Here is a 57,507-nt window from a genome sequence, read left to right on the forward strand (position 1 = left end):
GCTCGCTTCTGGTCCTCGACGATCGTGCGCGCGGCGAGGAAATAGTGGAACGCCGCCCAGAACCCGGTCGGCGCAAGGATGAGGAGCGCCGAGCGCAGCGAATTGGCATCGGGGCCGGCCGGCCCGGCGAACCAGTCGCTCAGCATGCCGACGCCCTGCGGCGCGACGATGAGGTTGAACACGTTGGCGATGAGGAGCGCAATGGCGCTGAACATCGCGCGCATCTTGGGCGGGGCAAGGTTCTGGCCAAGCGCGAAGGCGGGGCCGATGTAGAAATAGATGCCCGGGATGAACAGCCACAGCGAGACCGTCGCGAGCGTCAGGTTGTGCGTGTAGATCGCGATGATGCCCGGCACCGTCGCCACCGCCGTCACCGCGCCCAGCAGATAGACGATCTTGCGCGGATCGGTGTACGAGGGACGGGCAAGGATCCATGCCGTGAGCAGCGAGGCACCGATACCCATCACGAGGTGGATCGGCCCGACAATCGCGCCGGCTGCGCCCACGTCGATCTGGTAGGTGCGCTGGAGGAAGGTGGGGATGAACCACATCAGGCCCCAACCCCACAGCGCGCCGACACCGCTGCCCATCATCACGTGGAATGCGGACCGCTGGCTCAGGCAGAAGCGCAGCGTTTCCATCAAGGTCGGGTTGTCATCGCTCTTGATCACGTCGAGGCAGCCGCGCTTGGGTTCACGGATCGTCGCCATGATCAGCAGCGCAAGCAGGATGCCGGGGATGCCGAGCACGAGGAACGCAGCGCGCCAGCCATAGGCAGCCGCCACCGCGCCTGCCATGTCCGCGCCGATCCACGCGCCGATGGGGGCGCCGAGGCAGAAGATCGTCAGCGCCATCGGGCGGCGCGCGGCAGGGAAATAGTCGCAGATGATCGAGTTGCACGAAGGCGTGCCGCCTGCTTCGCCCACGCCCACGCCCATGCGCGCCAGCAAGAGCTCGATATAGCCGCGCGAGAGGCCGCACAGGGTCGTCATCAGCGACCACAGCGTGATCGAGACGGCGAGCAGGTTGCGCCGGTTGTAGCGGTCGGCGATCCATGAGAGCGGGATGCCCATGCTGACATAGAACAGCGCGAGCGACACACCGGTGAGGAAGGCCACGCCGCCATCGCTGAGGTGCAGGTCGAGCCGGATCTGCTCAAGCACGGTTGACATCACGTAGCGGTCCGCGATGTTGATCGTATAGGCCAGCATCATCACGAACAGCACGTACCAGCGCAGCGCTACGGAGGCATTTTCCTCGCCTGCGGGTGCTGTCGTCGCGCCTATTGCTGCCATTGGCTATTCCTGTCCCGATTTTGCTTGTGGTTGTTCATCGTGGTGCGAGCTGCGGCCCGAGCGCCGCGCGCAGCGGCTCGAGCCAGGGTTCGAACTTCTTCCACTGATCCAGCCCGTCGCGGAAGATGGGCTGGCGCACCTGTTCGGAGCTTGGCGTGCGCACGGAGCGCTTCGTCTTGTGGAACTCGATGCAGGCATCCTCGAAGGGGAGGCCGCAATAATCGAGGATCCGCCGCACGCTGCCTTCGAGGTCCTCGACCACGTCCTCGTGCTGCACGCGCAGCACCCGGCCGGGAAGTACCGCATCCCAGTGGTCCATCAGCTCGACGTAGGTCTTGTAGTAGCGCGCGATGTCCTCGATGCCGTAGGTGAATTCCTGCCCCTGTGCGAAGAGCTGCTTGAGGTTGCTGAAGCAGCACGCCATCGGATCACGCCGCGCATCGATGATCTTCGCATTCGGCAGGATCAGGTGAATGAGGCCGACATGCCGGAAGTTGTTCGGCATCTTGTCGATGAAGTAGGGCCGGCCAAGGATGCGGTTGGGCATCGTGTCGGCGATGTACTGCTCGCCGTATTGGCGCACCGCCGCTGCATCGAGATCCTCCAGCGAGCCGGGATAGAGCGGCTTGTCGAAGTTGAGCTCGCGCCCCTGCAATTCGTGCACGATGCGCTGGATATCGGGCAGTTCCTGTGTGCCTTCGACCATCGAGTGCGAGGCAAGGATCTGCTCAAGCAGCGTTGAGCCCGAACGCGGCAGGCCGAGGACGAAGATCGGCGAGGGATCATCAAGCCCCCAGCCTTCGCGCCTGGCGAAGAACGCCGGCGTGCACACACGCCTCTGCTCGCGCGTGTTGGTCTCGAACACTTCGGGCACGTAGCCGTTGCTCGCGCGGTGCATCGTGTTGCCGCGCGAATAGGCGACCCATGAGCCTTCGTAGTCGCCGGCATCCTCCAGCGCCTTGCCGAGCGCGAAGGCGATATGGATGCGATCGACTTCGGCGGTTGCCGGGGCATCCAGGCGTTCGCGCATGACGGCGATGGATTCGGCGGAGAACCGGTAGGTCTTGAGGTTGGCGAGGCTCCACCAGGCGTCACCGAAATCGGGTCGATCGGCCGTCGCCGCCATGTAGGCGTCGATCGCCTCGGCGGTGAGCCCTTCGGTCTTGAGCGCATGGCCGAGCCAGAGGTTGAGATCGCTTCGCCGGGCCCGCGCTTCGATCCCGTCGCCGGGGATCTCGCTCAGCATCGCGCGGTATTCCGGGATCACGCTGGCAAAATCGCCAAGGCCGACCCTGATCGTCGCGGCCTGAATGCGGTGCGCATGATTGCGCGGATCGCGCTGCAGCAGGGGCTCCAGCACCTCGCGCGCCTGCGGGAACTTGTGCCGCGCGATCAGCACTTGCACGTGTTCGTGGCGGGCCTCGTCGTGGTCGGGGACCATCGCCAGCACGCCCTCGTAAAGCGTATCGGCATCATCGAGCACATTGCGGCGGTGGCCGATCTGCGCGAGCACGCGCATCGCCTCGGGGTGATTGCCGGCTTCCAGCAGGAATTGGCGGATCAGGCTCTCGGCCACATCGATCTCGCCGTCGCCATAGAGCACCTTGGCCTGGACGATCGGGGTAGGCAGGCTCGCAAGATGCGCGAAGTGACGCGCGGCCAGCTCGGCGCTGCGCGTATCGCCCGTCATCCGGTAGAGCCCGTCGAGCATCCGCCAGCCCATCGCGAGCGCCGGGTTGATCGTTACTGCGGTGCGCAGATGGAAGATCGCCGCCGGGGCATCGCGCTGCGCGACATGGCACAGGCCGCGCTCGAGGAACATCTGGCTGAAACCGGGATGGTGGGTGGCGAGCCGTTCCAGCGCCGCGAGCGCCGCCTCGGTCTCCTTGAGCATGCGCCGCGAATGCGCAACAATCAGCAGGAGATCGCGGTTCGCGGGATCGGCGGAAAGCAGTTTCTCGGCGCCTGCCGCAGCTGCGGCGTAATCGCCTTTTGCCTGCAGCGCATGCAGTGCCTTGATCTCGGCCTCCGACGGTGCCGCCGGGTGCGCGTTTGCGGAAGTCCTGTCAGCGTCGGCAAGGTCGATCTGCGTGGCCATCAGCGCGGTGTCCTGTTGGCCGTCGCCCCGTAACTGTCAGACCTGTCCATCAAACTCGCCTATCGAATTCCCGGTAGAGGAGAATGCAGGGGGCGGTGCCACGTAGCACCACCCCCTTCATTCATCAGCATCCGATCACATCTTGGCCGCGATCTTGATGCCGTAGGTCAGCGGACGGACGATCGTCGAAGTCTTGATGTACTGCGACGAGTTGGTGAACGTCGAGGCGTGGCTGTTGAACAGGTTGTCGCCGAAGATCGTCACCGTCCAGTTGTCCTTGCTGAAGCCGATCTGGGCATCAGCGAGGCCGTAGCCCGGCATCTTGTAGCGCAGCACGGTCGTTGCCGGAACGATGATGCCGTTCGGGCCGAGGACGTTGCCGTTGCCCGGGACATCACCCGAGGGATAGGTCGCGGGCTGGTTGAACTGCGAGCTGATGTAGTTCGCACCGGCACCGATGAACCAGTCCATGCCGTTCTTGCCGGCCCACTCGTAGCGGACGCGGATGTTGCCCTGGAACTTCGGGCTGAAGGGCGTGATGCTGCCCACGTTGCCGAACGGGCTCTGGACCGAGAGCGGCGTCGGGTTGCCCTGGCCGTCGAACCCGCCAAAGCGCTGCGTGAGGCACTTGCCGAAGTCCGAAGCGGTCGGGTTGTTGACGATGAAGCAGGGCGCATTGGCCTGCTTGCTCTCGTTGTAGGTCGCCGAACCGTTGATCGTCAGGCCCTCGTAAGGCCGGGCGAACAGCTGCGCTTCAAGCCCCTTGATGTGGTAGGTCGGGCCATTGGTCGCGAACGCGGTGTTGCCGAAGCCTGCGGCCGGGTTGAAGAAGCCGATCTGGATGTTCTTCCACTCCATGTAGTACGCGGAGAGGTTGAACGTGACCTTGCGGTCGAACAGGTCGGTCTTGAGGCCTGCTTCGTAGTTGATCAGGTTGTCCGGCGAATAGGCCGCAGGCACCAGCAGCTGGAAGTTGCGGCCATTGCCGCTGTTGACGGTGCTGCCCTTGCCGTCGGGACCGATGAACGGCAGGCGCGGATCCTGCACACGAGCCGAAGGACCGCGGTTGAACGCACCCGGGCGGAAGCCTTCGCTGTAGGTGAAGTACAGCATCGTGCCGTCCTTCGGCTTCCAGGTGATCGTGCCCTTGCTGCGGAAGCCCTTGTACGTCGACTTGAGGCCCAGCGCGTCGAGGTTGGAACCCGTGACGCAGACCGGCACCTGATAGCAACCGCCGTTGAAGGTCGAGTAGACCGAACCCTTCTGGAAGTTGTCATAGTAGTAGTAGCGCGTGCCGGCGGTGATCGTCAGGTTCGGCGTGATGTCGAAATCGACCGAGCCAAACGCTGCGTACTGCTTGTAGCCGCGGGTCACGTCCTGACCGAACGAAACGCCGGCCGGGCGCGCGCCGGGCACGTTGAGCGTGGCGTTCGGGTTGGGAGCAGCGCGGCCAAGGCAGACCGTGCCGGCCGCCTTGATCTGCGCCGAAGTCAGGCCAAGATCGCAGTTCGGAATAGTCGTGTACGACCAGTCCATGTTGTCCTGGATCTTGAAGTTCTCGTAGTAACCACCGACGATTGCACGGATACGGCCGGTGTCGGGCGACGAGATGCGCACTTCGTGGCTCTCGTGCGTGTTACGAACCTTGTCGTTCCAGCGGCTGTTCGGCTCATAGCAGTAGGGCGCCTGGCCGACGTTCCAATAGTAGTTCGCGCCGCCGGTGCACTGGTAGAAGATGCCGTAGGTCGCGCGGGCGTAGTTGGTGTAGTCGCCCTGCTGGTTGATGTGGCGCTTCAGGTAGGCGCCGGTGTAGATCACCTTGAAGTCGCCGATCTTGCCGTTCAGCGTCCAGGCCGTGTTCCAGTAGTCGTCCTTGTTGTACTGGGGCGAGAACAGCGTCGAGGACAGGCCCGTCAGCGGCGCGTAGTCATAGGTGTAGGTCTGGACCGCGAAGGTGCCGCGCGATTCCAGCTTCTGGTAGGCCTGCGTGACGAGCAGGTCCCAATCCGGCGCAACCTGCCAGGCAAGGGCGAGGCGGCCACCGGTGTAGTCGACCGGGTTGAAGTTGTCCTCGACGAGCGCCGAGTTGTCATACTTGCCCTGACGGCTCTGCTGGTCCGGGGTCAGCTGGTTGCCGTTGCCCTGATAGGCCAGGTAGTACGAGCCAAGGTCGCTCGGCCGGCGCGTGAAGGTCGAGAGCTTGTTGTCGATGTAGCCGCCGCGGTGGTCGGTGTAGACAACCGCGCGGATCGCCAGCTTGTCTTCGATGATCGGCACGTTGATCATCGCGTTGAACGAGCCGTTGGTCGTGCCGCCGGCGGTGCCGCCGAAGCTGCCCTCGAAGCGGCCCTCGAACTTGCTCAGCTTGGGCTTGTTGGTGATGTAGCGAACCACACCGGCCTGCGCGCCGCCACCAAAGAGCGTGCCCTGCGGACCTTCGAGCACTTCGACGCGCTCCATGTCAGCCACATAGACGTCAGCGTTACGCGCCGGGAACTGCATCGACTGGTCATCGAGGTAGAGCGCGACGTTCGGGAAGCCCCCGATGGTCGCCGAGGACTGCTGACCCGCGAAACCGGCCGAGAGACCGCGCAGGAGGATCGCGCCCTGGCCCGGGCCGTTGTTCGAGAAGGTGACGTTCGGGGTGTACTTGAGCAGGCCCTCGATAGAGGTCACGTTGAGCTTGCTCAGCGTGTCGGTGCTGAACGCCTGCAGGGTCAGCGGCACGTCCTGGATCGACTGGTCACGGCGCTGCGCCGTCACGATGATCACATCCGAGCTGGTGGAGGCGTTATCAGCCTGCGGCGCCGCATCCTGCGCCAGCGCGAAATCGGCCGAGCCCAGCGCAACGGCCGCGGCGGCGCACGACAACATAAACCGTGATTTCATTGTAACCCCCATCCTTCTCATTTTCACCCGGCACCAGGCCGGGACCCATCCAAGCGCGGCCACGGTGTGCTGCGTGCGGGGCAAGTCAGGATACGCCTGCAGGAAAATGCGGGAAGGGCGCTTGTCAAAGCCCTTCACAATGGATCGACCCCATCCAGCCCGACCCTCTTCCAGCTGGCAATTCCCTGATTTTACTCCCCGTTTTCAGCACGCTCATCGACGCGTTTGGGCAAGCCTAGGTCAAAGCAAGGTCTAAATCCACCCCCAGATTGCCGCCCATGCAGGTCGCGGCGGGGTGTGTCATTTTGGTTGTATCACCAGCTGGCGCGTCCACGCACTTGCCCAAGCATCTGTTAAACAAGCAAAGTTACCGAATTAAGGCAGCGCGCACAGCGTTGGCGCTCGGCCCGGATGGCGCCGGATCGGTCTCCGGCCATGCCTTTTTGTCAATTTTCCATGGCGGCATAAGGAAATCCGATTGGCTGCATTCGCGCGGTTGGTCCACCCGGTGGCACATCTGTTCCCCGCGCAAGGGGGACACCATTCAGATGGACAAGCACGCATGATCGACCTCAGCCGGATCGGCTCGCTTCTGGCCCAGCGGCCCGAAGGCCACTGCCTCCCTCAGGCGCTCTACAACGATCCCGGAGTCTTCGACTTCGACATGACCGCCATCTACGGCACGAGCTGGCTCATGGCGGGCTTCGAGTGCGAGCTGCCCAAGGCCGGCAGCTACATCTCGCAGATGGTCGGTAAGTGGCCGGTGCTCATCGTCAAGGGCCGCGACGGCGAGATTCGCGCCTTCCACAACACCTGCCGCCATCGCGGCTCGATCCTCTGTGCAGCGGGCAGCGGCTCGGCGCCCAAGATCGTGTGCCCCTACCACCGCTGGACTTACGAGCTCGACGGTTCGCTGCTTTCGGCGATGCGCATGGAGCCCGATTTCGACAAGGCCGCCCACAGCCTGCGCCCGATCCAGCTCGAGCGCGTTGCCGGCTGCCTGTTCATCTGCTTCGATGACAACCCGCCGCCGTTCAACGAGTTTGCGCTTCGGCTCGAAGAATACCTCGCGCCGCATGACCTCAAGAACGCCAAGCTCGCGTTCGAAAGCACGATCATCGAATATGCCAACTGGAAGCTCGTCATGGAAAACGGGCGCGAGTGCTATCACTGCGCCACTGGTCACCCGGAACTGGCTCGCACGTTCCCGGTCGGCATGTCGAAGCATTTCGAGATTGATGGCGATACGCAGGTCCAGACCTTCCATGAAACGATGGCGGCCCTCGGGCTTGCTACTGAGGCAATCGAAGGCGAGTGGTGGCAGCTGGCGCGCTTCCAGCTCAATCCACAGGTCGTCTCGCTGTCAATGGATGGAAAGCATCTCGTCAAAAAGCTGATGTGCGACCTGAATGGCGGCGATATCGGCTCGATGCGACTTGCCGTCGATCCGCACTGCTTCACCCATTCGACCGCCGACCACACCTTCATGTTCAGCGCGATGCCGGTCGGCCCCCACGAGACCGCCGTTACCGGCAAGTGGCTGGTCCACAAGGACGCGGTCGAAGGCGTGGACTACTCGGTCGAGGAACTCGCCGACCTGTGGACCCGCACCAACCTGCAAGACAAGGAACTGGCCGAGAACAACCAGCTCGGCGTCAACAGCCCCGGCTTCCGCCCCGGGCCCTATTCGCAGGAAGCCGAGATGCTCGCGCTGCGCTTTACCGACTGGTACTGCGACACCGCAGCCAAGTATGTCGAGAAGCATGGTAGCTGATTCTTCCCGGGGACTCCGTCCCGAAACGCTCGCTGTCGCCTTCGGTTATGATCCGGCCGAGGCGTTCGGCGCGGTCAAGCCGCCGGTCTATCTCACCTCGACCTTCATCTACCCCAGCGCTCAGCACGCGAAGGACGTCCACGAGGCGTTCTTCGACGGCACCGGGCCGCTGGCGGGCAAGAAAGGTGAGGGGCATATCTATTCGCGCCTCGGCCATCCGGGGCTCGACATTCTCGAAGCGCGCCTTGCCGCGATCGACGGGGCGGAAGCAGCCGCCGCGTTTTCGAGCGGCATGGCCGCGCATTCCTCCATCGCCCTCACATTCGTGAAGCCGGGAGACAGCGTGCTTCATGGCCGCCCGATCTATGGCGGGGTGGACATGCTTTATGGCTCGGTCATGCCGGGCTTTGGCACCCATGTCGAAACTTACACCGACGGATGCGATCCGGATGCCGTGCGCGCAGCCGCCCGCGCCGCGCTCGCCAAGGGACCGCTTGCGTTGATCGTTGCGGAAACCCCGGCCAACCCGACCGCCGCGATGGTCGATCTCGACCTGATGGTTGCCGTGGCCGACGAGATCGGCCGCGAAGCGGGTCGCCGTCCGCTGGTCGTGGTGGACAACACTCTGCTCGGCCCCTTCGCGCAGCGCCCGATCGAGCAGGGCGTCGATCTGTGCATGACCTCGCTCACCAAGTACTGCGCCGGGCACAGCGATCTGCTGGCGGGCGGGGTGAGCGGCAAGCTGGAACTCATCCACCAGCTGCGCACCTTGCGCACCACCTGGGGCAACCACCTCGATCCCTTCACGGCGTGGCTCGTCGTGCGCAGCCTCGAATCCGCCTCGGTGCGGATCGAGCGTGCGATGTCGAACGCGCGGAAGGTGGCGGAATTCCTGCAGGGTCATCCCAAGGTAGCCGGCGTCACTTATCTCGGCTTCCTCAAGGACGGCACCCCGGCGCGCGCGGTCTATGATCGCCAGTGCAGGGGTGCAGGATCGACCTTTTCGTTCCACCTCCACGGCGGCGAGGCAGAATCGTTCCGCATGCTCGATGCGCTAAGGCTGCTCAAGCTCGCGGTCAGCCTCGGCGGATCGGAAACGCTGATCTGCCATTCGGCCACGACCACCCACTATGCCGTCCCGCGCGAGGGGCGCCTTGCCGGCGGCATCACCGACGGCACGATGCGCCTGTCCGTCGGGCTCGAACACGCCGACGATATCATCGCCGATCTCTCCCAGGCACTAGAGGCTGTCTGAATCATGCATGCCAACAACGGAACCGATCCCCATGCGATCGGCACGAAGCTCCCTGCGCCCGAGGCGCGCTATGACATGGTTGTCGTCGGCGCGGGGCCTGCCGGGCTGACAGCGGCGCTCGCCGGAGCGAGCGAGGGCAAGTCGGTCCTTCTCGTCGACGAGAACCCGGTCCCCGGCGCCGCCATGGGCAACGACGTGCCGCTGCTCTTCGGCGGCCGCATGACCACCGCCACCCAGAACGCCGAGCGCATGCTCGAAACCGTGTTCATGAGCGAGCCGATGCTCGAAGCCGCCATGGAAGCCGGTATCGAAGTGCTCCTCGGCACCAGCGCCTGGGGCGTCTATCGCAACGGCACGGGGATCACCGGCCTGCCGGAAAACGTGGTCGCGCTCGCCGACAAGGATCGCGGCTGGATCGTCGGCTATAACGAACTCGTCCTCGCCACTGGCGCGCGCGATCTCGCCATCGGTTTTCCGGGCTGGAACCAGCCGGGCGTGATGGGTGCCGCCGCGCTCGAACGCCTGCTCGCGCACTACGAAGCCTTCGCCGGCAAGCGCGTGCTGATCGTCGGCAGCCACGACTTCGCGCTGGAAACCGCGCTCCTCGCGCGCGAAAAGGGCGTCGAAGTTGCGGGCCTCGTCGAAGTGCGCAGCGCACCGCAGGGCGATGCCGCGCTCGCCGAAGCCGTTCGCGCCGCGCAGATTCCCTTTTATCTCGAAGACGCCCCCGCCGAGGCCATCGGCGGCATCGACGGTGTCGAACGCGTCCGCCTGCGTTCGGGCGCCCAGATCGATGTCGATACCGTGGTGCTCGCCATCGGCCTCGTCCCCTCGATCGAGTTGATCGACGCGATGGGCGGCAAGCGCGTGCTCGATGGCGCGCGCGGCGGCTATATCCCGGGCGACAACGCGGGTGTCACCTGCGTCGGCGATTGCGCCGGTCTCGCCGATACCGGCTTCGACCATGTCGAATACCGGATGGAATGGGCGCGCGAGCTCGGCAAGCTCTCCCAGCCTGACACCATCATCTGCCAGTGCGAGGAAGTGACCCGCGCCGATCTGCTTGGTGTGCAGCCCCCGCGCTACCTCGACCGCCCCGCACCGATGCAGGCGCGATCGCTCGACACACTGATTCAGGACGGCCCGCCGAACCCGGATCAGATCAAGCGCCTCACCCGCGCCGGCATGGGCGTGTGCCAGGGCCGCCGCTGCCGCGATCAGGTGGCGATGATGCTCGCGATGGCCGCAAATGGTCCGTTCGGCTCGGTTCCGCTTGCCACCCACCGCGCGCCGGTCCGCCCGCTCCCCTTGCGCATTCTGGCGGATTGGGAAGAGAGCGAAGACATGCGCGCCGGGTGGGACGTGTGGTTCGGCATCCCCACGCAATGGGTGCCCTACCGGGATATCGACACGCCGCGTGAGCGTGAGCATCAAACCGCCATCGCCGAAGGTTGGAGCTTGTGATGACCTACGTTGGTATGCCAACCCCCAGCGAAACGCCGCACGAAACCATGGCCAAGATCGCCGGAACCGCGGCGAGGATGAAGGTCGTGATCGTCGGCGGCGGTGTCTCGGGCCTCAGCGCAGGCTGGTGGCTCGCGCGCTCGGGCGCAGAGGTCACCGTGCTCGACAAGGGTATTGTCGGCTGGGAAGCCTCGGGCCGCAACGGTGGCGGCGCCTCGCACTACCAGAGCCCGCTGTTCGAGGAAGAGCAGCGCATGTGGCCGCACATGGATGCGCTGCTTGGCTATCCGACCGAGCACCAGCAGGAGCGCCTCGTCATCGCGGTCAGCCCCAAGCAGCTCAACCAGTATCACTACCTCGCCAAGATGAACAACGACATGGGCTACCGTGTCGATCTGCTCGATGGCGATCAGGTGCGCGCGATGGTGCCACTTGCCGGCGACAACTGCCTTGGCGGCATGCACTACCGCTTCGGTGGCCACGCCAACCCGCAGCGCTCAGTCCAGGCCTATGCCTGGACCTTGCAGGACCTTGGCGGGCGGATCGTCCAGCACAGCCCGGTCACCGGCTTCGAGACCGAAGGCGGCAAAGTCGTCGCTGTCCACGCCACCAGCGGCCGCTATGAATGCGATGCCGTGGTCGTCGCGGCTGGCCCGCAGATCCAGGGACTGATGGCCAAGCTTGGCGTCGAAGTCCCGCTCGCCGCCGCGCGCGCGGAAATGATCGTGACCGAACCCGCCCCGATGATGCCCATCGGCGGGGTCGACGGGAACGGGCTCTATGGCCGCCAGACCCTGCGCGGCAATCTCGCCTATGGCGGTGGCCCGCACGAATGGCTTGAAACATTCGAGGCTGGCCCGCCTGCGCGTCCGTCTTCGCCGCTCACCCGCAACCTTGCCCGCCGCGTGGCGGAGCTGTTCCCCAAGGCGGCGCATCTCAACGTGATCCGCTCCTGGGCGGGCATCGTCGAGAACACGCCCGATGGCCGCCCGATCATCGACCGCATGAAAGACCCCGAGAACGTCACCGTCGTCACCATGTCCGGCGTCGGCTTCGGCCTCTCGCCCGCTTCAGGCCATGCGGTGCGTGATCTGGTGGTTGATGGCCAGTGCAGCTTCACCGACATCAAGAAGCTCAGCCTCTCACGCTTCGACGGCATCGGCGCAGACTGGCGCGAGCAGCGCGGCTGGCAGCCTGCGAGAACCGAAATCGCCGCATGAAGACGCCGTATTCCGCCTTCAGCCTGCTGCGCGGTGCGCTGAACGGGCAAAAGCACTGGGAACCCGCGTGGCGCGATCCGGAGCCGCGCGCGAGCTATGATGTGATCATCATCGGCGGCGGCGGGCACGGGCTTGCCACCGCCTACTACCTTGCCAAAGTCCACGGCATCCGCAACGTGGCGGTGCTCGAAAAGAGCTGGATCGGTGGCGGCAACGTCGGGCGCAACACCACGCTGGTGCGCTCGAACTACCGCCTGCCGCAGCTGCACAACTTCTTCGAGTTCGGCCTCAAGCTCTGGCACAATCTCAGCGACGATCTGAACTACAACGTGATGTTCAGCCCACGCGGGGCGATGTTCCTCGGCCACAACGATGGTGACATGATCAAGCTCGCCGAACGCGGCGATGCCATGCGCTGCGACGGGATCGATGCCGAACTGCTCAGCCCCAAGCAGATCGCGAAGATCGAACCACTGCTCGATTTGTCCCGCAACGCGCGTTTCCCTATCGATGGCGCGCTGATCCAGTGGCGCGCCGGCACTGCGCGGCACGATGCCGTCGCCTGGGGCTATGCCCGCGCCGCCGATGCGCTCGGCGTCGATATCATCCAGAAGTGCGAAGTCACCGGCTTCGTGAAGGACGGGAACAGGATCACCGGCGTCGAGACCACGCGCGGCCGCATCCTCGCCGGCCGCACCGGCATCTGCGTTGCGGGCCACAGCGGCCATGTTGCGGGGCTGGCCGGCCTGCGTCTGCCGATTGAATCGCAGACCCTGCAGGCGCTCGTCACCGAAGGCGTCAAGCCGATGGTGCAGTCGGTGGTCATGTCGCAGTCGCTGCACTTCTACATCAGCCAGTCCGACAAGGGCGGCATCGTCATGGGCGGCGATCCGGACAACTGGCCTAGCTATGCCCGGCGCGGTCAGCCGACGATCAAGGAACACGCCATCGCGCAGGCTGTCACCGTCATGCCCGCGCTTTCGCGCCTCAGGATGCTGCGCACCTGGTCGGGCGTGACCGACATGAGCTTCGACGGCGCGCCGATCATCGGCCTCAGCCCCATCGACGGGCTCTATCTCAACGCAGGCTGGTGCTACGGCGGCTTCAAGGCAACGCCCGCCTCGGGCTGGACGTATGCCCACACGCTCGCGACCGGGCGCCCTCACGAACTCAACGCACCCTTCAGCCTCGAGCGCTTCATGACGGGCGCGACGATTGACGAAGCCGCTGTCGGTCCGTTCCCGAACCACCGCTGAGACGAGACAGGCACAGACATGTACCAGATCACCTGTCCCCACTGCGGCCCGCGTGCCCAGACCGAATTCACCTACGAGCGCACGACCGATTCAGTCGTCGATCCCGCAGGCGATGCTTCCACAGCGATGCAGGCGCTCTACACCCGCGCCAATCCGATGGGGCTCGATGACGAAATCTGGCGCCATACCTATGGCTGCCGCGCATGGATGGTGCTCACCCGGCACCGTGTGACGCACGAGATCCACGCCGTGAAAGCCATCGGCCCGGAGGCGCTGCCATGAGCGGTCCCTCGCGTAGCGCGACGGGTGAAGAGACGATCCCCTTCACCTTCGACGGCACCACCTACCACGCCCGCCCGGGTGACACGCTCGCCGCCGCGCTGCTCGCAAACGGCATCGGACTCGTCGGCCGCAGCTTCAAGTATCACCGCCCGCGCGGGATCATGACCGCCGGGATCGAGGAGCCCAACGCGCTCGTCACCGTCGGCACCGGCGGCCGCGCCGAGCCCAATACCCGCGCCACCGACGTGTTCGTCTATCCCGGCATGGTCGCGAAGAGCCAGAACCGCTGGCCCAGCCTGTCGTTCGACGTCGCCTCGATCTTCGGCCTTGCCGCGCCTGCGCTGGGCGCCGGGTTCTACTACAAGACCTTCTTCGGCCCGGCGAAGCACTGGATGCGCTACGAGGGCTTCATCCGCCGCGCCGCCGGCCTCGGCAACGCGCCGACCGAGCCCGATCCGGACAACTTCTCCCAGCGCGCCGGTTTCTGTGATGTGCTCGTCGTCGGCTCCGGCCCCGCTGGCCTCAAGGCCGCGCTCGAAGCCGCCGAAGCGGGCAGCCGTGTCATGCTGGTCGAGCAGGACGCCGAACCCGGTGGCTCACTGCTGCGCGATCCCGATTCCGCCATAGATCCCGCCGCGATCATCGCGCGCATCAAGGCGCTCGGCGGCGAAGTCCTCCTGCGCACCACGGCGTCGGGCTACTGGGACCACAACTTCCTGACGCTCACGCAGCGTCTCGTCGAACCCGGCGCAGTGCCGCCGCACGGCTTTGCCCAGCGGCTCTGGCACGTGCGGGCAGGGCGGGTGGTGCTCGCCACCGGTCTGATCGAGCGTCCGGTGCCGTTCGCCAACAACGACCATCCCGGCGTCATGCTGTCACAGGCCGTGCGCAGTTACGTGCGCCGATGGGGCGTGCTGCCCGGCAACCGCGTCGTTATCGCCACCAACAATGATGATGCCTACGTCACCGCGCAGGCCCTCGTCGAAGCGGGCGCAGAGGTGGTTGCCCTGCTCGATGCCCGCGCATCCGGCCCTGCTGCGCCGTCTGGCGTCACCGTTTATCACGACGCGAGGCCCGCCAGCGTCACCGGCCGCAAGCACGCCTTGCGCAAGGTCACGGCGGTCGTCGGCGGCAGCGAGCAGAGCTTCCACGCAGACCTCATGGCCGTCTCCGGCGGCTTCGTCCCCGTCGCGCATCTTCACATGCAGGCGGGCGGCAAGCTCACGTGGAATGAGGAAGCACAGGCGTTCATTCCCGGCGAAACCCCTCAGGCCTGCGAAACCATCGGCGCCGGGCTCGCTCCGCCGCCAGCCCCGGCTGTTCCCCCGGCTGGCAAGGCCAAGAAGAGCTTCGTCGATTTCCAGAACGACGTCAGCCTCGCTGATATCGATCTCGCATGGCAGGAAGGCTATCGCTCGGTCGAGCACCTCAAGCGCTACACCACGCTCGGCATGGCGACCGATCAGGGCAAGACCAGCAATATGGTCGCGCTCTCCCGCCTCGCCGAGAAGCAGGGTGTGACGGTGCCCGAGGCCGGCCTCACCACGTTTCGCCCGCCGTTCACGCCCGTCACCATGGGCCTTCTGGCAGGCGCCGGCGCACGAAATGCGGGGGCACACGTGCGCCGGATTCCCTTGCATGCGCTGCACGAGGCGCATGAGCCGATCTGGCAGCCGCTCGGCTACTGGTTCCGCCCGCGCGCCTATCCGCTCGGCGGCGAAAGCCTCCAGCAAGCGGCCCTGCGCGAAGCCCGCACCGTGCGCACCATTGCAGGCCTCAGCGACGTCTCCACACTCGGCAAGTTCGAGGTCAGCGGCCCCGATGCGGCGAGACTGCTTGAAATCGTCTGCGCCACCACGGTGGGCAAGCTCGCCATCGGCCGCGGACGCTACACGTTCATGTGCCGCGAAGACGGCTTCGTGAACGACGATGGCACTGTCTGGCGCCTCGCCGAAAACCGCTACCTGCTGACCAGTTCAACCGGCGGCGCCGACCGCATGGCGCACCTCATCTCCTACGTGCGCAATTCGCTGTGGCCCGACCTCAAGTGCTCGGTCGTCAATGTGCAGGAACACTACGCCGGGATAGCGCTGGCTGGCCCCAGGGCCCGCAGCATTCTCGCCGCGCTCATCGGCGCCGAATCCCCGCGCCATATGGGCTACGCACCCGGCACGCTTGCCGGCGTCCCGGTCCACGTCCTCGCCGCCAGCTACAGCGGTGAGCGCGCTTTTGAAATCCATGTCGAGGCGTCGCACGCTGCCGAAGTCTGGCGCGCAATCGAAGTTTCCACACGGGCCGAAGGCGGCGCGCCTTATGGTCTCGAAGCGATGGAACTGCTGCGCATCGAAAAGGGCCATGTTGTCGTCGGCGGCGAAGTCGATGGCCGCTCGACCCCGCATGATCTCGGCCTTGGCGGCATGCTCAACAAGGCAGGCGGTTTTATCGGCGCGGCGGGGCTGACACGCCCGGCACTGTCCGATCCAAACCGCAACAACCTCGTTGGCCTCGTCAGCCTCGATGGCCCGATCCCCGAGGGCGGCATGCTGATCCAGCGCGCCGGGCAGTCGCCGCAAGGCCACGTCACTGCCGCCGCGCGCCGCATCCTCGATGGCGGCGCCATTGCGCTTGCGCTGGTGCAAGGCGGGCACAAGCGTCACGGCGAGGAACTGATCGTCACATCGCCGACCCGCGGCGAGAAGGCCCGTGTGCGGGTGACTTCGCCGCACTTCTACGATCCTGCCGGGGAACGCTACCGTGACTGATGCCACCTCGATCATCGCGCTGCCGGCCGCGCCGCTCCATGCGCTGGAAATCTGGAGCAACCCTATGGCCCTTGCCACGCGCGTCCAGAAAGCGCTCGGCTTTGCGCTGCCAGCGATGAACCGCAGCGCCGGGAACGGCTCGATCACCCTGCTGCGATTTGAACCGACCGTCTGGCTCGCGGAGGGCGCTGTCTCGGTTCTCGTCGATACGCTGGGCGATGACGGCGCGCTCACCGCCATCGGCGGCGGGATTGTCCGCTTCCGCATCGCCGGGCCGGGCTGGCGCGAGCTCCTCATGGAAGGCGGCGTGTTCGATACGAGCGCCGCCGCGTTCCCCGTTGGCGCCACCGCGGCCACGGTGATTGATCACGTCGGCGTGCGGCTCCATGCGGAAAGCGATGATGCCTGCATCGCTTACGTGCCTTCAAGCTATGCGCAGAGCCTCCACCACTTCTGGGACGAAGCGCTGCCGCTGCTGGCGTCGTAACCTTCGATCGTTGCGCTTCACCGCTCTGGATCCCCGCCTGCGCGGGGATGACGAGTTATAGTGTTTCGTCATCCCCGCGCAGGCGGGGATCCAGAGCGGCAAGGCGCGTCGCCTCAGTGAATCCGCGCGCCTTGCCGTCTCAATTCGGCCTGCACCACTGCGATATCGAGCGCCGCAAAGTCCCGTCCGGTCTTCACCGCAACCGCCGCCGCCACGCCCGCGCCTTGTCCCGAAACCGCGCAGCACATCATGTTGCGCACCGCGGCATGGCTTACCTTGTCGCCGCCGATCACGCGCCCGGCCACCAGCAGGCCCTTGATCCTCTTGGGCACCAGCGAGCGGTAGGGCACATGGAAGTAGCGCCCCGTGGTGGGCAGGATCAGCAGGCCATAGCCGTCGATGAACTCGGGAAAGATGCCGATGGAATCCGCGAACCGCCCTTCACCTCGCACATCGTCCCCGGTCAGGTTGTAGAGCGCATCGATCTTGCGCGTGTCCCTGATCCCCAGCGTCATCCCGAAATTGCGCAGCTTGGCCTGTTCGCAGCCCGGCATGAAACCGCGCAGTGCAGCGATCGCGTGCATCGCATCGCGCCGCCCGTGCATCTCGCCGCGCGTCAGGCTGTCGGGGTCGGTGCCGTCGAGGTAGTGGTGGACGAGGTTGAGATAGGTGAGGTCGCCCTGGTCCGAAACGGTGCCCCATGTGCCGGCAATTGTCTTGAGATTGGGCGGCAGCAATCCGGCAGCGAGCGCTTTCTGGAAGGGCTTGCGCAAGAACGGCGAGAACATCGCATCTTCTTTGCCGTCGGTGGTTATGTCCCACTCGCCGTTGCCCGCCCAATCGCCATAAGTCTGCGGATCGGCCTTCACCGCCTCGATGAAGCGCTGCTTGTTGACCCCGCTCATCGAGAACATGACGGACACCGACATCATCTCGTCGACCGGATGCTTGATCGTCGGCGCGCCGCCGCGATGGGCAAGGTCGGCATCACCCGTCGCATCGATCACGCGGGCGGCGAGGATCGCCTCGCGGCCGGCCTTGCTTTCCACGATCACGCCGCGGATCGTATCGCCTTCCATGATCGGGGCGACGACCAGCCGGTGCAGCATCGGGATCACGCTCGCTTCCTCGACCAGCACGTCTGCCACGTGCTTGAACGCCTCGGCATCGAGCGCGTGGCTGATCGATTGCGGCTCGGGGAGCGCCGAGTCCATCGCCACTGCGCGGTCCTCGAACTCGCGGCCGATGCCCTCGCTGTCGATCGTGGTCGGGTGCCGGTACCACGCAAAGCCCTCGACGCCCACTTGCGTGATGTTGCCGCCGAAGCAGCCATAGCGCTCGACCAGCGTGGTCTTCACGCCCGCGCGCGCCGAGGCCAGCGCGGCGGCAAGCCCGCCGGGGCCCGAGCCGACCACGAGCACGTCGGTTTCATGGATCACGTCGATCCGGCGGGCAGGCTCTTCGATCTGTCTGGTCATGGCGTCGCAGCATGACGTGCGCGCAGGGGCGGTCAACCGGCGTGCAGTACCCCGCCTGCCATTAAGCAACTCTGATGTTGAGGTTCAGTGCCGGTGATGACGATCAGACGCGGCGAATGCGCGAAGGATCGGTCATCGGAGTGATCACGCGGTGGCGGTTCTCGACCTTCCACTCGCCAGACACTTGCGCGACATGCGCCAGCCGCTGCAACGCGCGGCCGAGCGCTTCGAGATCGAGTGGCGCATCAAGCTGCATGCCAAAGGTATGCCCACCGAACCAGCGGACCATGCCGGTCACTTCCTGCTCGCCCGGCAGCACCACCATCACCCGCTCGCCGCGCACCGGGGCAGGCCCGCGCGCACTGGCGCCGATGCCGGTTCCGGACACGTTGCGGATCACGATATCCTGGACTTCGCCGTCCCGGTGAACAAGGCGCGCGCGGATGATGCGCGGCTGGCGCTGTGCCCGGACGACCTGGTCGGTCGGTGGAATGGGAGCCATATATGACATCTACCGCACCATCACCTTGCCCCGGCGCAGACGTTTGCGCCCCAGGCCCATTATGGACCAAAATGCGTAAACGATCCGTTATGGATTGCCGTTCGGCCAGCAAAATCGGGCAATATCGTGCGACTTGATGCAAAAAGGGAGCTCCGGATCGGATCCAAAGCTCCCCTTTTCTTGCCTGAGCGGGATCAGGCAGCGTCCACCATCACGATCTCGCTGTCCTCGATCGCGGTCACGGTCAGCACCTCGAGATCGCGGATCGCCGCACCGTCGCGGGCGTTCACGGTCACGTCATCGATCTTCACCGCACCCGTCGCCGGGACGAGATAGGCCTTGCGGTCGCTCCCGAGCGGGTAGCTCGCGGTCTCGCCGGCCTTCAGCGTCAGACCCAGCACGCGGGCATCGGTGCGGATGGGCAGGGCATCCCCATCGCCATCATAGCCCGAGGCCAGCGTCACGAACTGCCCGGCACGCTCGCCCTTGGGGAACGGACGCGCACCCCAGCCCGGCGCCTCGCCACTGCGGGTGGGCATGATCCAGATCTGGAAGATGCGGGTGGTCACGTCCTCCATGTTGTATTCCGAATGGCGAATGCCGGTACCGGCGCTCATCACCTGCACGTCGCCCGCTTCGGTCCGGCCCTTGTTGCCAAGGCTGTCCTCATGGGTGATCGCGCCCTCGCGGACGTAGGTGATGATTTCCATGTCGCGGTGCGGGTGCGGCGGGAAACCGGTACGCGGCGCGATGGTATCGTCGTTCCACACGCGCAGGTTGCCCCAGTGCATCCGCGCCGGATCGTGGTAGCCCGCGAACGAGAAGTGGTGTTTGGCATCGAGCCAGCCGTGGTTTTCGCCGCCGAGGCTCGAGAAGGGACGCAGTTCGATCATGGTCATGTCTCCTGTATGGCGAGCGCTGCCGTCAAGGGCAGGGCGCCTCTGTTGGAGCCGATATAGCGCTTGCCCGCTTTCCTGTTCAGTGGGATAAATTGAACCGGTTTGTTCTATGGAGCCGAACAATGGCCAATCCCGGCACCCCCACGCTCGATCAGCTGCGCATCTTCCTGACGATCGTCGATACCGGCAGCTTTGCTGGCGCCGCGCGCACGCTGGGCCGCGCGGTCTCGGTCATCAGCTATGGCATTACCAATCTCGAAGCCCAGCTTGGTGTAAGCCTGTTCGACCGCGAAGGCACGCGCAAGCCCCAGCTCACCACCGCCGGTCGCGCCTTGCTGGCAGAGGCGCGGGCCATCGCGCAAGGGGTCGATGGCCTGCGCGCCAAGGTCAAGGGCCTGCTGGACGGGCTGGAGGCTGAAGTCGATCTTGCGGTCGACGTCATGGTCCCGCCCGAGCGGCTCGCCGCCGTGCTGCGGGGCTTTGCGGTGGAGTTTCCCACCGTCCAGCTGCGCCTCCATGTCGAAGCGCTCGGTGCGATCAGCGCCATGGTCAACGCGGGCACCGCGACCATCGGCATCTCCGGCCCGCTCGCGGCCGAGATTCCCGAGATCGACGGCAAGGTCGCCGGGGCAACGCTGCTTGTCCCGGTTGCTGCGCCCGATCACCCGCTGGGCCGCATGATCGAGATTCAGCCCGGCGCGGGGCGCGACTATATCCAGCTCGTGCTTTCAGACCGCTCGGGCACCACCGCAGGCCGGGATTTCGGTGTCGTCAGCCCCAAGACCTGGCGGCTCGCCGATCTCGGCGCCAAGCATGCCTTGCTGCGCGAGGGGATCGGCTGGGGCAACATGCCGCTGCCGATGGTGGAAGGCGATCTTGCCGCGGGCACGCTGGTCCGCCTCGCCATGCCCGATCATCCCGGCGGGGCTTACCGCTTTACCGCGATCTGGCGGCGCGACACGCCCCCCGGGCCTGCCGCGCGCTGGCTGCTGGATCAGTTCGTCGCACTCGGCGCGCCGGATGCCGAGGCCTGCACCACGCCGGACGTGTGAAGCTCAGCTCACGCCCGCAGCAAAGTCCTTCAGCATCTGCTTGGCGATCACCAGCTGCATGATCTGCGTGGTGCCTTCATAGATGCGGTAGATGCGCGCATCGCGGAAAAAGCGCTCGGCCTCATACTCGGCGAGATAGCCCGCGCCGCCATGGATCTGCACGCAGCGGTCCGCCACGCGCCCGCACATTTCAGAGGCGAACATCTTGAAGGCGGCAGCTTCCATCAGGATCTTCTGCCCGGAATCGGCCTTTGCGATGGCGTCGCGCATCATGCACTGCGCGGCATAGATTTCGGCCTGGCTGTCCGCCAGCATCGCCTGAATCAGCTGGAACTGCGCGATGGGCTCGCCAAAAGCCTTGCGCTCATTGGCATAGCGGATCGCGGTATCGAGGAACCGCCGCGCTTGCGCCGTGGCCGCCGCTCCCACCGATAGCCGCCCGTTGTCGAGGCTCTGCATCGCGGTCGCAAAGCCTTTGCCTTCCTCACCGCCGAGCAGCGCGTCGCCGGGCACGAACACGTCTTCCAGAATGATGTCGCCGATATGGCTGCCCTGCTGGCCCATCTTCTTGTCGGACTTGCCGCGTGTAACGCCCGGCGTATCGAGTGGCACCAGAAATGCGGAGACGTGGGCGTTCCTCGGCAGGTTCTCCTTCGAGGTGCGCGCCATGATGAGGCCCACCTTCGCGTAGGGCGCATTGGTGATGTAGCGTTTGGTGCCATTGAGCACATAGCCGTTGCCCGAACGCACTGCCATCGTGGCCAGCCCCGCCGAGTCCGATCCCGAGCCCGGCTCGGTCAGGCCGAACGCGGCGATCTCGCCCGCCGCCAGCCTTGGCAGCCACTCCGCCTTCTGTTCTTGCGTCCCTGCATTCTTGATAGCGGAACAGACCATTCCGATGTTGATCGAGATGATCGAGCGGAACGCCGGCATCGCATAGCTGATTGCGTGGATCGTCTCGATGTACTGGCTGATGTTCATGCCCGCGCCGCCGTACTCCTCGGGCATGGTGAGGCCGAACAGCCCCATCTCGCGCATTTCGGCAAGGAGGTCTTCGGGGATCGCATCGCCCGCGATCACTTGCGCCTCGGCAGGAATCAGCCGCTCGCGCACGTAGCGCTGCAATTGCTCGAGGAACTGGGCGAAGACCTCCGGATCCATTCCCGGATTGCGGGTACCGCCTTGCGCAATGTTCATCAGGCCATCCTCATCATTCTGCTTGTCTTTCCAACGCTAGCCAAGATTTCGCGGCGGGGGAATTGCCCTTTGCTCTGTGCCATCAGGGTTAATGCGTAGCTGTACAGTCAGCCCGTTTCAGCCACACCGGTGCCATGCACACCCCATCATGCTGAAACGCGTCGAAACCTCCGAGCTCCGGCTCGGCATGTTCATCCACAAGCTGGAGGGGAGCTGGTTCAAGCATCCCTTCTGGAAGAGCAAGTTCCTGCTCGAGGAAATGTGGATGCTCGAAGCGCTGCAGGGGAGCGCGGTCGAGGCTGTCATCATCGATACCGAGCGCGGGCTGAACAACGTGCCCGAGCGCGAGGTCGCTGCCGTCGGCGCAGCCGCCTTGCCGCCCCAGCGCGGCATGCCGCTGGTCCCGCCGCGCCCTGCCGCCAACAAGTTCGCCGCTGCCCGCGTCGCCACCGCGAAAGAGTTCGGCACCGCGCGCAAGATCGCTGAGCGTCATTCCAAGCTCGTCAGCCGCGTCTTCCTCGAAGCCCGCCTCGGCCGCGGCATCAGCGCGCGCACCGTCGATCCGCTGATCGACGATATCTACGCCTCGGTGCAGCGCAATCTCTATGCCTTCAATGGCCTGCTGCGCTGCCGCGAGGACAGCGAGGAAACCTACCGCCACGCGCTCGCCACCAGCGCGCTGATGATCGCGCTCGCCCGCCAGATGAACCTCTCGGTCACCGAAACCCGCGATGCGGGCATGGCCGGCCTGCTGATGGATATCGGCGCCAATCAGGAAACCGGCGGCCCGCCGCATCCGGAGGATGTCTGGGCCGGTGCCACCACAGATCTCGAAGCCGATGCGCATTGCCAGCATGTGCTAGCCGGCCACGCCCTGCTCAAGGCTGCGGGCGATATTCCCGATGCGGTGATCAAGGTCTGTCTGCGCCACCACGAGCGGCTCGACGGCTCGGGCTATCCGCATCGCCTTGCCGCGCCCGATATCGACCAGCTCTCGCGCATGGGTGCGATCTGCGACACCTACGATCTGCTCGTCGCTGGTCGGGAAGGGCGCCCCGGGCTCGATCCGGCCGAAGCGATCCGCCACATGGGTGAGCATTGCGACGGTCTCGATCCGGCGATCATGGTCGATTTCATCGAGATGGTCGGGATCTATCCGATCGGTGCCTTCGTCGAACTGCGCTCGGGCCGCCTGGCCATGGTGGTCGACGAGGACCCCACCGAACGCGCGCTGCCCACGGTCTACACGTTCTGGTCAAAGCCGCTGGCGAAGAAGCTCAAGGGCGAAGTCATCGTCCTCTCGCAGTGCTACGGAGCGGACGAGATCGTCGGCATCGCGCAGCTTGGCGGGCTCGATCTGCCCCCGCTCGGCGCGCTGCGCCAATCGCTGCTGGGCGGTTATACGCGCGCCGCGGTGGCGTGACCAAGCAAGTCCATCGCTAGTGCTTCGGCCACCCGAATGCCGTCGACCGCCGCCGAAAGAATGCCCCCGGCATAGCCTGCGCCTTCGCCTGCCGGGTAGAGCCCGCGGGTATTCAGGCTCTGGAAATCTGCCCCCCGCGTGATCCTGACCGGTGAGGAGGTGCGCGTCTCCACCCCTGTGAGAACGACATCGGGATGGTCGTAGCCCGGCATCTGGCGACCGAACACGGGCAGCGCCTCGCGCATGGCGGCAACCGCGAAGTCTGGCAGGCATTGCGCCAGATCGGTCGGCGTCACCCCCGGCTGGTACGACGGGGTGATCGAACCGAAGCCGGTCGAAGCGCGCCCTGCCAGGAAATCGCCGAGCTTCTGCCCCGGTGCCCGGTAGTTGCTGCCGCCCGCGACATAGGCGAGCTCTTCCCACTTGCGCTGGAACGCCACCCCCGCGAGCGGCCCGCCCGGATAGTCCCGCTCGGGATTGATATCGACGACGAGGCCCGAATTGGCATTGAACTCGGCGCGCGAATATTGGCTCATCCCGTTGGTCACCACGCGCCCCGGTTCGGAGGCCGCCGCCACCACGCGCCCGCCCGGGCACATGCAGAAGCTGTAGACCGAGCGGCCCTGGCTCGTCTGGTGCGCGAGCGAATAGGCCGCCGGTCCAAGGATTGGATGGCCCGCGCCCGGGCCATAACGCGCCACATCGACCAGCCGCTGCGGATGCTCGATCCGCACGCCCACGGCAAAGGGCTTGGCCTCGATATGGACGCCCGCGCTGTGCAGCACGGCAAAGGTATCGCGCGCCGAATGGCCGACCGCCATGATCACGCGCCGCGCGGGCAGCACTTCACCGGTCGAAAGCACGAGGGCTTCGAGCTGCTGCTCTCCCCGCGCGTCCTTGCCGATGACGAAATCGTCGACCCGCGTCTCGAAGCGGTATTCACCGCCCAGCGCCTCGATCGTCTCGCGGATCGACATGACCATCGTCACCAGCCGGAACGTGCCGACATGCGGGTGCGCTTCGGTGAGAATTTCGGGCGGTGCGCCGGCCTTGACGAATTCGGTCAGCACCTTTCGGCCCAGATGGCGCGGGTCTTTGATCCGGCTGTAGAGCTTGCCGTCCGAGAAGGTGCCCGCACCGCCTTCGCCGAACTGCACGTTCGATTCCGGGGTAAGCTCGCTGCGCCGCCATAGGCCCCATGTGTCCTTGGTCCGTGCGCGCACGGCCTTGCCGCGTTCGATAATGATCGGCTTCAGCCCCATCTGCGCAAGGATCAGCGCGGCGAGCAGCCCGCAGGGTCCTGCACCGATCACGACCGGGCGCGGACCCTGCCAGTCTTGCGGCGCCATGATCGGGAAACGGTAGCTTGTATCGGGGGAAGGGCGCACGTGCACATCGCCGGCATGGCGTGCCAGCACGGCGGCCTCCTCCGCCACGCTCGCATCGATGGCATAGACAAGCTTGATCGCGCTTTTGCGCCGCGCATCGTTGCCGCGCTTCGCCACGCTATAGCGCAGCAGCGCGGCTGGTTCGATCTCCAGCCGCTCGGCAATCGCGGCTTCGAGCTCGGCATTGGTGTGATCGAGCGGCAGCTTGAGTTCGGTAAGGCGAAGCATTCCCGTCCCCTACTCACTGCTGGGGCGGCTTGAAAGCGATCCATTCGCGAAATGCTCGAAAGAGCGCATTTCGATGCGGGCTGGTGCCGCATCATGCGAAACGCAGGTTCGGATCAGAAATCAGTGCATGTGGCCGGCGACAATCGCGTCGAACACAGCCTCGTGCAGCGGTTCGATGAAGACGCAGCCCGCCTCGAAACGGTCCACCCAGACGACCTTGGCCTGGCGCGGCGGCAAGCCGGGGAGGGTGATCCACACGCATTCACCCACGCGCAGCCGCTCCATCCCGGCAAGTCGCAACCCGTGGCGCGAAAGATCGAGGATCTGCGCCGCCAGCCGCACGATCGTCCGACGATACTGCACGCGCACCATCAGCGGGCGCCGCTCGGACTGGCGCTCTTGCTGGGGACGAGGCTCTTGCATTTCGGCTGACATGCGTGCTCCGGGCGGCCCCCGCGTGGGGGACCTTTCTCCATATAGAACCAGAATGACTACGATTTCTTTAACCCGATGGAAGTTATCGCAAGCGGCTGATTTCGGTACTATCGAGTGATGGGCGCGGCCTTGAACTGGAAATTGCGATGAACCTCACGCTGCACACGTACTGGCGCTCTTCGGCGGCGTGGCGGGTCCGCACGGTGCTCGGTCTCAAGGGGCTGGCGTGGGATACGGTGCCGCATGATCTGCGCATCAATGCGCAGCAGGCGCCCGAATATCTTGCGCGCAATCCGCAAGGCCTTGTTCCGGCGCTGGAAATCGATGGCGCCGTGCTCACTCAAAGCCTCGCGATCATCGAATACCTTGAAGAGCGCTTCCCGCAGCCGCCAGTGCTGCCCGCCGATCCGCTCGAACGCGCGCGCGTCCGTGCCTTCGCGCTTGCCATCGCCTGCGACGTCCATCCGGTCCAGAACCTGCGCGTCCTTCGCATGCTGCGCGCGCGCGGGCTGGATCAGGCGGCTGTCGATGGTTGGGCGCGCGAGGTGATGGAAAGCGGCCTTGCTGCCTGCGCGCGTCTGATCGATGACCGCAGCGGCCCGTTCTGTTTTGGCGAGGCGATCACGCTCGCCGATGTCGTGCTGATCCCGCAACTCGCCAATGCCCGCCGTTTCGGTGCGCGGACCGACTATCCCCGGCTTGAGGCGATCGAGGCCCATGCCCTTGCGCACCCTGCTTTCGCTGCCGCGCTACCCGCCGCCCAGCCGGATGCCGATCCCGCCTGATTGACAATCCCCGCGCCAGCGCGAAGGTTGCGGGCATGCAAACCCGAACGTTCCTCCTCGCCGCGTCTGCCGCTCTGGCCCTCCTTGCCACTGGTCCTGCGCAAAGCGCGCCGCGCAAGGCTCCGGCAGACCCCGCCGCCGCGCTCCAGCAGCGCCTTCTCACCCTCGATTCCCACCTTGATACCCCCGCCTCGCTCGCGCTTCCGGGCTGGTCGATCATGGACGCACATACGGTCGAGGGCGATTACACGCAGGTCGACCTCCCGCGCATGAAGCAGGGCGGGCTCGATGGCGGCTTCTGGGCGATCTACACCCCCCAAGGCCCGCTCGATGCCCAATCCACCCGCAAGGCACGCGATTTCGCGCTGATGCGCGGCATTGCCATTCGCGAGATGGTTGCCGCACACCCGGAAAGCTTTGCCATTGCCAGCAAGGCCGCCGATGCCGCCGCAATCAAGGCAAGCGGCAAGCGCGTCGTCTACCTCTCGATCGAGAACGCCTGGCCGCTCGGCGAGGATCCCACGCTCCTGCGCAGCTTCTACGCGATGGGCGTGCGCATTGCAGGCTTCGCCCATTTCCGCACCAACCAGTTTGCCGATAGCTCGACCGACAAGGCCAGATGGGACGGCCTGAGCCCGCTCGGCGTCCAGCTCCTTGCCGAAATGAACCGCCTCGGCGTTGTCCCCGATCTCTCGCACAGCTCCGACCGTACGCTCGATGATGTGCTGCGCTTGTCCAAGGCGCCGATCGTGCTCACGCATTCCGGCTGCAAGGCCGTGTTCGACCATCCGCGCAACATCGATGACGCGCACCTCAAGGCGCTCGCTGCGGCCGGCGGGGTCATCCAGATCAACTCGGTCTATGTGAAGGGCCTCAAGCAGAGCGCCGAGCGCGAGGCGGCGATGAAGGCGCTTGAGGCCAAGTACCCCGAAGACCGCAAGCTGACCGCCGCCGAGCGCCAGTCCCTGCTCGCCGAGCGCCGCGCCATCGACGCGAAATATACCGAAGTCCGCGCGACCTTCGATGATGTCATGGCAAACCTGCTCCACGCCCTTCAGGTTGCCGGCGTCGATCACGTTGGTATCGGTCTCGATTGGGACGGCGGCGGCGGTGTGGCTGGCCTCGAGGATATTGCCGACCTGCCGAAGATCACGCGTGCGCTGCTTGCCGCCGGCTACAGCGAGGCGGACGTGGCCAAGATCTGGTCGGGCAATGTGTTGCGGGTTCTGGCCGCTGCCGAGGCCGAAGCGGAGCGCGAGAAGAGCTAGCGCACTTCCGGCTTCAGGCCGAGGTGCGCCGCCAGCACCTTGAGGTCGCGCTCTACGCCTTCGTTGACCAGCACCGCGATCTGCGGCTGGACCGCCAGCACCAGCGTGCCGTCTTCGACCATGAGCGAACTGCCGCTGATCCCTTGCGCGGTATTGCCGCTGAAGCGCCGGCACAGCCGCGTGGCAAATCCCCAGGCCTGCGCCGCGCGCAGTTGCTCGGGAAGCGCAAGCGGGGCAAGGTCGGCCGGCAGGTCGGAGCGCCCGGTGTTGGCAATCATCGCCGCCGCCAGCATCGCGCGGTCTGCCGGCGAGGCGCCGATCCAGCGCTTGCGCAGCGCCCATTCGCGCGCGAGGTCGCCGCGCAGGTTGGGCTCGACCATCGCGGTGGCGAGGCACAGCATCGTCGCGGTCAGTCGCAAGTGCTCCGTGCCCGCCGCCACGTCCGGCAGGCGCGCGGCCACGGTCCAGCCGGTCACCATCGCCGCGGTCCCGGCGGCAATGCCGTATTCGGCGGTGAACGCCGCTGCCCCCGCGACCAGCGGGTCCTGCACTCTCACGCCGGGGGCCATGCGGTCCCACAGCAGGCCCTCGCGCAGCCCCCATGAGGAAAACACCAGCCGCCCCGGTTGCAGCGCGCGGATCAGAACGAAAAGCAGCGCCGCAGTATCGGGCAGTGCGGCAAGGCGCGAGCTAGAAAGTCCCGGCACCGGCATCAGCGTCTCGGGCTTGCGCTTTGCCAGCACCTTCGCAAGGGCCTGGGCCTGCGGTGCGTCAATCTCAAAGCCGTGCGGATCGTCGATCGGCCAGCCCGAAGCCGTCATCGCATAGCGGGCAAAGGCGCGCAGTGATCCGCCGACGAGGTAAAGCGTCGAGCCGGGCGCCGCCTGCCAGTCCGCGCGCTTGAGCATCTTGGCAATCGTCTGCCCGAACGCCCGCTCGCCCCCGGCGCGCAGGCCCGGAAGGCGCAGCGTGCCCAGCGGTAGCGACGTGCCGTGCCGGCAGCCCGCCGCATCGACATCGACGAGTTCAAGGCTTCCACCGCCGAGATCGCCCACCACGCCCTCGGCGCGGGGAAACGCGCCGATCACGCCATGCGCGCTGGTGATCGCTTCCTCCTCGCCGCTCAGCAGCCGCGGCGAAAGACCCAGCGCGCGGATCTGTTCGAGGAACTCGCCGCCATTGACCGCATCGCGCACGGCTGCCGTCGCCACCACGTCGACATCGGTGATGCCCTTGAGGTCCAGCAGCGTGCGATAACGCGCAAGGCTCGCCAGCGCCGCTGCCGATGCGCGCTGGCCAAGCTTGCCGTTCTCGGCCACGCTCTTGCCCAGCCGCGCCGTCACCTTCTCGTTGTGCAGCACATCGGGCGCGCGCGCCGGCCCGCCATAGATGACGAGGCGCACGGTGTTGGAGCCGATATCGATGATCGCCCGGGTCGGCTCGTAGGAAGAGGCGCGGGTATAGCGGGTCATGCCGGGTATCGGATCACGCGGGTGACATCCCGCCGCGGCGCAGGGCAAGCTTGGGCACCTTGCGCCCCTTGCTAAGCGACGCCCCGCGTCCGGAGAGCGAGGGGTTGGTCATGAAGTAACGGTGCACGTTGAACGGCTTCGGACCCGGATCGGCGCGGTGATAGGTGCCGTCGGGCTCCAGAATCCAGCTCTGCTCGGTATCGAGAAGGTTGGCGAGCATGACCTGATCGAGCACCTGATCGTGCACCGTCGGGTTCTTGATCGGCACCAGCACTTCGACTCGCCGGTCAAGGTTGCGCGTCATCCCGTCGGCCGAGGAAATGAACACGCGCGCCCGCCGGTTAGGCAGCGGTGCGCCGTTGCCAAAGGCCCAGATGCGGCTGTGCTCAAGGAAGCGGCCGATGACAGACTTCACGCGGATGCGCTCGGAAAGCCCCGGCACGCCCGGCCGCAGGCAGCAGATCCCGCGTACCACGAGGTTGATCTCCACCCCCGCCGCACTCGCGGCATAGAGCCGGTTGATCAGCTGGCTGTCGGTCAGCGCGTTGAGCTTGGCCCAGATCGAGGCCGGCTTGCCCGCCTCGGCAAAGGCAATCTCGCGCTCGATGCACTCATAGAGTTTGCGCCGCACCCCGATGGGCGCAATCGCCAGCATCTCGGTCGCCTTGGGCTCGATATAGCCGGTGATGAAGTTGAACAGCAGGCCCGCATCGCGTCCGAATTTGGGGTCGGCGGTGAAGAAGCTGAGGTCGGTGTAAATGCGCGCCGTCACCGGGTGATAGTTGCCCGTGCCGAAGTGGCAGTAGGTGCGATAGCCTTCGCCTTCGCGCCGCACGACCATCGAGACCTTGGCGTGGGTCTTCCAGTCGACGAAGCCGTAGATCACCTGCACGCCTGCGCGTTCGAGCTGGCTTGCCCAGTGAAGGTTCTGCTCCTCGTCGAAGCGCGCCTTGAGCTCTACCACCGCGGTCACCGACTTACCAGCCTCTGCCGCCGCGATCAGCGCCGCGATCACCGCCGATTGCTTGCCCGCGCGGTAGAGCGTCTGCTTGATCGCCACGACGTCCGGGTCCGAGGCCGCCTGCCGCAGGAAATCGACCACCACGTCGAAGCTCTCGAACGGGTGATGGATCACAAGGTCCTTGGTGCGGATCGCGGCAAAGCAATCGCCGTCATGTTCGCGCACGCGTTCTGGATAGCGCGGGATGTAGGGCTCGAACTTCAATTCGGGCCGGTCGGTATCGACGATCACCGAAAGCCCGTTCATCGCCAGCAGCCCGCCTGCCTTGATCACCATCGCATGGTCGAGCCGCAGCTTGTCGCGCAGCAGGGCCTCGGCTTCGGGATCGAAGTTTTCCTGCACCTGCAGCAGAATGACCCGTCCGCGCCGCCGCCGCTGGATCGCGGTGCGGAAATAGCGCACGAGGTCCTCGGCGTCTTCCTCCACCTCGATGTCGCTGTCGCGCAGCACGCGGAAGGTGCCGTGGCCCTGAATGCGGAAACCGGGGAAGAGCTTTCCGGCCCCGCGCAGAATCAGTTCCTCGATGCTGATCCAGCACGCAGGTGCGCCCGGAACCCGCACGAAGCGCGGCAGCGCCGGGGGCACAAGGATCATCTCCGTCACCGCCTCGCCATCCGCCAGCCGCGTCAGGTTAAAGAGAATGCCGGTGCCTTGGTTGTTGATGAAGGGGAAGGGGTGCGCCGGATCGATCGCCTGCGGGGTCAGCGCCGGGAAAACGTGCTCCTCGAAGTAATGCGCCAGCCATTCGGACTGCGACTTGTCGAGCTTGCGGTCGCCGACGATGCGAATGCCCGCACTGTCGAGCTGCTCGGTGAGATCGGCAAGGATCGTCTGCTGCGCGCGTACCAGTTCCTCCACCCCGCGATAAGCCGCCTGGAGCTGCTGGGTAGGCGTCAGGCCATCGATCGAAAGCTCGTCGATCCCCTGGCGCACCTGCGCGGCGAGCCCCGCCACGCGCACCATCATGAATTCATCGAGATTGGTGCCCGAGATCGAGAGAAACCGCAGCCGCTCCAGCACCGGATAGCCCATGTTCTGCGCTTCGGCGAGCACGCGCCGATTGAACGCCAGCCAGCTCAGCTCGCGGTTGAAGTAGCGATAGGCGGGAAGGGAAGGGCTGTTTGTCGCATCTTCGGCTGACGGGCTGCTCGCCGCGGTCTGCGGATCATCCATTGTCCATGCTCCCCCCGATGTCCGCCGACGTGAGGCGGATCGCGGCGCGGCATGGTGGCCGATTGCGACAGAGCGATGACATGCGGGTGGCATAGCACAAGGCGGGGCAGGACAGGCAAGGGGCGCGCAGAGGTTTTGCCGGACCTTTGCGTGGCCGCTTGCCGGGAACCAACAACTGGGCCGGCGCGTTGCAGTAGGTAATGTCTACTCATTTCATCGACATTTTGCCCCGCTTTGGCGCGAGGCTATTCTCTACTCTATAGGTTGAGATAACCTCGTAGCCGGTTCTGGGAACGAATCGAAGGGCGGAGGGCACGCTGGCAGGTCTGGTGGCGGAACCAAAAGCTTCTCTTTGCCGTCCCCAAGTAGAACTCTAATGTCTATCGGAATAATTGAGTTTAGTCACGACCCGACGGTGCAGGGGACCACCCCGAGGCTGACGCAAACGGGAGTACGATGCATGACCACTCGCGACACACACCTTGCCCTTCGCCGCCGCGTGGTTCTTGCAGGCGCGCTGGGCCTGGGCCTCATGCTGGCCGGCTGCTCGGGCGGCGGAAGCAAATCGGGCGCGGTGGAGCTGACCAACGTCTCCTACGATCCCACGCGCGAACTTTATCAGGCGATAAATCCGGCCTTTGCCGCGTTCTGGAAGCAGAAGACCGGCAAGGACGTGACCTTCCGGATGAGCCACGGCGGCTCGGGCAAGCAGAGCCGCGCGATCATCGACGGGCTCGAAGCTGACGTCGCCACGCTGGCGCTCGCTTATGACATCGACGCCATCGCGGAGAAGGGCAAGCTGCTCCCGGCCGACTGGCAGAAGGCTCTGCCGGACAACAGCGCGCCCTATACCTCGACCATCGTGTTCCTCGTGCGCAAGGGCAATCCCAAGGGCATCAAGGATTGGGGCGATCTGGTGAAGCCCGGCGTCGAGGTGATCACCGCCAATCCCAAGACCGGCGGCGGCGCGCGCTGGAACTTCCTCGCGGCCTGGGCTTATGGGCGCAAGGCGGGCGGTTCGGATGCGGCGGCCGAAGCCTACGTGAAGCAGCTGTTCCAGCACGTGCCCGTGCTCGATAGCGGCGCGCGCGGCTCCACCACCACGTTCGTCGAGCGCGGCATCGGCGACGTTCTCATCTCATGGGAAAACGAGGCCTTCCTCGCCGAAAAGAAGCTCGGCGCGGGCAAGTTCGAGATTGTCGCGCCCTCGATCTCGATCCTCGCCGAACCTTCAGTCGCGGTCGTCACCGCCAATGCAAAGAAGCATGGCACCACCGAAGTGGCTGACGCATACCTGCGCTATCTCTACACGCCGGAGGCGCAGACCGCGATCGCGCACAACTTCTACCGTCCGCGCGATCCGGCCATCGCACAGCAGTTCAAGGCGCAGTTCCCGGAAATCCCGATGGTCACCATCGACAAGGATTTCGGCGGCTGGGCCAAGGCGCAGAAGACCTTCTTCGACGATGGCGGCGTGTTCGACCGCATCTACACGAAGAAGTAAGGCGGGGCAGGGGGCTTCACCATGTCCGGTCCAACCTTGGCCAGCAGGCGCTGGAGGCAGCCGTCCGTGTTGCCCGGCTTCGGCCTCAGCTTCGGCTTCACGCTTGCGTGGCTGACGCTGATCGTGCTGATCCCGCTCGCCACGATCTTCCTCAAGGCCGCGGGGCTCGGCTGGTCCGAGTTCCTCGCGGTCGGCTTCAGCCGGCGCGCGATGGCCGCCTATCAGCTGAGCTTCGGCACCGCTGCCGTCGCTGGCCTCGTCAATGCGGTGTTCGGCCTGATCGTCGCGTGGGTGCTGGTGCGCTACGATTTCACCGGCAAGCAGGTGGTCAGCGCGCTCGTCGATCTGCCCTTTGCGCTGCCCACTGCGGTCGCCGGCATCGCGCTCACCGCGCTCTACACGCCCACCGGCTGGATCGGGCAGTTCCTTGAGCCGCTCGGGATCAAGGTCGCCTTCACCTGGATCGGCATCACCATCGCGCTTGTCTTCATCGGCTTGCCCTTCGTGGTCCGCTCGGTCGAGCCGGTGCTGGCCGATCTCGGCCGCGAGGTAGAGGAGGCCGCCGCGACGCTTGGTGCTACCCGGTGGCAGACCTTCACCCGCGTGATCTTCCCCGCCATCGGCCCCGCGCTCCTTACCGGCTTTGCGCTCGCCTTCGCACGCGGTGTCGGGGAATATGGCTCGGTGATCTTCATTTCGGGCAACATGCCCGGCCGCACCGAGATCGCGCCCTTGCTGATCGTCACCCAGCTTGAGCAATACGCCTATGCCGGCGCCACCGCGATCGCCGTGGTGATGATGCTCGCCTCTTTCGCGGTGCTGCTCCTGATCAACCTCGTGCAGGCCGCCAGCCGGCGGAGGACGGGCGCATGAGCATGGCTCCCACCAGCGAAAGCCCGCTTGCGCGCGCTGCGCTCATCACGGTCGCGCTCGTGTTCCTCGGCTTCTTTCTGCTGCTGCCGCTGCTCGCGGTGTTCAGCGAGGCGCTGCGGCAGGGCGCCGGGCCGTTTCTCGATGCGCTGCACACGCCCGATGCGCTGGCCGCGATCCGGCTGACCTTGCTGATCGCGGCGATCTCGGTGCCGCTCAACATGGTCTTCGGCGTCGCTGCCAGCTGGGCGATCACCAAGTTCCAGTTCCCCGGCAAAGCGCTCCTTATCACGCTGATAGATTTGCCTTTTTCGGTCTCTCCCGTGGTCTCGGGGCTGATCTTCGTGCTCCTCTTCGGCGCCAATGGCCTGTTCGGCGCATGGCTGGCCGAGCACGATCTCAAGATCATCTTCGCGGTGCCCGGCATCGTGCTCGCCACGGTCTTCATCACCTTCCCCTTCGTCGCGCGCGAGCTCATCCCGCTGATGCTCGAACAGGGTAAAGATGATGAAGAAGCCGCGATCTCGCTGGGCGCGAACGGCTGGCAGACCTTCTGGCATGTCACCTTGCCGAATATCCGCTGGGGCCTGCTCTACGGCGTGCTGCTCTGCAACGCCCGCGCCATGGGCGAATTCGGCGCCGTCTCGGTCGTCTCCGGCCATATCCGGGGCGAGACCAACACGATGCCGCTCCATGTCGAGATACTCTACAACGAGTACGATTTCGTCGGCGCCTTCGCGGTCGCCTCTCTCCTCGCGCTGCTCGCTCTGGTGACTCTGATCGCCAAGACGGTCCTCGAATGGCGCTTTGGCCTCCATGCAGGAGCACGGCATTGATCCACCTTCGCGGCATCACCAAGCGCTTCGGCGATTACCCGGCGCTGCACGGCATCGATCTTGATGTCGCACCGGGCGAGTTCATCGCGCTGCTCGGCCCGTCGGGCTCGGGCAAGACGACACTCCTGCGCATCATCGCGGGCCTCGAATTCCAGGACAGCGGCACCGTACTGCTTGGCGGCGAGGACGTGTCCTCGCTGCCCGTTGCCCAGCGCCACGTCGGCTTCGTGTTCCAGCACTACGCGCTGTTCCGCCACATGACGGTGGCCGACAACGTCGCCTTCGGGCTCAGCGTCCGCCGGGGTAAGGACCGCCTGCCCAAGGCCGCTCGCCATGCCCGCGCCGAAGAGCTGCTGCGCCTTGTCCAGCTGGAAGGTCTCGGTAGCCGCTACCCCGGCCAGCTTTCGGGCGGCCAGCGCCAGCGCGTTGCGCTTGCCCGTGCGCTTGCGATCGAACCGCGCCTGCTACTCCTCGATGAACCTTTCGGCGCGCTCGATGCCAAAGTCCGCAAGGACCTGCGCCGCTGGCTGCGCGATCTGCACAAGCAGATGGGCCTCACATCGATCTTCGTGACGCATGATCAGGAAGAAGCCCTCGAACTCGCCGACCGGGTCGTCGTGATGAACCAGGGCCGCATCGAGCAGATCGGCGCACCCGACGCGGTCTACATGAACCCCGAGACGCCTTTCGTTTCGCACTTCGTGGGGGAGACCAACCGGTTGCCAGTGCCGGGAACTGCCGCGGGCAGCGAAATCCACTTCCGCCCGCACGAGATCACGCTGGCGCCCGATGGTGCCGAGGCGCTGCTCGTCGACAACGTGTTCCGCAAGGGCGCGGTGTGGCGCGCGGAAGGGCTTCTCGAAGGCAGCGGACAATTTGTCGAGCTCGATCTGCCGAGCAGCGGCGAAGCACCCCGCCTCGGCCAGACGATCCGCTTCAACCCCCACCGCGCACGCATGTTCAACGCAAATGGAGACCAGACCCAAGGAGAAACCCGATGACCACACCGACCCCGCCGGCTGATGCCCAGCGTCACCTCGAGGAAAGCCTCGCCAGCGTGCGCGAGGCGCTCACCGGCCTGCGTTTCGGCACCGTCGCTCTGACCGTGCACGAAGGTCGCGTCGTCCAGATCGACGTAACCGAGAAGAAGCGCCTCAAGCCCAGCTGACCTGACCAAACAACCACAACCAAGACACATCACCCACTCAATCACTGAGCCCACCGGACCACCGGAGGCATCGTGAGACCCAGACAAAGGATCGACGATGACTTTGCGTGTTCTCCTCCTCGCGGGGGCGGCTATCCTGCCGCTTGCCGCCGCCCCGGCGCTTGCTGCCGATACTCCTACCGTGGCTTCGGTCGCCGAAGCGCCAGCTGACCAGACCACTTCGGTCGGCACCGGTCAGTCCGATAACGACACGATCGTGGTTACCGCGCGCCGCCGCACCGAAACCGCACAGCAAGTGCCGCTCGCCATCTCGGTTGTCGGGGGCGATCACATCGATGCCACAGGCGCCTTCAACGTAGGCCGCCTCCAGCAGCTGACCCCGACGCTGCAGTTCACCTCGTCCAATCCGCGCAACACCTCGGTCAACATCCGCGGCCTCGGTGCGCCGCTTGGCCTTACCAACGATGGCATCGAGCAGGGCGTGGGCATTTATGTCGATGACGTCTACTTCGCGCGCGTCGCCTCCTCGACCTTCGACTTCCTCGACGTGAAGCAAATCGAAGTGCTGCGCGGGCCGCAGGGCACGCTCTATGGCAAGAACACCACCGCCGGCGCGATCAATATCACCAGCCGCGCGCCGACGTTCGAGCCCGAAGGCCGCTTCGAGATCAGCGCCGGCAACCTCGGCTTCACGCAGGCCAAGGCCGCGGTCTCGGGTCCGGTGTCCGATACGCTCGCGGTGCGTCTCGCCGCCTCGCTCACCCGGCGCGACGGCACGATCTTCAACGTGACGTCGAAGAAGTGGGTCAACAGCCAGGAAAACCTTGGCCTGCGCGGCCAGCTGCTGTGGAAGCCCTCCGCCGGCGTTGAGTTCACGCTGGCCGGTGATTTCAGCCACCAGAACCCCAACTGCTGCACGCAGGTCTACGTGCGAACCGGTGCCACCCAGCGCCCGCTTAACCGCCAGTATGCCGCCCTTGCCGCAGCGCAGAACTATGCCGTGCCCAGCACCAATCCGTTCGACCGCCTGACCGACGTCGACACCCCGCTGCGCGCGCGCAACCAGATCGGCGGCGCCTCGCTCCGCGCGAAGATCGATACCGGCATCGGCACCATCACCTCGGTCACCGCATGGCGTTTCTGGAACTGGGATCCCTCGAACGACCGCGACTTCCTCGGTCTGCCAATCACCTCGAAGTCGCAAAATCCCTCGCACCAGGACCAGTATTCGCAGGAACTGCGTCTTTCGGGCGAGACCGGCCGCTTCGGCTATACGCTCGGCGCCTTCGGCTTCTACCAGAAGATCCGCACCGAGGGCATCCAGCAGCAGGGCGCGGCGGCAAGCAAGTGGCTGATCAACCCGACGAACGCGCTCTCGAACGATCCGACCGTGCTCGACGGGCTGACCGCGAACAACGACATCAACTTCAAGAACACCAGCGCCGCGATCTTCGGCAAGTTCTCGTACAAGCTGACGGACAGCTTCTCGATTCAGCCGGGCTTCCGCCTCAACTACGACAAGAAGGAAGGCAGCTACAATTCGGTCGTGACCGATGGCGCGGGCAACCTGCTCGTGTTCAAGACCGATGCGGCCGGCAAGACCCTCAACACCGCGCGCGAGCGGGCGCAGCTTGCCGTACTGGCGCCGCAGTCGTTCCTCGCGAACTTCAGCGATTGGAATTTCTCCGGCGACGTCACCGCCGCGTGGGATGTTACCCGCGATGTCCACCTCTTCGCGACGTACGCCAAGAGCTTCAAGACCGGCGGCATCAACCTGAACGGCGTGCCGGCCGATGCCGTCACGGGCGTGCCGCTGCTCGACCTTGCCACGATCAAGCCGGAATCCGTCAATCACTACGAAGTGGGGATCAAGACCCAGTTCCTTGATCGCAAGGCGACCTTCAACATCTCGGCCTTCCGCACCGATATCAGCAACTATCAGGCGCAGGTCTCCAACTTCGCGGTCGGCGTGATCCGCGGCTATCTTGCCAATGCCGAGAAGGCGCGCTCGCAGGGCGTGGAGTTCGATGCCTCATTCCGTCCGAGCGAACGCTTCAACATCTATGGCAACGGGGCCTATACCGATGCCAAGTTCGTCTCGTTCAAGAATGCGCCTTGCCCGCCTGAACTGTCCGGTGGCAGCGCACAGCCGCTTGATGCCAACGGCGTGCCGACCGCACCTGCTTCGCCGGCGGGGACCCCCGGCGGCGTGAGCCCGGCCCAGTGTGACATTTCTGGCGCGCAGCTGCCGGGTGTGTCGAAGTGGGCATTCTCCTACGGTGCGGAGGGCAATGTCCCGGTCAAGTTGTTTGGCAAGGAAGGCCAGCTCTACCTCGGCTTCGATGGCAACTACCGTTCGGCCTGGTCGTCCAACGCCAGCCCTTCGGCCTATACCAACGTCGATGGCTATGCCCTGTCGAACTTCCGCCTCGGCTTCCGCACGGAGGGCGGGATCGACATCTTCGGCTGGGTCCGCAACGCGTTTGATGTCCAGTACTTCGACCAGCTTGCGGTCGCACCGGGCAATACGGGCCTGATCGTCGGCAACATCGGCGATCCGCGCACGTTTGGCGGCACGGTCAAGCTGACGTTCTGAAGAATGCAGGTGAGGGGAAGGGCGTCAGCGCTCCTCCCCCGACACTCTGGAAAACCCCTCCCGCTTGCGGGAGGGGTTGGGGTGGGCACGCGCAACCGCAGCGCCCGCCATGACGCTCAATTGTTCCCCTGAATGAAGTCCCCCAGCACGCCGAGCGCGGAGCCTTCACCGCGGTTCTGCCCGCCGCCGGGCATGGCAGCCGCCAGCATGCGTCCGGCCAGCCGCGCGAAGGGCAGCGATTGAATCCACACTTTGCCCGGGCCGGTCAGCCGCGCGAAGAACAGGCCTTCGCCGCCGAACAGCACGCTTTTTACGCCACCTGCGCCGATCAGATCGAAGGTCACGCCCGGCGTGTAGGCGGCAAGGCAGCCGGTATCGACATGGAGCTCCTCGCCTGGCGCCAGAGTGCGCTCGGTCAGAGTGCCGCCCATCTGCACGAAGACCCAGCCATCGCCTTCCAGCTTCTGCATGATGAAGCCTTCGCCGCCAAACAGCCCGGTCATGATCCGGCGCTGGAAGGCCACGCCGATGCTCACGCCGCGCGCAGCGCACAGGAAGCTGTCCTTCTGGCAGATCAGTGTGCCGCCAAGGTCAGACAGCTTGAGCGGCAGGATCGCGCCGGGGGTGGGGGAGGCGAAGGCGACGCGCGCCTTGCCGTGCCCGGTGTGGGTGAAGACCGTGGTGAACAGGCTCTCACCTGTGATCAGCCGCTTACCCGCGCCCAATAGCTTGCCCATGAAGCCGCCGCCCTGATCGGCGCTGCCGTCGCCGAACACCGTGGTCATCTCGATCGAGCTGTCCTTCCACACGAAGGCGCCCGCCTCGGCCACCGCGCTTTCACCGGGATCGAGCTCGATCTCGACAAATTGCAGTTCCTGCCCCTTGATTTCGAAGTCGATGTCGTCGGCGACGCCGCTTTCGCGCATGTGACGCCAGGGATTGTTCGATGCCATTGCAGGTCCTCGCTCGGGCTGATGGTTGGTCCGCGCCCACCATAGCCCATGCCGCGCGCCTTGCAGCAGGCTTTTACGCGGCGTTGGCGGCGCCGTCCGGCCAGACCAGCGCAAAGGCGCTGGCCTCATCAAGCGGGCGGCCGAGGTGGAACCCCTGGCCATATTCGCAGCCCATCTCGCGCAGCGATGCACCCTGCTCGCGCGTCTCGATGCCCTCGGCGACGACCGAGAGATTGAGGTTGCTGGCTAGGTCGAGGATCGCGCGGATGATCTTGCGGCTCTTGGGATCGTCCATCGAGGCGATGAACGAGCGGTCGATCTTGAGCGTGTCGAACGGAAGGTTCTGCAGGTAACTGAGCGAGGAATAGCCGGTGCCGAAATCGTCGAGGCTGGTCTTCACGCCCCAGCTGCGCACTTGTTCGAGCACCTGCCGGGTCTGGTCGGGATCGATGATCGCGACGCCCTCGGTCACTTCGAGCCGCACCAGTTCGGGCGGCACCCCCGTTTCCAGCAAGACACGGCGCACATGCGCTGAGAAGGTGGGCTGGAGGAATTGCTGCGGAGCAATGTTGATGCTGATGTAGGGCAATTCGCCCGCGCTCATTCCGCGCTCCGTCAGGTCCCGGTGCAGCCGCGCCATTGCATTGCAGGCCTGCCTCAGCACCCAATCACCGATGAACACGATCAGGCCGCCCGCCTCGGCCGCCGGAATGAACCTTCCCGGTTCGACGAGCCCGCGTTCGGGATGGTTCCAACGGATCAGTGCCTCGAACCCGCGCAAACGTTCGCCCTGATCCTGAAGAGCACCAAGCGCGAAGATCGGCTGATAGAAGAGCGTGAACTGCTTTTCGCGGATCGCATCGCGCAGCTCGCTTTCCAGCGCCATGCGGTTGCGCCGCTCGTTGCCGAGTGCCTCCGAGAAGGTGACGACGCCGCCGTGCCCGCCAGACTTGGCCTCGTACATCGCCAGGTCCGCGTCCTGCCGCAGTTGCTCGACCGAGCCATAGCCCGCGGCGCTGTGCGCAATGCCGATCGAGAGGCCGACATTGACGTATTCGTCCCCTACCAGGATCGCGCCCTTCAGTGCATCGATCAGCGCGCCTGCGAGGTCCATGGCAATCCCCGGATTGGGCAGGGAATCGAGGACGATGACGAACTCGTCACCGCCGACCCGCGCGAGCGTCGCCCGCCAGGCGTGCTCATCACCGCGCCGTCGCCCGCCCATGCAGGCCGCGATGACGCTGTCGAAGCGCCGCGCCGTCTCGATCAGCACAATGTCGCCGGCGTGGTGGCCATACTTGTCGTTGATCGCCTTGAAGCCGTCGAGGTCGATCACCAGCACGGCGAGGCCTTCGCGGCTCTCGGGCAGACGCTCGAATGCCGCGCGCGCGCGTTCATCGAGGAGCGTGCGGTTGGGCAGCCCCGTCATCGCATCGTGCAACGCATCATGGACCAGCGCCGCGCGCGCCCGCTCGCGTTCGATAACCCGCGCGAGCTGGGTTGCCGCCTGCGTCACCGTCAGCAGGATCGCGTCCTTGTCCATCATTGCAGTGCGCGCGAAGAATTCGAGCACGCAGACAATCTCGTCCCCGATCATGACCGGGAACCCGCAGACTGCGCGGATCCCGCACGAGGCCGCGGCGACCCTGCGGCAGAAGTCGGTGGCGAGTTCGGCCTCGTCGATCCAGTGCGGATGGACATCGCGTAGCACCCGACCTGGCAGGCCCTCGCCGCTCGGGAATGTCCGCTCGCGCGAAGCTTCCACCAGCGGGAACAGCCGCGCCGGTTCAGACGTGAACCACGCGACGCAGGAAACCGCCTTGCCGCTGCGTTCGACGCGATAGGCCGTGCCGAAGGCCCAGTTCATATGCTCGCAGATCTCCTTGAGCACTTCACCGATCGCCTCGCTGAAATCGTTGGAGCGGTTGGCGCAATCGGTGATCCGCTGCAGCAGCGCGAGCCGCACCTGGCTTTCGTAGAGCTCACGCAGCCCCCGTTCGGCAATCGCCTCGGCCTGGAGCCGCCCTTCGCGCTCTCGCTGGACAAGGCGCTCGAGCCGCTCGACTGTTGCGGCAAGATCGGAGGGAAGGGGGATCGGCTCCTGCTTCATCGCGACCGGCTCAACGCGACCAGTCCAGCGCGATCCGGCATACCGGGTGCCCGTCCAGCATGCAGGAAAGGTGCTCGATCTCTACCTGGTCGCCATAGTGGTCCGCCGCGCCCTCGATGAAGCCATGCGCCAGTCGGCACATCCGCCGCGGCGACTGGTAGGCGAGGCCGATGCGCCCGTCGTCCAGATCGTGGAAATGGAAATGCGGGCAGCCCGCCCCGGCATAGAGCTTGCGCACTTCGGGATGGATGATGTCGTTGATGCTTGCGACGAACGATTGCGCGCTCTGATGCGACGTGAAGAACATCTCGTAGCGTTCGCGAAGCAGCGGAATGGCGCTCCGCCCGAACCAGCGCAGCACTTCGCCCGCGCTCAGCCCCAACGCGGCCGAAGCCGCATCGACGAGCCGGATCACCTCGCTGTCGGGATAACTGCCCAAAGAGGTATAGGCGCCTTCCAATCCTGCCATCTCGAGCAGGCCGTCCCACGCCAGCAGCCCGTGCTCGCGTACCACGGCATCCTCGAGCAGATTGAATACGACGCCCTTCATCGCTTCGCGCACACCTTTCGTCAGGCCTGATCAGTGGCGCCATGCCACTACCGCCGTGCGCGTCGCATGAAGCTGGCTATCGTGCGCATTGCCTATTGATGTGGGCGGGGCTGGTAACCATGTTCCCGATGGGTCGGCACGGGCCCTATTGATCGAGCCAGTCAATCAATCTGCTCAGGATTGATCATTAGCGCCGCGCACCATCTCGCGCTAAGTGCCCTCCTGCCATCACGGCTCCCCATTCATGCGGACCATCCCGGTCCGCGATCACAAGGAAGCGAACCGCATGTCTCTGCTGAGCACCCCGATCAAGCCCTTCGCCAACACGGCCTATAAGGAAGGCAAGTTCGTCGACATCACCGAGGCCGATATTGCCGGCAAGTGGGCGGTGTTCTTCTTCTACCCGGCCGATTTCACCTTTGTCTGCCCGACCGAGCTCGAAGATCTCCAGGACAACTACGCCGAGCTGCAGAGCATGGGCGTCGAGGTGTTCGGCGTCTCGACCGACACGCACTTCAGCCACAAGGCCTGGGCAGACAGCTCGCCCGCGATCGGCAAGATCACCTACTACCTCGTGGGTGACCAGAACCACACGCTGACCAATGCGTTCGACAACCTGCGTCCCGGCGTCGGCCTCGCCGATCGCGGCACCTTCGTGGTCGATCCCGATGGCGTGATCCAGCTGATCGAAATCACCCCCGAGGGCGTGGGCCGCAATGCGGCGGAACTCGTCCGCAAGATCAAGGCCGCCAAGTACTGGCGCGAGCACCCCGGCCAGGTGTGCCCGGCCAAGTGGGAAGAAGGCGGCGAGACCCTTGCGCCGTCGATCGACCTCGTCGGCAAGATCTGATCTGAAGACTCTTCGCGAGAGCGCCGGCATTCCCCCCGCACGGCCTCTCGCAAACCGCCGGGCGGCGGCCTTTCCCTCCCCCTCCGCCGCCGCCCGGTCTCGTTTTTCCTTCCGTGTTCTTTCCCTCCCGCCGGTGCCAGCCGCCGCGCGAATGAACCTGCCTGCCCATCGATCTGCCCCCGCTGATCTTCAAGGAACCTGCGCCCATGTCGCTCCTCGACGCCGCCACCACCGCCCAGCTCAAGACCTATCTCGGCAAACTGCGCCGCCCGATCGAGCTTGTCGCAACGCTCGGCACCGATGCGAAGAGCAACGATATGCGCAGCCTCGTCGAAGAGATCGCAGTCCTCTCTGACAAGGTAACCGCGCGCCTCGACGGGACCGACGAGCGCCGCCCCAGTTTCGCCATCGGCGCTGTGGGTGAGGCTGCGCGGGTCACTTTCGCCGGCCTCCCGCTCGGGCACGAGTTCACTTCGCTGATCCTTGCACTGCTCCATGTTGGCGGCCACCCGCCCAAGGAGGAGGCCGATCTCCTCGAGACCGTGCGCACCCTTGAAGGCCCGCTGCACTTCGAGACGTTTTTCTCGCTCACCTGCCAGAACTGCCCTGACGTGGTGCAGGCGCTCAACATCATGGCCGCGCTCAATCCGGCGGTTACGCACGTCGCCATCGATGGCGCGCTGTTCCAGGACGAAGTCGAGCGGCGCAAGATCATGGCCGTCCCGCAGGTGTTCCTGAACGGAGAGCTGTTCGGTCAGGGCCGCATGGACCTCGCACAGATCGTAGCCAAGCTCGATACCGGCGCGGTGGCCCGCGCGGCCGAGAAGATCGCCGCCAAGGACCCGTTCGACGTCCTCATCGTCGGCGGCGGACCCGCGGGCGCCGCGGCGGCGATCTACGCCGCGCGCAAGGGTATCCGCACCGGCGTCGTTACCGAGCGTTTCGGTGGGCAAGTGCTCGATACGATGGGTATCGAGAACTTCATCTCGGTACAGCACACCGAGGGCCCGCGCCTTGTCGCGCAGCTGGAACAGCACGTGAAGGACTACGATGTCGACGTAATGAACCTGCAGAAGGCGGTCGGCCTGAAGCCTGCCAACGGTGACGGCCTTGCGACGGTCGAGCTCGAAAGCGGCGCTGCGCTGCGGGCAAAGACCGTGATCCTCTCCACCGGCGCGCGCTGGCGGCAGATCGGCGTGCCCGGCGAGGACGAGTACCGCAACAAGGGCGTCGCGTACTGCCCGCACTGTGATGGCCCCCTCTACAAGGGCAAGCGCACGGCGGTGATCGGTGGCGGCAACTCGGGCGTCGAGGCTGCGATCGACTTGGCCGGCATCGTCGCGCATGTGACGCTGATCGAGTTCGACAGCGAATTGCGCGCCGATGCGGTGCTCCAGACCAAGCTCAGGAGCCTGCCCAATGTCACCGTGATCACCTCGGCGCTGACGACCGAAGTCACTGGCGATGGCGAAAAGGTCACCGGGCTCGTCTACCGCGACCGCAAGACCGAGGAAGTCCACACGATCGCGCTCGAAGGCATTTTCGTCCAGATCGGCCTCGTGCCCAACACTGAATGGCTGCATGGCGCGCTTGCGATGACCAATCGCGGCGAGATCGAGATCGACAGCCACCTCGCGACCAGCTTGCCAGGCGTTTTCGCAGCGGGCGACGTTACGACCGTGCCCTACAAGCAGATCGTGATCGCGATGGGCGAAGGCTCCAAGGCCGCGCTTTCGGCCTTTGATTACCTGATCCGCCACTGAGCTGCGCATGCCGTGTCATGTCGTTCTGGCTCCCCGCCTCGGCGGGGGCTCCAGAACGACATGTGCACACAGCTTTCGACAATCGCGTCCGTTTCACGCTGCACTGCGACAAAAGTTTTGCGTCAGGGCCACCTGCACCGTATGAATCCGCGCGCAATCCCCCGCAGCGAGCAGGAAAGGCCCGCCCACGCCCATGGACACGTTGACCGAGACCCTGACGAGACAGGCTGTCACGCCCGGGCTCGATCTCGACGGGCTGGACCAGGTCCTTGGCATCCATGTTGGCACGCTCAATTCGCTGCTTCTATCGCGGCTCGAACGGCAGCTTGAAGCGTTCAAGGTTACCCCGAAGCAGGTAGCGATCCTCTGGCTGGTCAACGCCAATCCCGGGGTCAAACAGTCTGATCTATCGCGCTTCTTCAAGATCGAGCGGCCGACCGTGCACCAGTTTGTGCGCCAGCTCACGCTCAACGGCCATCTCGTCTCTGAACCCTCGAAACTCGATCGGCGGGCAGGGGGCCTGTGGATTACCGAAACCGGCACCGCGACGCTGACGGCCGCGCGCGAGATCATCTTCACCGATGAAGCCGGGCTCCTTGCTCCGCTCACGCCGGCGGAGCGCGACGAGCTCTACCGCCTCATCATCAAGGTCTATCTTTCGGCACCGAACCGGTCCTGAACCTTTCAGGCGGTCGAACAGCCTATTAAGGTCGGATACAGGCCGGCTGCTCCATAAACACACCGGTCAGACAGGGGAGTTTCTCATGCAGTTTTCGAAGTCACGTCTTGGTTTGGTCCTGCTCGGTGCAGCGACGCTCGCGGCCATCACGGCAGCAGGTGCAGCGCAGGCCGCCGGCCCGGCGGGTGATGCGGCACGCGGCAAGACGGTCTTCGCCCGCTGCGCTGCCTGCCACGATCTCAACACTGGCGCGGTCCGCATGGGCCCCAGCCTCAAAGGGGTCATCGGTCGCAAGGCCGGCTCGGTCGCCAACTTCGGTTATTCGGCCGGGATGAAGGGCAAGGGCGTCACCTGGGGGGCGGATACACTCGATGCGTTCCTGACCGCACCGATGAAGTACGTCCCCGGTACGCGCATGGCCTTCCCGGGCCTCAGCAACGCTCAGGACCGCGCTGACGTGATCGCCTACCTCAAGCAGGCAGCCAAGTAAGGCCTCGCTGCCACTGCGACACAGTTGATAACGTTCACTTTTTGGCCCCGCCTCGACCCTGTCGAGGCGGGGCTTTCGGTTTGAAGTGGCGGAAATCGCGTGATCTTTCCGATACTTTGTCCACCGCGGCGATACGTATGCGCCGCATATGCAGGTAGACTTTCCCGCTCCACTTGGCACAACCATGGAAGCAAGGCCGGCGGATAATCGGCCGCAAGGAGAGTTAGACCCATGGCCATGGCCCCCGCAGCCGCTGCTGATTCCGCGACCGATTCCGGCAATATCGATGCGCCCGAGCTGCGGCTCTTCGTCATGGCTCTGTTCTTCCTGTTCGGCGGCATCACTTCGCTCAACGATGTGATCATCCCGAAGCTGAAGGACCTCTTCACGCTCAACTACACCCAGGCCATGCTGGTGCAGTTCTGCTTCTTCACCGCCTACGCTGTGATCGGCGTTCCCGGTGCGCTGCTCGTCAAGCGGATCGGCTACATGCGCGGTGCGGCGATGGGGCTGCTGACCATGATGGTAGGCTGCCTGCTCTTCATCCCTGCCTCGCAGAGCGCACTTTACGCGCTCTTCCTCTTCGCGCTGTTCATCCTCGCCAGCGGCGTCGTTCTCGTACAGGTCGTCTCGAACCCGCTGATCTCGCTGCTCGGCCCGGCCAGGACCGCGAGCAGCCGGCTGACCTTCGCGCAGGCATTCAATTCGCTCGGCACGGTGCTCTTCCCGCTGATCGGCGCGAGCGTGATCCTCGGCAAGATCAAGGACGTGAAGGTCGATGAGCTCGTCGGACCTGCGCTCGATGCCTACCGCGTCACCGAGAGCCGCCTCGTGGTCAACACCTACATCGGCCTCGCTGTCAGCCTCGCGCTGGTCGCTGCAGTCGTCTGGGCCAATCGTAACCGCCTCAAAGGCGAAAAGCATGAAGCCAGCTCGATCGGCGCCAGCTTCGCGCTTCTCTCGCGGCCGCGCTTCGGCTTCGGGGCGCTGTGCATCTTCCTCTATGTCGGCGCCGAAGTCTCGATCGGCTCGATCATCGTCAACTACCTGGCGCTGCCCACCGTCATGGGTCTCGATCACGAAGCAGCAGGTGGCGAAATCTGGAAGTACTGGTTTGGCGCGATGGTCGGCCGTTTCATCGGCTCGGCGCTGCTGCGCGTGGTGAGTCCGGCGAAGACGCTGGCAGGCTGTGCGGTCGGTGCGATCACGCTGCTCGCAATCTCGACCCACACCTCGGGGCTCGTCTCGGCCTACACGCTGCTCGGCATCGGCCTGATGAATTCGATCATGTTCCCCACCATCTTCACGCTCGCCTGTGAAGGCCTTGGCAAGCGCGCGGCGGATGGATCGGGCATCATCAACGTAGCCATCTTCGGCGGTGCGGTGGTCCCTCTCGCTACCGGCGCGCTGGCCGATCTGACGGGCAGCCTCACCATGGCGCTCGCGCTTCCTGCAGCATGCTATGCGGTGATCGCCGGCTTCGGCCTCTTCGCCGTCCGCCCGGTTGCCCCTATCGAAGTCTAAAGACGGGTGGGGGTATTTCAACTCCCGGCGTTGACATTCGCTCGCCCCGGCTCAAATCTGGGGCATGCTCTCGCAAAAGACGCGCTACACGATCCGCGCCCTCCAGCACCTGTCCGATACCTTCGGGCAGGGGCCGGTGCGGCTTGATGCGATTGCCGAGGCGCAGAACATTCCGCGCAAATTCCTCACCGTCATCCTTTCTGAAATGGCGCGCGAAGGGATCGTGGTCTCGCATCGTGGGCGCGAAGGGGGCTATGAACTCGCGCTGCCACCGGTCGATATCCGCTATGGCGACATCATCCGCCTGACGCGTGGCAGCTTAGCGCTAACCCCCTGCGCCAGTCGCAACGCGCACGAAACCTGCAACAACTGCCTGCCCGAAGCTGAATGCCGGCTGCGCGGCCTCATGCTCCAGCTGCGCGACGAGATGGCGGCGATGCTCGACCGGATCACGCTGGCGGACCCGATCACGCTCGAGCCGCCTTTCGACGATCAGGCGGCACAGGCCGCGCAATAGGTCCGGCAAAAGCGGCGAACTTCACTTGGCGTTCATTCACCTGCTGGTTATAGCACCCGGCATGATCGCCCCCGCTTCCGGCCGCAGACCCCTGCGCCTTCTCGCACTCGCCGCCGCCACCGCCGTGCTCGGGCTCACCGCCGGCTGCGCGGGGACCAAGGCCAAGAAGGATGTCGCCTACGTCGCGCGCGACGTCGATACGCTCTATGCTGCCGCGAAGGACCGTCTCGATAGCGGCGATGCCAAGCAGGCCGCGGCGCTGTTCGACGAGGTCGAGCGCCAGCATCCCTATTCGCCCTGGGCACGCAGGGCCCAGCTGATGAGCGCGTTCAGCTATTACGCCGCGCGCGATTATGCGAAGTCGGTCCAGTCTGCACAGCGCTTCCTCTCGATCCACCCTGGCAACAAGGACGCGCCCTACGCGTATTACCTCGTGTCGCTCTGCTATTACGAGCAGATCAGCGACGTGACGCGCGACCAGAAGATCACACAGCAAGCGCTGACCGCGCTCACCGAAGTGACGCGCCGCTATCCGAACACGACCTACGCCATCGACGCGCGGCTGAAGCTCGATCTCGTCAACGATCACCTTGCGGGCAAGGAAATGGAGATCGGCCGCTTCTATCAGCGCAGCGGCAAGTGGCTTGCCTCCGCGCTGCGGTTCCGGACGGTGGTCGACAAGTATCAGCAGACCAGCCACACGCCCGAGGCGCTCTACCGTCTGGTCGAGAGCTATCTCGTGCTCGGTCTGCCCGAACAGGCGCAGAAGTCGGCTGCCGTGCTCGGCGCCAACTATCCGGGTAACGAATGGTACGAACGCGCCTACAAGCTCATCAACGAGAAGGCGCCGGGGACGATTGCCAGCTGATCAGGCGCCAGCCGATCAGGCGGCCCGGCTGACGCCGCGGGCGCGTGCGGCACTGCCGAGCGCATCAAGGAACTGATCGGTTGCGCGCTCCCAGCTGAAGCTGCCGCCATGCGCCGCTGCGGCCGCGCGGTCGCAGGTCAGCGCCTGGGTGATGGCCGTTTGCAGCTCCTCGTCGAGCGCACCGACCGGTTGGGGGAGGTCGCCGTCCGGACCCAACCCGCCCGTGCCGACGACGTCGATCGGTCCTGCGACAGGATAGGCCGCGACCGGCAGGCCGCAGGCCATTGCCTCGATCATCACGAGGCCGAAGGTATCGGTGCGGCTCGGAAATACGAAGACGTCTGCCGAACAATAGGCCTGCGCCAGCGGGGTGCCAGACAGCGCGCCGAGGAAGTGCACGTGCGGGTAGCGCGCGCGCAGTTGCGCAAGGTCGGGCCCGTTGCCGACGACAACCTTGCTGCCCGGCACATCGGCCGAGAGGAACGCATCGAGGTTCTTCTCCACCGCGACCCGCCCCACGTTGAGCATTATCGGACGCGGGAGGTCCGCCAGCGCTGCGAGCGGCGTATGGCCCGGGTGGAACAAGCTGGCGTCGATCCCGCGCGACCATGGCGTCGCCTGGGTCAGCCCGTGTCCAGCCAACTCGGCGGCCAGTGTCGGGGTCGAGACCAGTACGGCATGGCTGGAGGCGTGAAAGCGCCGCATGATCGGCCAGAAGCGGTCCGGGCTGAGCCCGGTGCGCACGGCTGCATAATCGGGAAAGCGCGTGTGGAAGGCGCTTGTGAATGGCACCGCGTTCGCCTTGCACCAGCCGCGTGCTGCCCAGCCGATCGGGCCTTCGGTAGCGATGTGGACGATATCAGGATCGAAATCGCGCAAGGCTCGCCGGGTGCGGAACCGCGGCAGCATGGCGAGCCGGATCTCGCGGTAGCCCGGCAGGCCGAAAGTGAAGAACTGGTTTGGCGTCACCAGCATGACCTCGTGGCCACGCGCCATGACCCGCTCCACCGTGGTCGCCAGTGTGCGGACAACACCGTTCACCTGCGGGTGCCAGGCATCGGTGCAGAGCGCGATCTTCATGCGTCCTCCTTGATACGCTCGGCCTCGGCTGCTTCCTTGGCCGACTTGGCGAAAGCCTCCTCGAAGCAGATTGCCGCCCAGTCGATGATGGAGATGGCGCCAGCGTGGTCTTCGACTAGCGCGGTGCAGCTTTCGACCCAGTCGCCGTCGTTGTAGTAGGTCACGTCGCCGATCTGGCGGATTTCGGCGCAATGGATGTGGCCGCAGACCACGCCGTCGACGGCCATGTCGCGCGCGGCGTGCGCTACCGCTTCCTCGAACGCGCAGACGAACTGCACCGCGTTCTTCACCCGCTTCTTGAGATAGGCGGACAGCGACCAGTAGGGCAGCTTGAACCAGCGGCGAACCTTGTTGAACCAGCGGTTGGCGCGCAGCAGAATCGAGTAGGCCTGATCGCCCAGGAAGGCGAGCCAGCGGGCATAGAGCACCACGCCGTCGAACTTGTCGCCATGCGTGACGAGGAGGCGGCGGCCATCAGCGGTGACGTGGATCGCCTCGAGCGCGATTTCCACCCCGCCGAAGCTCATGCCCGCGTAAGGACGGAGCATCTCGTCATGGTTGCCCGCGATCAGCACTACGCGGGTGCCGCGGTGCGCCATCTTGAGAATGCGGCGCACCACTTCGTTGTGGGCATCGGGCCAGTACCATCCGCGCGAAAGGCGCCATCCGTCGACGATGTCACCGACGAGGTAAAGCGTTTCGCACTCGATCGAGGCGAGGAAGTCGAGCAGCATGTCAGCATTGCAGCCGCGCGTGCCAAGGTGGATGTCGGAAACCCACACCGTGCGCACCTTGCGCTTGGGGCGGAATCCGCGCGGCTCGGGCAGATCGAGCCAGGCAGGAATGGATTTGGCCAGTTCGGTAGCGGCGGGGGACATTCCCCAGGCTTTTGCGCGCGTCATTCCGAAACCCTTGTTCAGTTTGTCAACTGAGCCGAATCCCTGTCACAATCGCATGTCGTTCCCGTGGCACCCTGTCATGCCGCTGTCACACCACGCCCCGATCCGCAGGTTTATCCACAGCTTTGCCAACATCGCGGGTTCTCCGCGCGAGCATGGTGACGCGGCGCAGCGGACTGGGTAAGGATCGCGAGCGATGCTAACGGGTCTTTCCATCCGCAATGTTGTCCTGATCGAGGCGCTCGACCTGTCGTTCGGGCGAGGGCTAGGCGTGCTCACCGGCGAAACGGGCGCAGGCAAGTCGATTCTGCTGGATTCGCTGGGTCTGGTGCTGGGCGACCGTGCCGATGCCGGACTGATCCGCGCCGGGACCGATGAGGCAAGCGTGACCGCGACGTTCGAGTTTGCGCGGCTCCCCGATGCGCTTGCAGCAGCGCTGGCAGAGGCGGAACTTGCGGTCGAGGTGGGCGAGCCACTGATCATCCGCCGCCGCTTGCGTGCGGAAGGCGGCAGCGCCGTCGGCAGCCGCGCTTTCGTCAACGATCAGCCGGTTTCCGTGGCGCTACTGCGCGAGCTGGCCCGCAGTCTGGTCGAACTGCATGGCCAGCATGATGATCGCGGCCTCGTCAATGCGCGCGGCCACCGGGCCTTGCTCGATCGCTATGCCCGCGCCGAAGTGGGCGATGTTGCGGCGGCATGGGAGAAATGGCGCGCGGCGGAAAGCGCGCTGGCGGGGGCGAAGGCCCGCCTTGCCGCAGCCTCCGCCGAGCAGGATCTGCTTGTCGCGCATCTGGCAGAGCTCGCGCTGCTGGCGCCCGAGGTGGGCGAGGAAGCGGAGCTCGCCGAACAGCGCGCTGCGATGCAGAAGGGCGAGCGGCTGTCAGGGGATCTCGCCGAATTGCAGCACTTGTGGTCGGGCTCGGATTCAGCGCTTGCGTCCTTGCGCAGCGCCTCGCGCCGACTCGATCGGATCGCGCATGAGCATCCCTTGCTGACCGAAGCGATGGAAGCACTCGACCGCGCAGTGATCGAGGCGAGCGAAGCGGAAGACAAGCTGGAGAAAGCGGCCGAAGCGCTCTCGCACGATCCGCTGCTGCTCGACCGGCTCGAGACGCGGCTGTTCGATCTGCGCGCGGCCGGTCGCAAGCATGGTTGCACCGTCGATGAACTGCCCGCCCGCATGGCCGAGATGCGCGCCGCGCTGGATCAGATCGAGGGCGGTGAGGCGTCGATTGCAGGTCTTGCACGGGCCGCACACGACGCCGGCCTTGATTACCGTGCCAAGGCGGAAAGCCTCTCGGTTGCGCGGGCCGAGGCGGCACGGCGGCTTGATGCAGCGGTGGCGGCCGAACTCGCGCCGCTCAAACTTGATGCGGCGCGCTTCCGCACCGCGGTCGTGCGCTTGCCGGAGGATCGCTGGGGCCCGCAAGGTGTCGATGCCGCCGAGTTCCTCATCTCCACCAACCCCGGCGCAGACTTCGCGCCGCTCGCCAAGATTGCCTCGGGCGGTGAATTGTCGCGCTTCATCCTCGCGCTCAAGGTCGCATTGGCTGAGGAGGGCGGCGCGGCGACGGTGATCTTTGACGAGATTGATCGCGGCGTCGGCGGCGCCGTCGCCAGCGCGATCGGCGAGCGTCTCGCGCGGCTCGCTTCGGCTGGCCAGCTGCTCGCCGTCACGCACAGCCCGCAGGTCGCCGCGCGCGGGACGGCGCATTACCTGATCGCCAAGTCCTCCGAAGGCACCGTCACGCGCACGTCGGTGGTGCAGCTCGATGCGGCCGGGCGGCAGGAAGAGATTGCCCGGATGCTCTCCGGTGCGGAGATCACGCCCGAAGCGCGGGCGCAGGCGGAACGGCTGCTCGAACAGGCATGATGGACGCGCACCCGCTCGATCGCCCGATCTGGTCGTTGCTCAATGGTCCGCAGTCCTCGCTGGCCGTTGCGCGCGGCACTGTTTGCCGGATCGACCCGACATATGGGCCCTTCGCCGCTGCCGCGCCTGGGCATGAGGCCGAACTCGCGGACCTGCTGACCAGCGCTGAAGACGAGATCTGGCTGGTCGAGAACAAAGAACTGGTCGCACCGCCAGGCACCCGCGTACTGCGCACCGCGCCGCTGCTGCAGATGATCGCCGATGGTCCGCTGGAGCAGCATCCCGTCGATCCCGAACTGGTCCTGCTTACCGAAGCTGACGCGCCCGAGATGACCGCACTGGCGCTCGAGACCCAGCCCGGCCCTTGGCGTTCGCACACCCACCGCTACGGCCCCTACTATGGCCTGCGCGAAGAGGGCCGCCTGATCGCTATGGCGGGTGAGCGCATGCGCCCAGCGCCCGGCCTTGCCGAACTGAGCGGCGTCTGCACCGCGCCTGATCGGCAGGGCAGGGGCCTTGCCGGCCGGATGATCCGCCGCGTGCTGGCCGGTTTTGCCGAGCGCGGGGATACGCCGTTCCTGCACAGCTATGCTTATAACACCCATGCGATCCGGCTTTACGAATCGCTCGGCTTCCGGGCACGGCTTGCGCTGGTGGTGACCGTGCTGGGGAGGGCAGAGCCATGACGATGAGCGAAGCCGATGCCGCGAATGAACTGATGCGCCTGGCGCGCCAGATCGCGCATCATGACCGGCTTTACCATGCGCACGATGCGCCCGAGATCAGCGACGCCGAGTATGATGCGCTCGTGCGCCGCAATGCCGAGCTGGAAGCCGCGTTTCCGCACCTGATCCGGGCTGACAGCCCAAGCCGCAAGGTGGGGCACGAAGTCGCTGCCTCGCCGCTCAGCAAGGTCACCCATGAGGTTCGCATGATGAGCCTCGACAACGCGTTCTCGGATGAGGAAGTCGAGGAATTCGTCGCCCGCGTGCGCCGCTTTCTCGCCCTGCCGTCGGACGCCGACGTGGTGATGACCGCTGAGGACAAGATAGACGGCCTGTCCTGCTCGCTGCGCTACGAGAACGGCCGGCTCGTTCGCGCTGCCACGCGCGGGGATGGGCAGGTGGGCGAGGACGTCACCGCCAATGTCGCGCACATTGCCGATATCCCGCAGGTCCTGCGCGGCGAGGCCCCTGCGGTGTTCGAGATCAGGGGCGAGGTCTACATGGCCAAGGCCGATTTCGCCGCGCTCAATGCCGCGCAGGAGGAGAAGGGCGAGAAGCTCTTCGCCAATCCGCGCAATGCTGCCGCCGGATCGCTGCGTCAAAAGGATGCCAGCGTTACGGCGAGCCGTCCCTTGCGCTTTCTCGCGCATGGCTGGGGCGCGGCGAGCGCGGTGCCGGGCGAGACGCAGTTCGATGTGATGCAGCAGATTGCGGCGTGGGGCGTGCCCGTCTCGCCGCTGCTGGTGCGCTGCGGTTCGGTCGAGGCGATGGTTGCGCATTTTCGCGCGATTGGTGCGCAGCGACCGGGGCTGCCATATGATATCGACGGCGTAGTCTACAAGGTAGACCGGCTCGACTGGCAGGAGCGACTGGGCTTCGTAGCCAAGGCGCCGCGCTGGGGCCTAGCGCGCAAATTCCCCGCCGAGCGCGCCGAGACGGTGATCGAGGCCATCGACATTCAGGTCGGCCGCACCGGCAAGCTCACTCCGGTCGGGCGTCTGCGTCCGGTGCTGGTGGGCGGCGTCACCGTCACCAACGTCACGCTCCACAACCGCGACGAGATCGGGCGGCTTGGCTTGCGGGTGGGCGACCGCATCGTGCTCCAGCGCGCGGGCGACGTGATCCCGCAGGTTGTCGATAACCTGACCCGCGAGGAGCCCCGCGAGGCTTACGCGTTCCCCGATCACTGCCCCGAATGCCATTCAGAGGCGGTTGCCGAGGAAGGTGAAGTCGATGTGCGTTGCACCGGCGGTCTGATCTGTCCGGCACAGCGGGTCGAGCGCCTGCGGCATTTCGTCAGCCGCGGCGCACTCGATATCGAGGGGCTGGGCGAGAAGACAATTGTCGAGTTCTTCGGGCTGGGCTGGCTGGAAAGCCCTGCCGATATCTTCCGCCTCCACCAGCGTCGCAGCGACATCGTGGGGCGCGAAGGGTGGAAGGACAAGTCTGTGGACAACCTGTTGGCAGCTATCGAAGCCAAGCGGAGCCCTGATGCGGCGCGGCTGCTGTTCGGGCTCGGCATCCGCCATGTCGGTGCGGTGACGGCGCGGGATTTGCTCAAGCGCTTCACCACGCTGCCGGCGCTGCGCGATGTGGCGCAGCGCGCCAAGGCTGAGGACGCTGAAGCGGCGGCGGAACTGCTGGGGATCGAAGGCGTCGGCCCGGTGGTAGTCGAGGCGCTCGGCGATTTCTTCCACGAGCCGCACAATGTGGCGGTGTGGGAAGATCTGCTGAACGAAGTCTCGCCGCCGGACTATATCGTCGAGACCAAGGCCAGCGCGGTTGCGGGCAAGACCGTGGTGTTCACCGGAAAGCTCGAGACGATGAGCCGCGACGAAGCCAAAGCACAGGCCGAGGCGCTGGGCGCGCGGGCCGCAGGCTCGGTTTCAGCCAAGACCGATCTGGTGGTTGCCGGGCCGGGCGCTGGCTCGAAGCTCAAGCAGGCGGCCGCGCTTGGGATCGAAGTGATCGACGAGGTGGCTTGGGCCGAGATCGTCAAGGCGGCGGGGTAGGAGGCTGGCAATGCTCTTGTTGATCGCAGCCGCCACAATGATGACGGCTGATCCAACCGAAGTCCGGGTGCGCCGCGAACTCCATGCCGCACCGCGCCCGGTGCGAACTTTCCTGGTGCGGCGCGCTGGCTGCAATCATTGGGGCGGCGAGGAAGGCTATGATGTCGAGCGCGCAGCCCAGATCGCCGACGCAGCGCGCAAGCTGCGCTGCCGCCAGATCGAAGCCGATGAGAAGCGCATCAAGCGCAAGTACGCCAAGTCGCGCCGCGTGCGCTGGCTGCTCGCCACAACCCGCGATTGGGACACATTGCCATGACCTTTGAAGACCTCACCCCGATCGGCACCGAAGCGGGCTCATTGCTCAAGGCACGCGGCCAGTCGGTCGCCGTGGTTGATGGCGCGACCGGTGGGCTGATTTCCGCGGCGCTTCTCGCGATGCCGGGGGCTTCGGCCTACTATCGCGGCGGCGGCGTGATCTACACGATCAAGGGCCGGCGTATCGTGCTGGGGCATGAACCCGGCTCCCTGCGCGGACTGACCTCGGCCACCGAAGCCTATGCGCTGGCGCAGGCGCGGCTAATCCGCGCGCGCTATGAAAGCGACTGGGGCGTGGCGGAAACCGGCGCGGCGGGCCCGGGTGTCCATCCGCTCGGCGTCGCATCGGGCACCAGCGCGGCGGCGGTGGTCGGGCCGGACTATGAAGCGGCGATGATCATCGAAACCGGGCATGACGACCGCCTCGCCAACATGATCGCCTTTACCAATAACGCTCTATCGCTGCTGCTCAGCGCGCTGTCCGCCGCCTGAGCCAAAGGATCGACCAGTTGCCGCGCTGCATCCGCGCGCGCAGCGAGAAGCCGGCGAGAGTATAGGCCGCGCGCACAGTGGCTTCCTGCGCGGTGAGCAGCCCGGCCAGCAGCACGCTTCCGCCCGGCGCCACGGCCCCCGCAAAATCGCGAGCCAGTTCGGCCAGTGGCCCGGCGAGGATATTCGCGATCAGCAGATCATAAGGCGCGGCGGCGCGGAGCAGCGGATGCTCCATGCCAGGCGCGATCACCATCGCGAGCTTGCCGGGACCATCGCCGAGCTTCATCCCGTTAAGGGCTGCGTTTTCCGCCACGACCGGTCCGCAGACCGCATCGATATCGCTCGCTGTCGCCCTTGCGCGCGGCCACAAGTGCAGCCCGGCAAAGGCGAGAAGGCCAGTGCCGGTGCCGATATCCGCGAGATTGCGCACCACGATGCCCTTGGCCTTCATGTGCGCCAGCATCGCGAGGCAGCCCGCAGTCGTCTCGTGATGCCCGGTGCCGAATGCCTGGCTGGCGGGGATGATGAAGTCGCGCTGGCCATGAGCGGGCGGATGGTCTGGCGTCCTGACGTGGAACGGCCCTTCGGTGATCGGCTCGACGTTCTGCTGGCTGAGTGTCACCCAGTCGGCATCAGCCAGTTCCTCGACGTTCAGATGCGGCTCGCCGCCTGAAAACAGCGCGGTGACGGCAGCCTTGTCTGCTGTCGTCGGTTTGCGCTCAAGCCACGCTTCAAGCTGCCACGCGTCGGGCGCAGCCGGGTCGATCTGGCCTCCGCCGAGCACGATGGAAAAGTCCCAGTCCTCGGCGTCCTCGTGCGCGACGAGCGCCGCGCGCACCACTTCGGCAGGCGCGCGGACGGTGATTTTCCAACTCACTTGATTGTTTCCTTCACCAACTTCGCATTGAGACCGTTCCGGCCCATTGCAGCATAGTCGCGGCAAGCGGTTGGTGGCGCGAGCGGCTCTTCGCCCAGCATCCGCTGGAACAGCGCGCTCACGGACGGGTGCGGCGTGACAAGAATGCCGCACTGCTGCGCGGCGATGGCGGCAAAGGTGCGGTGGAAACGGGCGACAACATCCGGGTGATCGCTGAAGCGGTAGGACCCGGCGGCCAGCGCCGAGATGCTGTCGATATAGCTGATCGTTTCGCACCGCTGCTGCGCGCAGCTTTGCCAGGTCCAGCTGCTTGAACCGTTGGTGTGCCCCGGCGTCGCCAGCATCGTCAGCCGCAGCGGGCCGACCTGCACGACATCGCCTGTACCGACGATCCGGTCTGCTTGCACGGGCGCAAAGTCATCGTCCTTGAGCGCAGCGGCCTGCGAATCTGCCGGATCCACTTTGCCGGTTGCAATGACTGCCGCCGCCGGTGCGCTCAGCGCGACTTTAGCGCCGGTCGCCTTCTGCAGCGCCGCAAGGCCGCCGACATGGTCGAAATGCTCGTGGCTGCTCACGATCCAACGGATATCTTCGGGGCGGAAGCCCAGCGTGCGGATATTGGCGAGGATCGAAGGCACGGCCTGCTCGGTCGCGCTGTCGACCAGCACGTGGCCTTGCGGCGAGGTTACCAGCAGCACGCTCACCGTGCAGGTGCCGACATAGAACGTGTTGCCATAGAGCCGGGCGGGCGGGGCAGGGGCGGAGAAATCGTCCTTGCCTTCGCACTGCTGCACGATCGCCTTGGTGGCCGCGCGGTCCGGTCCGACCGGGACAGGCCTGGCGAATGCAAGGA

At 65.6% G+C, this 57,507-nt stretch carries 48 protein-coding genes (1 of these 48 only partly in view); 30 read left to right on the forward strand and 18 right to left on the reverse strand.

Going from position 1 to position 57,507, the window contains the following annotated elements:
- From Q0082_RS05210 to Q0082_RS05220, 3 genes are all read right to left on the reverse strand, one after another.
- Positions 1-1,295: MFS transporter (locus Q0082_RS05210; protein ID WP_298190614.1), on the reverse strand; the 1,295-nt coding region annotated here is incomplete at its 3' end.
- Positions 1,296-1,329: 34 nt separating this feature from the next.
- Positions 1,330-3,393, reverse strand: coding sequence for a tetratricopeptide repeat-containing sulfotransferase family protein (locus Q0082_RS05215; protein WP_298190615.1), 2,064 nt, complete (start codon positions 3,391-3,393; stop codon positions 1,330-1,332).
- 135 nt (positions 3,394-3,528) lie between these two features.
- Positions 3,529-6,282 (reverse strand): TonB-dependent receptor, encoded by a 2,754-nt coding sequence (locus Q0082_RS05220; RefSeq protein WP_298190617.1) that lies wholly within the window; start codon positions 6,280-6,282, stop codon positions 3,529-3,531.
- A gap of 562 nt (positions 6,283-6,844) precedes the next feature.
- Here Q0082_RS05220 and Q0082_RS05225 point away from each other — a divergent pair.
- Genes Q0082_RS05225 through Q0082_RS05260 form a run of 8 tightly spaced genes read left to right on the forward strand, consistent with a single transcriptional unit; the run spans position 6,845 to position 16,782 of the window.
- Complete coding sequence (locus tag Q0082_RS05225) at positions 6,845-8,056, forward strand: aromatic ring-hydroxylating dioxygenase subunit alpha (RefSeq protein ID WP_298190618.1); 1,212 nt, start codon at positions 6,845-6,847, stop codon at positions 8,054-8,056.
- Complete coding sequence (locus Q0082_RS05230; RefSeq protein ID WP_298190619.1) at positions 8,046-9,311, forward strand: cystathionine gamma-synthase family protein; 1,266 nt, start codon at positions 8,046-8,048, stop codon at positions 9,309-9,311. The genes Q0082_RS05225 and Q0082_RS05230 overlap by 11 nt, the downstream gene beginning before the upstream one ends.
- 3 nt (positions 9,312-9,314) lie before the next feature.
- Positions 9,315-10,775 carry an NAD(P)/FAD-dependent oxidoreductase gene (locus Q0082_RS05235; RefSeq protein ID WP_298190621.1) on the forward strand — a complete coding sequence of 487 codons (1,461 nt, stop codon included), beginning with the start codon at positions 9,315-9,317 and terminating at the stop codon, positions 10,773-10,775.
- Positions 10,775-11,995: an FAD-binding oxidoreductase gene (locus Q0082_RS05240; protein ID WP_298190622.1), complete on the forward strand. Its 1,221-nt coding sequence runs from the start codon at positions 10,775-10,777 to the stop codon at positions 11,993-11,995. Before Q0082_RS05235 ends, Q0082_RS05240 begins: the two co-directional genes overlap by 1 nt.
- Complete coding sequence (locus tag Q0082_RS05245; protein WP_298190623.1) at positions 11,992-13,251, forward strand: sarcosine oxidase subunit beta family protein; 1,260 nt, start codon at positions 11,992-11,994, stop codon at positions 13,249-13,251. The genes Q0082_RS05240 and Q0082_RS05245 overlap by 4 nt, the downstream gene beginning before the upstream one ends.
- 18 nt (positions 13,252-13,269) lie before the next feature.
- Positions 13,270-13,533: a sarcosine oxidase subunit delta gene (locus Q0082_RS05250; RefSeq protein ID WP_298190624.1), complete on the forward strand. Its 264-nt coding sequence runs from the start codon at positions 13,270-13,272 to the stop codon at positions 13,531-13,533.
- Positions 13,530-16,295, forward strand: coding sequence for a 2Fe-2S iron-sulfur cluster-binding protein (locus Q0082_RS05255; protein ID WP_298190625.1), 2,766 nt, complete (start codon positions 13,530-13,532; stop codon positions 16,293-16,295). The genes Q0082_RS05250 and Q0082_RS05255 overlap by 4 nt, the downstream gene beginning before the upstream one ends.
- Positions 16,288-16,782 carry a sarcosine oxidase subunit gamma family protein gene (locus Q0082_RS05260; protein WP_298190626.1) on the forward strand — a complete coding sequence of 165 codons (495 nt, stop codon included), beginning with the start codon at positions 16,288-16,290 and terminating at the stop codon, positions 16,780-16,782. The genes Q0082_RS05255 and Q0082_RS05260 overlap by 8 nt, the downstream gene beginning before the upstream one ends.
- Before the next feature lie 113 nt (positions 16,783-16,895).
- Here Q0082_RS05260 and Q0082_RS05265 read toward each other — a convergent pair whose 3' ends face one another.
- From Q0082_RS05265 to Q0082_RS05275, 3 genes are all read right to left on the reverse strand, one after another.
- Positions 16,896-18,260, reverse strand: a complete 1,365-nt coding sequence (locus Q0082_RS05265) for an FAD-dependent oxidoreductase (protein WP_298190627.1) — start codon at positions 18,258-18,260, stop codon at positions 16,896-16,898.
- Positions 18,261-18,363: 103 nt separating this feature from the next.
- Positions 18,364-18,762, reverse strand: coding sequence for a PilZ domain-containing protein (locus Q0082_RS05270; protein ID WP_298190629.1), 399 nt, complete (start codon positions 18,760-18,762; stop codon positions 18,364-18,366).
- Between the two features lie 194 nt (positions 18,763-18,956).
- On the reverse strand, positions 18,957-19,655 hold the full coding sequence (locus Q0082_RS05275) for a pirin family protein (protein ID WP_298190630.1): 699 nt from the start codon (positions 19,653-19,655) through the stop codon (positions 18,957-18,959).
- A 128-nt stretch (positions 19,656-19,783) separates the two neighbouring features.
- On the opposite strand from Q0082_RS05275, the gene Q0082_RS05280 reads away from it, so the two are divergent.
- Positions 19,784-20,713, forward strand: a complete 930-nt coding sequence (locus Q0082_RS05280; RefSeq protein WP_298190631.1) for a LysR family transcriptional regulator — start codon at positions 19,784-19,786, stop codon at positions 20,711-20,713.
- Positions 20,714-20,716: 3 nt separating this feature from the next.
- Here Q0082_RS05280 and Q0082_RS05285 read toward each other — a convergent pair whose 3' ends face one another.
- Positions 20,717-21,910, reverse strand: a complete 1,194-nt coding sequence (locus Q0082_RS05285) for an acyl-CoA dehydrogenase family protein (RefSeq protein ID WP_298190632.1) — start codon at positions 21,908-21,910, stop codon at positions 20,717-20,719.
- Positions 21,911-22,058: 148 nt separating this feature from the next.
- On the opposite strand from Q0082_RS05285, the gene Q0082_RS05290 reads away from it, so the two are divergent.
- Entirely contained in the window at positions 22,059-23,333 is a 1,275-nt protein-coding gene (locus tag Q0082_RS05290) for an HD-GYP domain-containing protein (RefSeq protein WP_298190633.1), read from the forward strand.
- On the opposite strand, the gene Q0082_RS05295 is transcribed toward Q0082_RS05290, so the two are convergent.
- Positions 23,309-24,949: an FAD-dependent protein gene (locus Q0082_RS05295; RefSeq protein WP_298190634.1), complete on the reverse strand. Its 1,641-nt coding sequence runs from the start codon at positions 24,947-24,949 to the stop codon at positions 23,309-23,311. The genes Q0082_RS05290 and Q0082_RS05295 overlap by 25 nt on opposite strands.
- Positions 24,950-25,069: 120 nt before the next feature.
- Positions 25,070-25,372, reverse strand: coding sequence for a PilZ domain-containing protein (locus Q0082_RS05300; RefSeq protein ID WP_298190635.1), 303 nt, complete (start codon positions 25,370-25,372; stop codon positions 25,070-25,072).
- Positions 25,373-25,530: 158 nt separating this feature from the next.
- Here Q0082_RS05300 and maiA point away from each other — a divergent pair, with 158 nt between their 5' ends.
- Together maiA and Q0082_RS05310 are read left to right on the forward strand one after the other, a co-directional pair.
- The gene (maiA, locus tag Q0082_RS05305) at positions 25,531-26,169 is read left to right on the forward strand and encodes a maleylacetoacetate isomerase (protein WP_298190637.1); all 639 of its coding nucleotides are present in this window, start codon (positions 25,531-25,533) and stop codon (positions 26,167-26,169) included.
- A 35-nt stretch (positions 26,170-26,204) separates the two neighbouring features.
- A complete protein-coding gene (locus Q0082_RS05310) occupies positions 26,205-27,437 on the forward strand; it encodes a dipeptidase (RefSeq protein WP_298190639.1) in 1,233 nt (410 codons plus the stop codon).
- Here the strand turns inward: Q0082_RS05310 and Q0082_RS05315 are convergent.
- Positions 27,434-28,909: an exopolyphosphatase gene (locus Q0082_RS05315; protein ID WP_298190641.1), complete on the reverse strand. Its 1,476-nt coding sequence runs from the start codon at positions 28,907-28,909 to the stop codon at positions 27,434-27,436. The genes Q0082_RS05310 and Q0082_RS05315 overlap by 4 nt on opposite strands.
- 13 nt (positions 28,910-28,922) lie before the next feature.
- Entirely contained in the window at positions 28,923-31,103 is a 2,181-nt protein-coding gene (locus tag Q0082_RS05320) for an RNA degradosome polyphosphate kinase (RefSeq protein ID WP_298190643.1), read from the reverse strand.
- Between the two features lie 532 nt (positions 31,104-31,635).
- Between Q0082_RS05320 and Q0082_RS05325 the strand changes: the two genes are divergently transcribed.
- The 6 genes from Q0082_RS05325 (at position 31,636) to Q0082_RS05350 (ending at position 38,077) form a co-directional block, all read left to right on the forward strand.
- Entirely contained in the window at positions 31,636-32,607 is a 972-nt protein-coding gene (locus Q0082_RS05325; protein WP_366522511.1) for a sulfate ABC transporter substrate-binding protein, read from the forward strand.
- 21 nt (positions 32,608-32,628) lie between these two features.
- Positions 32,629-33,480 carry a sulfate ABC transporter permease subunit CysT gene (gene cysT / locus Q0082_RS05330; protein WP_366522509.1) on the forward strand — a complete coding sequence of 284 codons (852 nt, stop codon included), beginning with the start codon at positions 32,629-32,631 and terminating at the stop codon, positions 33,478-33,480.
- Positions 33,477-34,313 carry a sulfate ABC transporter permease subunit CysW gene (cysW, locus tag Q0082_RS05335; protein ID WP_298190649.1) on the forward strand — a complete coding sequence of 279 codons (837 nt, stop codon included), beginning with the start codon at positions 33,477-33,479 and terminating at the stop codon, positions 34,311-34,313. The genes cysT and cysW overlap by 4 nt, the downstream gene beginning before the upstream one ends.
- Positions 34,310-35,314: a sulfate/molybdate ABC transporter ATP-binding protein gene (locus Q0082_RS05340; protein ID WP_298190651.1), complete on the forward strand. Its 1,005-nt coding sequence runs from the start codon at positions 34,310-34,312 to the stop codon at positions 35,312-35,314. Before cysW ends, Q0082_RS05340 begins: the two co-directional genes overlap by 4 nt.
- On the forward strand, positions 35,311-35,481 hold the full coding sequence (locus Q0082_RS05345; RefSeq protein ID WP_298190653.1) for a YezD family protein: 171 nt from the start codon (positions 35,311-35,313) through the stop codon (positions 35,479-35,481). The genes Q0082_RS05340 and Q0082_RS05345 overlap by 4 nt, the downstream gene beginning before the upstream one ends.
- Positions 35,482-35,578: 97 nt before the next feature.
- A complete protein-coding gene (locus Q0082_RS05350; protein ID WP_298190655.1) occupies positions 35,579-38,077 on the forward strand; it encodes a TonB-dependent receptor in 2,499 nt (832 codons plus the stop codon).
- A gap of 116 nt (positions 38,078-38,193) precedes the next feature.
- Here Q0082_RS05350 and Q0082_RS05355 read toward each other — a convergent pair whose 3' ends face one another.
- From Q0082_RS05355 to Q0082_RS05365, 3 genes are all read right to left on the reverse strand, one after another.
- On the reverse strand, positions 38,194-39,030 hold the full coding sequence (locus tag Q0082_RS05355; RefSeq protein WP_298190657.1) for an AIM24 family protein: 837 nt from the start codon (positions 39,028-39,030) through the stop codon (positions 38,194-38,196).
- A 73-nt stretch (positions 39,031-39,103) separates the two neighbouring features.
- Positions 39,104-41,140 carry a bifunctional diguanylate cyclase/phosphodiesterase gene (locus Q0082_RS05360; protein WP_298190659.1) on the reverse strand — a complete coding sequence of 679 codons (2,037 nt, stop codon included), beginning with the start codon at positions 41,138-41,140 and terminating at the stop codon, positions 39,104-39,106.
- Between the two features lie 10 nt (positions 41,141-41,150).
- A complete protein-coding gene (locus tag Q0082_RS05365; RefSeq protein ID WP_298190661.1) occupies positions 41,151-41,690 on the reverse strand; it encodes a heme NO-binding domain-containing protein in 540 nt (179 codons plus the stop codon).
- Positions 41,691-41,976: 286 nt separating this feature from the next.
- Here Q0082_RS05365 and ahpC point away from each other — a divergent pair, with 286 nt between their 5' ends.
- The 7 genes from ahpC to Q0082_RS05400 all read left to right on the forward strand — a co-directional run bounded on the left by ahpC (position 41,977) and on the right by Q0082_RS05400 (position 48,381).
- The gene (ahpC, locus tag Q0082_RS05370) at positions 41,977-42,540 is read left to right on the forward strand and encodes an alkyl hydroperoxide reductase subunit C (protein WP_298190662.1); all 564 of its coding nucleotides are present in this window, start codon (positions 41,977-41,979) and stop codon (positions 42,538-42,540) included.
- Between the two features lie 206 nt (positions 42,541-42,746).
- Complete coding sequence (gene ahpF / locus Q0082_RS05375; protein ID WP_298190663.1) at positions 42,747-44,303, forward strand: alkyl hydroperoxide reductase subunit F; 1,557 nt, start codon at positions 42,747-42,749, stop codon at positions 44,301-44,303.
- Positions 44,304-44,496: 193 nt separating this feature from the next.
- On the forward strand, positions 44,497-44,982 hold the full coding sequence (locus tag Q0082_RS05380; protein ID WP_298190664.1) for a MarR family transcriptional regulator: 486 nt from the start codon (positions 44,497-44,499) through the stop codon (positions 44,980-44,982).
- An 85-nt stretch (positions 44,983-45,067) separates the two neighbouring features.
- Complete coding sequence (locus Q0082_RS05385; RefSeq protein WP_298190665.1) at positions 45,068-45,472, forward strand: cytochrome c family protein; 405 nt, start codon at positions 45,068-45,070, stop codon at positions 45,470-45,472.
- A 231-nt stretch (positions 45,473-45,703) separates the two neighbouring features.
- Positions 45,704-46,996, forward strand: coding sequence for a sugar MFS transporter (locus tag Q0082_RS05390; RefSeq protein ID WP_298190666.1), 1,293 nt, complete (start codon positions 45,704-45,706; stop codon positions 46,994-46,996).
- A gap of 64 nt (positions 46,997-47,060) precedes the next feature.
- A complete protein-coding gene (locus Q0082_RS05395; RefSeq protein ID WP_298190667.1) occupies positions 47,061-47,513 on the forward strand; it encodes an Rrf2 family transcriptional regulator in 453 nt (150 codons plus the stop codon).
- 61 nt (positions 47,514-47,574) lie between these two features.
- The gene (locus tag Q0082_RS05400) at positions 47,575-48,381 is read left to right on the forward strand and encodes an outer membrane protein assembly factor BamD (protein ID WP_298190668.1); all 807 of its coding nucleotides are present in this window, start codon (positions 47,575-47,577) and stop codon (positions 48,379-48,381) included.
- A 15-nt stretch (positions 48,382-48,396) separates the two neighbouring features.
- Here Q0082_RS05400 and Q0082_RS05405 read toward each other — a convergent pair whose 3' ends face one another.
- Entirely contained in the window at positions 48,397-49,461 is a 1,065-nt protein-coding gene (locus Q0082_RS05405; protein ID WP_298190669.1) for a glycosyltransferase family 1 protein, read from the reverse strand.
- On the reverse strand, positions 49,458-50,339 hold the full coding sequence (locus tag Q0082_RS05410; RefSeq protein WP_298190671.1) for a UDP-2,3-diacylglucosamine diphosphatase: 882 nt from the start codon (positions 50,337-50,339) through the stop codon (positions 49,458-49,460). Before Q0082_RS05410 ends, Q0082_RS05405 begins: the two co-directional genes overlap by 4 nt.
- Before the next feature lie 217 nt (positions 50,340-50,556).
- Here Q0082_RS05410 and recN point away from each other — a divergent pair, with 217 nt between their 5' ends.
- The 5 genes from recN to Q0082_RS05435 are packed head-to-tail and all read left to right on the forward strand — an operon-like array spanning position 50,557 to position 55,777.
- Complete coding sequence (recN, locus tag Q0082_RS05415; RefSeq protein ID WP_298190672.1) at positions 50,557-52,233, forward strand: DNA repair protein RecN; 1,677 nt, start codon at positions 50,557-50,559, stop codon at positions 52,231-52,233.
- A complete protein-coding gene (locus Q0082_RS05420) occupies positions 52,230-52,919 on the forward strand; it encodes a GNAT family N-acetyltransferase (RefSeq protein WP_298190673.1) in 690 nt (229 codons plus the stop codon). Before recN ends, Q0082_RS05420 begins: the two co-directional genes overlap by 4 nt.
- Positions 52,916-54,970, forward strand: a complete 2,055-nt coding sequence (gene ligA / locus Q0082_RS05425) for an NAD-dependent DNA ligase LigA (RefSeq protein ID WP_298190674.1) — start codon at positions 52,916-52,918, stop codon at positions 54,968-54,970. Before Q0082_RS05420 ends, ligA begins: the two co-directional genes overlap by 4 nt.
- Before the next feature lie 10 nt (positions 54,971-54,980).
- On the forward strand, positions 54,981-55,286 hold the full coding sequence (locus Q0082_RS05430; protein ID WP_298190676.1) for a hypothetical protein: 306 nt from the start codon (positions 54,981-54,983) through the stop codon (positions 55,284-55,286).
- Positions 55,283-55,777, forward strand: a complete 495-nt coding sequence (locus tag Q0082_RS05435) for a CinA family protein (RefSeq protein WP_298190678.1) — start codon at positions 55,283-55,285, stop codon at positions 55,775-55,777. Before Q0082_RS05430 ends, Q0082_RS05435 begins: the two co-directional genes overlap by 4 nt.
- Here Q0082_RS05435 and Q0082_RS05440 read toward each other — a convergent pair.
- Together Q0082_RS05440 and bla are read right to left on the reverse strand one after the other, a co-directional pair.
- Positions 55,755-56,654, reverse strand: a complete 900-nt coding sequence (locus Q0082_RS05440) for a 50S ribosomal protein L11 methyltransferase (RefSeq protein WP_298190679.1) — start codon at positions 56,652-56,654, stop codon at positions 55,755-55,757. The two genes, Q0082_RS05435 and Q0082_RS05440, sit on opposite strands and share 23 nt — an antisense overlap.
- Positions 56,651-57,507: the 3' portion of a subclass B3 metallo-beta-lactamase gene (bla, locus tag Q0082_RS05445; RefSeq protein WP_298190681.1), read on the reverse strand. The gene runs 46 nt beyond the window's last position; only the last 857 of its 903 coding nucleotides appear in the window; its start codon lies beyond the right edge, outside the window; the stop codon is at positions 56,651-56,653. The genes Q0082_RS05440 and bla overlap by 4 nt, the downstream gene beginning before the upstream one ends.

It is taken from the genome of Novosphingobium sp. (assembly GCF_027489515.1).
GTDB lineage: Bacteria > Pseudomonadota > Alphaproteobacteria > Sphingomonadales > Sphingomonadaceae > Novosphingobium.

Bases quoted from the DNA above. Each gene is read 5' to 3' on its own strand.
- Q0082_RS05215 (WP_298190615.1), bottom strand. From the start codon at position 3,393: ATGGCCACGCAGATCGACCTTGCCGACGCTGACAGGACTTCCGCAAAC.
- Q0082_RS05220 (WP_298190617.1), bottom strand. From the start codon at position 6,282: ATGAAATCACGGTTTATGTTGTCGTGCGCCGCCGCGGCCGTTGCGCTG.
- Q0082_RS05225 (WP_298190618.1), top strand. From the start codon at position 6,845: ATGATCGACCTCAGCCGGATCGGCTCGCTTCTGGCCCAGCGGCCCGAA.
- Q0082_RS05230 (WP_298190619.1), top strand. From the start codon at position 8,046: ATGGTAGCTGATTCTTCCCGGGGACTCCGTCCCGAAACGCTCGCTGTC.
- Q0082_RS05235 (WP_298190621.1), top strand. From the start codon at position 9,315: ATGCATGCCAACAACGGAACCGATCCCCATGCGATCGGCACGAAGCTC.
- Q0082_RS05240 (WP_298190622.1), top strand. From the start codon at position 10,775: ATGACCTACGTTGGTATGCCAACCCCCAGCGAAACGCCGCACGAAACC.
- Q0082_RS05245 (WP_298190623.1), top strand. From the start codon at position 11,992: ATGAAGACGCCGTATTCCGCCTTCAGCCTGCTGCGCGGTGCGCTGAAC.
- Q0082_RS05250 (WP_298190624.1), top strand. From the start codon at position 13,270: ATGTACCAGATCACCTGTCCCCACTGCGGCCCGCGTGCCCAGACCGAA.
- Q0082_RS05255 (WP_298190625.1), top strand. From the start codon at position 13,530: ATGAGCGGTCCCTCGCGTAGCGCGACGGGTGAAGAGACGATCCCCTTC.
- Q0082_RS05265 (WP_298190627.1), bottom strand. From the start codon at position 18,260: ATGACCAGACAGATCGAAGAGCCTGCCCGCCGGATCGACGTGATCCAT.
- Q0082_RS05270 (WP_298190629.1), bottom strand. From the start codon at position 18,762: ATGGCTCCCATTCCACCGACCGACCAGGTCGTCCGGGCACAGCGCCAG.
- Q0082_RS05275 (WP_298190630.1), bottom strand. From the start codon at position 19,655: ATGATCGAACTGCGTCCCTTCTCGAGCCTCGGCGGCGAAAACCACGGC.
- Q0082_RS05280 (WP_298190631.1), top strand. From the start codon at position 19,784: ATGGCCAATCCCGGCACCCCCACGCTCGATCAGCTGCGCATCTTCCTG.
- Q0082_RS05285 (WP_298190632.1), bottom strand. From the start codon at position 21,910: ATGAACATTGCGCAAGGCGGTACCCGCAATCCGGGAATGGATCCGGAG.
- Q0082_RS05290 (WP_298190633.1), top strand. From the start codon at position 22,059: ATGCTGAAACGCGTCGAAACCTCCGAGCTCCGGCTCGGCATGTTCATC.
- Q0082_RS05295 (WP_298190634.1), bottom strand. From the start codon at position 24,949: ATGCTTCGCCTTACCGAACTCAAGCTGCCGCTCGATCACACCAATGCC.
- Q0082_RS05300 (WP_298190635.1), bottom strand. From the start codon at position 25,372: ATGCAAGAGCCTCGTCCCCAGCAAGAGCGCCAGTCCGAGCGGCGCCCG.
- maiA (WP_298190637.1), top strand. From the start codon at position 25,531: ATGAACCTCACGCTGCACACGTACTGGCGCTCTTCGGCGGCGTGGCGG.
- Q0082_RS05310 (WP_298190639.1), top strand. From the start codon at position 26,205: ATGCAAACCCGAACGTTCCTCCTCGCCGCGTCTGCCGCTCTGGCCCTC.
- Q0082_RS05315 (WP_298190641.1), bottom strand. From the start codon at position 28,909: ATGACCCGCTATACCCGCGCCTCTTCCTACGAGCCGACCCGGGCGATC.
- Q0082_RS05320 (WP_298190643.1), bottom strand. From the start codon at position 31,103: ATGGATGATCCGCAGACCGCGGCGAGCAGCCCGTCAGCCGAAGATGCG.
- Q0082_RS05325 (WP_366522511.1), top strand. From the start codon at position 31,636: ATGCTGGCCGGCTGCTCGGGCGGCGGAAGCAAATCGGGCGCGGTGGAG.
- cysT (WP_366522509.1), top strand. From the start codon at position 32,629: ATGTCCGGTCCAACCTTGGCCAGCAGGCGCTGGAGGCAGCCGTCCGTG.
- cysW (WP_298190649.1), top strand. From the start codon at position 33,477: ATGAGCATGGCTCCCACCAGCGAAAGCCCGCTTGCGCGCGCTGCGCTC.
- Q0082_RS05345 (WP_298190653.1), top strand. From the start codon at position 35,311: ATGACCACACCGACCCCGCCGGCTGATGCCCAGCGTCACCTCGAGGAA.
- Q0082_RS05350 (WP_298190655.1), top strand. From the start codon at position 35,579: ATGACTTTGCGTGTTCTCCTCCTCGCGGGGGCGGCTATCCTGCCGCTT.
- Q0082_RS05355 (WP_298190657.1), bottom strand. From the start codon at position 39,030: ATGGCATCGAACAATCCCTGGCGTCACATGCGCGAAAGCGGCGTCGCC.
- Q0082_RS05360 (WP_298190659.1), bottom strand. From the start codon at position 41,140: ATGAAGCAGGAGCCGATCCCCCTTCCCTCCGATCTTGCCGCAACAGTC.
- Q0082_RS05365 (WP_298190661.1), bottom strand. From the start codon at position 41,690: ATGAAGGGCGTCGTATTCAATCTGCTCGAGGATGCCGTGGTACGCGAG.
- ahpC (WP_298190662.1), top strand. From the start codon at position 41,977: ATGTCTCTGCTGAGCACCCCGATCAAGCCCTTCGCCAACACGGCCTAT.
- ahpF (WP_298190663.1), top strand. From the start codon at position 42,747: ATGTCGCTCCTCGACGCCGCCACCACCGCCCAGCTCAAGACCTATCTC.
- Q0082_RS05380 (WP_298190664.1), top strand. From the start codon at position 44,497: ATGGACACGTTGACCGAGACCCTGACGAGACAGGCTGTCACGCCCGGG.
- Q0082_RS05385 (WP_298190665.1), top strand. From the start codon at position 45,068: ATGCAGTTTTCGAAGTCACGTCTTGGTTTGGTCCTGCTCGGTGCAGCG.
- Q0082_RS05390 (WP_298190666.1), top strand. From the start codon at position 45,704: ATGGCCATGGCCCCCGCAGCCGCTGCTGATTCCGCGACCGATTCCGGC.
- Q0082_RS05395 (WP_298190667.1), top strand. From the start codon at position 47,061: ATGCTCTCGCAAAAGACGCGCTACACGATCCGCGCCCTCCAGCACCTG.
- Q0082_RS05400 (WP_298190668.1), top strand. From the start codon at position 47,575: ATGATCGCCCCCGCTTCCGGCCGCAGACCCCTGCGCCTTCTCGCACTC.
- Q0082_RS05405 (WP_298190669.1), bottom strand. From the start codon at position 49,461: ATGAAGATCGCGCTCTGCACCGATGCCTGGCACCCGCAGGTGAACGGT.
- Q0082_RS05410 (WP_298190671.1), bottom strand. From the start codon at position 50,339: ATGTCCCCCGCCGCTACCGAACTGGCCAAATCCATTCCTGCCTGGCTC.
- recN (WP_298190672.1), top strand. From the start codon at position 50,557: ATGCTAACGGGTCTTTCCATCCGCAATGTTGTCCTGATCGAGGCGCTC.
- Q0082_RS05420 (WP_298190673.1), top strand. From the start codon at position 52,230: ATGATGGACGCGCACCCGCTCGATCGCCCGATCTGGTCGTTGCTCAAT.
- ligA (WP_298190674.1), top strand. From the start codon at position 52,916: ATGACGATGAGCGAAGCCGATGCCGCGAATGAACTGATGCGCCTGGCG.
- Q0082_RS05430 (WP_298190676.1), top strand. From the start codon at position 54,981: ATGCTCTTGTTGATCGCAGCCGCCACAATGATGACGGCTGATCCAACC.
- Q0082_RS05435 (WP_298190678.1), top strand. From the start codon at position 55,283: ATGACCTTTGAAGACCTCACCCCGATCGGCACCGAAGCGGGCTCATTG.